We start from the raw sequence: 55,499 nt of genomic DNA on the forward strand, positions 1-55,499 counted from the left end.
CAAAGCCATGTGGGGCCACCTCCTGCATTGACAGCAAGGACATGCCTTGCGCGCGCCAAAACGCGCCCTCACCCGCAATATCACCGGTCCGAAGGGTTATCTGACCGATCCGGGCCTGCGCAAACGGAGCATCTGGATATGCCACCTGCGCCAGTTTGTTACCTTCGAAATCATGCTGCAGCAATTCGATGACAAACCCTTCGGGATCAGCCAGATGGCACATATACCCGATATCCAGAAACTGGCTCGGCGTGCTTACCGCAGTACCCAGCGCGCGCAGATGCGCTGCCGCAAGATCGACATCAGGGACGGTTATTCCGATCTTCCAATATCTTTGGCCCCGGTCATGGGTGTATCCGCCACCACCCGGCAATAGCAGAAGGTCCGCATCTTCCGAGTTGTAGCCGACGCGGTAACCTGACCCCTGCCGGTCAACCCGCATACCCAGAACGTCGCGATAGAATACGGCCAGTCTTTCCGGGTCAGCGACCCGCAACCGAACGGCCGAAATCCTCATGAACACATCCTTGCGATGTCCGCGGCGACAACGGGGTCAGCGTTCACGCAGTCTGTCACAAACTCACGCGCGGTTTGCATCAGGTGATCGGGCTCGACGATCCGGTCAACCAGACCAAAGTCATAAGCCTCTTGCGCGGTGATTTTCTGACCTGCCATCAGGATCAACTTGGTTCTGGCCGGACCCACCAATGCCGCCAACCGTTTCGGATCGGAAGGTTGCGGCAGAAACCCCAGCTTCATCACCGGATAGAAGAACTTGGCTGTTGGCACCGCAATGCGAAGGTCACAGGCCAAAGCCATGCCATTGGCCCCACCAGCCAAAGTTCCGTTCAACGCGGCAATGGTCAGACAGGGCAATGCGGCGATGGCACCGGACAGTCTTTCCCAGACGTCAGAGGTGGCCAGACCGGCGCGCGCCTCGTCCAGATCGGCCCCCGCGCTGAACACTTTGCCCGCGCCCGTCAGTATCAGCGCCCGCGCGCTGGTTGCGGCCTCGGCAATCCCGACCAGTTCATTCAGCATCGCTTCGGTCAGGGCGTTTGCCTTTTCGGGATTGTTGATCGTAACAACCCACAGGCCATCCTCTTTCGTCAGGTCGATCATATCAACCCGACCCTTTTTCTGATGTCTTCCAGGCGCAGCGATATCTCCGTTCCCAAATATTCATCCGCGTCCTTGGAACACATCCACAACAGGGCACGTGCTGGCCAGTCTGCGGGAATATGCGCGTCCCAGTCCAGTTGACTGACCGGATTGATGCCGCTTGCCTTGATGGACCGCTGCATATCCGTGGCAACCGTCCCCGGCGACAGCCCCATGGTGCGAATACCGTGTTGGGCTTCTTCCAGATGCAGGCATTCCGTCAACATTTTTGCCCCGGCCTTTGACGCGCAATAATGGCTCCACGCCTCAACCGGGTTGGACGCCGCGCCGGACGAGACGGTCAGAATGCTTCCGCCCCCGGCGGCCCGCATCACCGGCAATGCCGCACGCATCCCGTAGAAAACACCTTTGAGGTTGATGTCGATGGCTTTGCTCCAGGCCTCAGGATCGGCGTTGGTAAGATGAAAGATCGGATCAATCACACCGGCATTGCCAATCAGAACATCCAGCCCACCGAACCGATCCACACATGTGGCCACAGCCTGCTCGACCTGCGCGAAATCGCTGACATCGCAGGCCAGCGCGATGGCCTGATCACCCAGTTCAGCGGCCAAGGCATCAATCTGATCTCGGCTGCGGGCCACTAATGCGACATTGGCCCCGGCTGCGGCAAAAACGCGCCCCGCTTCGGCCCCGATGCCACGGCTGGCCCCGGTTATCAGAACTGTTTTCCCCTGCATTCGCCTCTCCTCACGCATTGTTATCGATCCCGGCAACAGCCGTAACGCGGAAACGGGGAAATGGTCCAGCCCTTGCCCCCTTGACGATAGGTGCCACAACCCCGACCATGCGCCGCAAATTGATCAAGAAGGGTTACCTTATGTCCGTTTTCTTCCACCGCAGCTGCGGTGCTGTTCTGGCTTACGCCGTTGCGACCCAGGGCGCGTTCGCCGACCTTACTGCAAATGATGTCTGGTCCGACTGGCAAAGCTATTTCACTTCAATGGGCTACACCGTTACAGGTGACGAAAGCATCACCGGTGACGTCACCACTATTTCGAACATGACACTTTCTTTGACCTTTCCGGAAGAAGACGGGCAGTTCCAGATGGTCATGCCTGAAATGACGCTGACCGAAAATGGTGACGGAACCGTTACCATCGGACTGCCCGAAAGCTTTCCCATGGATGTCACGGGAAAAGCCGATGATGAAGAGTTTGCAGCCAAAGTGATTTATTCGCACAGCCAGCTGAACATGGTCGTTTCGGGTACACCCGAAGACATGACTTATGACTACACCGCTGACAAACTGGGCATTGCGCTGGATTCGATTGAAGTCGATGGCGAACCGCTGCCGAACGAGGTTTTCAGCATCGCGGTCGAGGCAGGTGATCTGGCCGGTCGGTCGCGGATGCAAATCGGCGAACACCGAAACATCACCCAGACATTCAACAGCGATACACTGACCTATGACCTGAACTTTCAGGATCCGGAAAACGGTGAAAGCGGGCTGATCAATGGCCAACTGGGCCAACTGGCCTTTGAAGGCGAAAACGTGATCCCGCTGGATTTTGACATGTCTGATCCGCAGGCGTTTTACCAAGCGGGTTTCGCCTTTGATGGCACGTTTACCTATGCATCCGGCAGCACCGATCTGAGCGGGACCAGCGAAGGCCAGGCGTTCTCGATGAACAGCACCTCGGAGGGTGGACGCTTTGCCGCCAGCATCGACGCCGAGCGTATCGCCTATGACATCGCGCAGAACAGCACCAAACTGGCGGTTACAACAGCAGACCTGCCATTCCCGATCGAGTTGTCCATGGCCAGCGCAGGGTTGAATTTCGAATTCCCGATCCAGCAATCGGACGAAATACAGCCCTTCGCCTTTGGCCTCAACATGACCGATTTCACCATGTCTGATGTCCTGTGGGGCATTTTTGACCCGGCAGGCGCGCTGCCCCGCGATCCGGCGACAATTGCGCTGGACACGACCGGCACGGCAAAAGTTCTGATGAACATCTTCGATCCAGAAATCGACGTTGAGTCGGACGAAGCTCCGGGCGAGCTGCATTCGCTGAAAATCAGCCAGCTTCTGGTTTCGTTGGTTGGCGCCAAACTGACCGGCGATGGCGATTTTGCCTTCGACAATTCTAACACTGAAGAGTTTGGCGGAATGCCCAGCCCAAGCGGCGTGGCGAACCTGAAACTTGTTGGCGCAAATCAGCTGATCGATACGCTGATCGGCATGGGCCTCATTTCGGACGACGATGCGCTGGGCGCGCGGATGATGATGGGTCTGATGGCTGTCCCCGGCGATGAGCCTGACACCCTGAACTCGACCATCGAATTCACCGAAGACGGCCAGATTTTGGCGAATGGCCAGCGTATCAAGTAATACCCATCTGAAAGGGCCGCGCAGTGCGGCCCTTTCCATTCCTGTAATTCTTGTCCAAACCCTGTAGCGGCATGGATTTATCACGATCCACACAGCACAATCCGGTCACAGGTCTTGCGGGGCGGGCGGTGCAAGGCTAGGTCCTTGGCAATCAACCCGGAGACCTCATGACCCGCTCACCAGAAGATATCAGCCAACAATTGCTCGATGTTGCTCGCCGGGCAGGCGCAGAAGCGGCAGATGCCATCGTTCTCGAAGGGTCCTCGGTCTCGGTCGATGTGCGAGGTGGCGCGCTGGAACACGCGGAACGCTCGGAAGGCGCTGATCTGGGTTTGCGTGTGTTTCTGGGTAAACGCTCAGCCATTGTGTCCAGCTCTGACAGCCGCCCAGAAACCCTTGCGGCGATGGCCGAACGCGCTGTGGCCATGGCAAGAGAGGCGCCCGAGGACCCCTATTCCGGGCTGGCCGACAAAGGCCAACTGGCCAGTGACTGGGATATTAGGTCACTGGAAATGCTGGACACCGCCCCGCCCCCGTCGGCAGAAAGCCTGATGCAGGATGCGCTGGCCGCCGAGGCCGCAGCACTGACGGTAAAAGGCGTCACGCAGGTGTCGGATGCGGCTGCAAGCTACGGAACGCACCGGGTGCATCTGGCGGCTACAAACGGGTTTTCCGGTGGGTATGAGCGCAGCAGCCGATCCATCTCATGCGTTGCGATCTCGGGTGAAGGCACCGGGATGGAGCGCGACTATGACGGTGACAGCCGGACGTTTCAATCCGACCTGCGCGACGCGGCTGAGATTGGGCGCTCCGCAGGGGAACGCGCTGTGCAACAGGTTGGCGCGCGCAAACCGGCGACCGGCAGTTTCCCGGTGTTGTTTGATGAACGTATCTCGTCTTCGCTGATCGGGCATTTGCTGGCCGCCAGCAATGGGGCCGCGATTGCGCGGGGCGCGTCGTGGCTGAAGGATTGCATGGGGCAAGAGGTGCTGCCCGCGCATCTGTCACTGATCGAAGATCCGCACCGCCCGCGTATCTCTGGCTCGCGCCCATTTGATGCCGAAGGCTTGCCCACGCAGCGCCGGGTAATCGTGGAAAACGGTATCCTGACGGGGTGGACGCTGGATCTGTCGAGTGGCCGCAAGCTGGGCATGGTCTCCACAGGCAACGCTGCGCGCGGCGTATCCGGCCCACCCTCGCCCAGCAATTGGAACCTGAGTCTGACGCAAGGGACCCGCAGTCGCGAAGATCTGTTGCGCGATATGGGCACCGGTTTGCTGGTCACGTCCATGATCGGATCGACGATCAACCCCAATACGGGCGACTATTCCCGTGGTGCATCGGGGTTTTGGGTCGAAAACGGTGTGATCACGCATCCTGTCAACGAATGCACCATCGCAGGCAATCTGCGTGATATGCTGCGGCGGATCATTCCCGCCAATGATGCGCGACCATATTTGTCGCGCGTGGTTCCGTCGCTGTTGATCGAAGGAATGACACTTGCCGGCAACTGATCTGCCCCTTCTGATTGAGGCGGCACTGGAGGCCGGCAAGATCGCTACACGCTATTCCGGGACGCAAGCACAGCGTTGGGACAAACCCGGTGGCGCCGGTCCGGTGACCGAGGCCGATCTGGCCGTCAACGCGATGCTGGAAGAAAAACTGTGCGCTGCGCGGCCGGGCTATGGCTGGCTCAGCGAGGAATCCGAGGATTCGCCCGAGCGGCTGAACCGCAGCTACGCCTTTATCGTCGATCCGATTGACGGCACCCGCAGCTTTACAGAAGGCGCGCGCACCTGGGCGCATTCGCTGGCTGTTGCGGTGGATGGCATTGTGACTGCCGCTGTAATCTACCTGCCGATGCGCGACTTGCTTTATGCTGCGGCGCAAGGTCAGGGCGCGACTCTCAATGGGCAAAAGATCACGACGTCGAAAACGCCTGAGCTACTGCAATCTCAGGTTCTGGCCGCCAAACCAAATCTGGATACACAGCACTGGCGCAATCAGAATGTTCCAGCCTTCCACCGCGCATATCGACCCTCGCTTGCCTATCGCATGGCGCTGGTCGCGCAGGGGCGGTTCGATGCCATGCTGACCCTTCGCCCCAGTTGGGAATGGGATATTGCCGCTGGCGATCTGATCATCCGAGAGGCGGGTGGCGTCTGTTCAGACCGTTTGGGTCAACCGCTGATATTCAACAATGCCCACCCCAGGCTGAATGGCGTCGTCGCCGCCAGCACTGCGATCCACGCGCAACTGGCAGCTCAGCTGGACCCGATCGGGCCGGGAATCGGCGCATGAGCAAACCGCGCTCATTAAGCCTTGCCGCTTATCGGGTGCTGTCCTGGAGAATGCGGAACGGTGTTGGTGTAAAAACCGACCTGCCACGCCCCGAAGGCGAAATCGTGTGGATGCACGTCGCCACGCCTGACCGCCTGCGGGCGGTGAGTGATTTTTGCCGCCGGTTGCTTCAGTCCCGATCCGAGCTGCACTTTCTGCTGACCGCCCCGCCGGACGCGGATCTGTCTGCCTGGCCGGAATGCAATTTTCCCCTGATCAACCTGCCTCAGGAGCAGAGCGGGGCCGCGCGTGACTTTATCGAATACTGGCGCCCAGGAATCGGGATTTGGGTCGGCGGTGATCTGATGCCCAACATCATAACCCGAGCCGATGAACAGGCCGTGCCCTTGGTGTTATTTGACGCCCAGTTTACCGTTGCACTGTCCCGGAACGCGCGCTGGCTGCCAGACATAACCAGAGTGACCTTTAGTTGTTTTCGCAAGATATTGACTGCAAACTCTGAGACCGCCCGACACATCCGGAGACTTGGCATCCCGTTTTCAACAGTCGAAGAATCGCCACCTTTGCGCATCAGCCCAAATCCAAGACCTTGGCCAGAAGACGAGCTGATCGAAACCAACCACACGCTGGCAGGGCGGCCTGTTTGGCTGGCTGCCTGGGTGCAGGACAAAGAGTTCATTTCGGTTCTGACAGCACATCGTCAGGCATTGCGCCTTTTGCACCGGTTGGTTTTGGTACTTCACGTCGCCGACGTTCACGAGGCCGCCCCCCTAAGACGGCGGCTAGAGACGATGGATTTACGCTGTGTCAACTGGGACGATGGTGACTTGATCGAAGACAGCACGCAGGTCGTTCTGACTGCAGACCCCGAAAATCTGGGGTTGTGGCACCGCGTGTCGGCAGTGACGTTCATGGCCAGTTCAATGGAACGCGGCGCAGGTGGTCAGGACCCGTCCGACGCAATCGCGCTGGGGTCCGCCATAATTTCTGGACCATTCGTGCATCGCCATCACGAGCTTTACGCCCACCTTCAACAGGCAGGGGCAGCCAATGAGGTCAAGTCAGCAACCGAGTTGGGCGATGCCGTCGTACAGCTTCTGGCACCAGACCGCGCCGCTGACATGGCTTTGGCTGGATGGCAGATAATCACCGAAGGTGCGCCGCAGGCAGACACCCTCATCGAAATGGTGCAGGATATTCTGGACCAGCGGAGCGCAGATCATGCGGGCACCTGATTTCTGGAACAGTCCTCCGGACCAGCCGGATCTGAGGGCGCGGCTTCTGGCCCCGCTGGGCCGCCTTTATGCTGCGGCGACGGCCCGCAGGATTGCCTCGAAATCAGGGGAAAATCCCGGTGTGCCCGTGATCTGCATCGGCAATCTGAATGCAGGAGGAACCGGGAAAACGCCCACCGTGATCTGGACCCTCGAACAACTGGGTAATGCCTGGCACAAGCCCCATGTCGTGACACGAGGACATGGCGGGTCACTGGAAGGCCCGGTGCAGGTCGATCCGGGCAGGCACTCCGCCGCCGAGGTGGGGGACGAGCCGCTGTTGCTGGCGATGTTTGCCGAGGTCTGGGTTGCCAAGGATCGGGCGGCGGGCGCGCGTGCAGCGGCCGCAGCGGGGGCAACAGTGATCGTTCTGGATGATGGCTTTCAGAACCCTTCGGTCGCCAAGGATTTCTCGATTATCGTTGTGGACGCCCAGCGCGGATTTGGAAACGGCTTATGCCTGCCAGCCGGTCCACTGCGAGAGCCCGTCGATACCGGCCTGCAACGGGCCGATCTTGTACTATCCCTGGGGGAAGAGGCGGCGCAAAAGGTATTTGCCAACAACTGGAAAGGCCGGTTGACCGTTCCTCATGTCACCGGGGCAGTCGAACCCCTGCAAACCGGTATGGATTGGTCAGAAACGCGTGCGTTGGCGTTCGCAGGCATCGGCTATCCCGAAAAGTTCTTCCAAACCCTGCGACGGCTGGGTGTGGATCTGGTACGGGCCGAGGCGTTGGACGATCACCAGCCGTTGACACAAGCCCTGATGACCCGACTGGAAAACGAGGCGCGTTTGCTGGACGCTCAGATGGTCACCACCGAAAAAGACGCCGTTCGCCTGCCCCCCGCTTTCCGAAGCAAGGTGATCACTTTGCCGGTTCGGCTTCAGATTTCAGATGCCGACAGGGTCAGGGACATGCTTTTGAAAGCCGCCCCTTCACCAAAGTAAACCAGGCTGGCCCCGGCGAGGCCAGCCGGGGTCGGGTCAGCTGCCGAGCTCTGCTTCGATCAGCTTTTTGAAATCCGCGTAGGACTGATTGTCGACTTTCTTGCCGTTCACGATGAAGGACGGGGTTGCCTGAATTCCATCGCGTTCAGCGTTTTCCTGATACCACGCGGCCAATGTCCGCGCCTTGGTGCCATCCTGCAAACAGGCCTCAAGCTGGTCGCCATCGATACCTGCCAGACGACCGATCTTGCGCAGTTCATCGACGATCTCGGCCGGACCTCCTGCGCGCGTCCATTCTGACTGACCTTCATAGATCAGATCGGTGATGCCAAAGAATTTCTCGGGACCGGCGCAGCGGGCCACCATTGACGCCCACAGACCGTAGCGATCAAAATAGACCTCACGATAGGTGAACTTGACCTTACCAGTATCAATGAAATCCTTCTTGAGCTGTTTATACGCGCTCTTGTGGAAATTCGCGCAATGCGGGCAGGTGTAGGATGCGTATTCGATGATTTCGACAGGCGCGCCCTCGGCGCCCTGAACCATGTCAATGATGGTGGATGTATCCAGGTCCGCCTCTTGCGCCTCGGCGGCGCTGACCAGCGGAAAACTTGTGTTGGAATTTGACAGCGACACCCAATAGCCGCCTGCGGCCACGGCGACGGCCGCACAGATTACGGTTGCAATACGGCTCATTCTCAGCCCTTTCTCAGCGTTTCTGTTTGGATAAAACGTTGCGCCCAAGACGTTCAAGGGCCGCGCGCAAATCTTCATCATTTACACTGCGTGACACTTTGTCTGCCTCGGCTGCAATTTCAGGTGCAATCTCGGGTTTTGCTTGCTTCGGTTTATGGTCGAAACTGGCCTGCCCCTCGGCAAATCCGGTCGGAGCGGTCTGAGTAATGCGGACACGGCTGATGGCATTGTAACCGTAAACCGCGTTCACTTTACCACGCAGCTGTTCCTTCTGCATTTCCAGCATCGGGGCCTGCGGGCCTGTGGTCAGAACGGTCAGGGTCGCGCCGAAACCACCTTTGCCATAGCCGACACTGACTGGGCGTGCGATAGCGGCGGTATCCTGACCCACGATCTCGGCCCAATGGGTCAACAGACGGGACACAGCAAAGCCCCGGCTTTCCCCGGCGCGCCTGATCTGGTCATTCAGCAAAGACGCGGTGCGCTTGAACCCGCGGGTTGACGAACGTCTGCGTTGCATCTGGTTTCCAACTCCTGCACCGCTATTGTAATAGGCAGAACACCGGGTGCCAGCGAAACCTGACAGGGAGACGAATAAAACTTGCGTGATTCCTTTGAATTCACCGTCAGCGCTGCGCTTCTGGAGTGGTATGACCACAACGCTCGCGCCATGCCATGGCGCACAGGACCGGCAGAGCGCGCCGCCGGGGTGCGCCCTGACCCTTATCGGATCTGGTTATCCGAAGTGATGTTGCAACAGACGACTGTAGCAGCGGTGCGGGATTACTTTCTGCGCTTCGTGACACGTTGGCCTACGGTTCAGGCGTTGGCCGCCGCGCCGGATGAGCAGGTCATGGGGGAATGGGCCGGCCTTGGGTATTACGCACGTGCGCGAAACCTTTTGAAGTGCGCCCGCGTTGTGACGCGGGATCACAATGGTCAGTTCCCCGAAACTTATGATGCGCTGCTGAAGTTACCCGGAATCGGCCCTTATACAGCTGCGGCAATCTCGGCCATTGCCTTTGATCAGCCTGAAACAGTTCTGGATGGCAATGTCGAACGCGTCATGGCCCGATTTTACGACATTGATGCGCCGCTGCCCGGCTCGAAACCCCTGCTGAAGGAAAAAGCTTCAGCGCTGACACCCTCTTCTCGGCCCGGTGACTACGCACAGGCAGTCATGGATCTGGGGGCCACGATCTGCACACCGAAATCCCCGGCATGTGGCATTTGCCCGCTGCGCGATCCATGCCAAGCGCGGCTTGCGGGAACACAGGCTGATCTTCCCCGAAAAACACCGAAAAAGCCCAAACCCACCCGTCACGGTCACGTTTACATCGCGCGCATGCCAGATGGGGCCTTGCTGCTGGAGCGCCGACCGGACAAAGGTTTGCTGGGCGGAATGCTGGGCTGGCCCGGATCGGAGTGGGCTGACGATCCGGGCGAGCACCCCCCGCTTGCGGCAGATTGGAAGATGGTGCCGGGCGAGGTGCGCCACACTTTTACGCATTTTCATCTGATTTTAAGAATCTGGACCGCAGAAACCACCGGTCAGTATGTTCCCGATCATCTGATCGCAGTGGGAAAGCACAGCTTCAAACCCAGCGACCTGCCCACGGTGATGCGCAAAGCCTATGATCTGTGGAAAGGACAATAAGACCGCTGTGCATTCCCTGGCCTCGCGGCTAGGCTGTCCCCATCTAGTAGGAGCACCAGAGATGAGCGCAACAGTCTCGTTGGCACGCTGGCAATCGGCATCACCCTTCTGGGTGTCCCTGCTGTTGATCCCACTGATCTGGTTCACTGCTTTCGCGGGCGGATGGTGGGTTCTGCTGATCCCGATCTCGACCTGGTGGGTCTTTGCCGTGCTGGACCGGATCACCGGGCTCAACGTGGAAAATGCGGACCCCGAGACGCCGGACGATGCTCTACAACGGTACATCCTGCTGACCAAGCTTTGGGCACCCCTTCAGTTCCTTACCCTGTTTGGCCTGATCTGGTACGCGAGCCACGGCAGTCAGCTTTCGACGCCTGAGAAAATCGGCCTGTTCTTTGGTATGGGTGTTATCTCGGGTACGGTCGGTATCAACTACAGCCACGAGCTGATGCATCAGAAAAGCCGTTGGGAACGCTGGCTTGGCGATATCCTTCTTGCCATGGTGCTGTATTCTCATTTCCGGTCCGAGCATCTGCTGGTCCATCACCGTCATGTGGGAACGCCACGCGATCCGGTGACGGCGCGATACAACGAAGGGTTTCACCGCTTTTACCCTAGGGTGTTGCGGCAAAGTCTGGTCTCGGCCTTCAACGCCGAACGCGGAAAACTGGCCCGCAAGGACCGCCCCTGGACCGACCGCTCCAACCCGTTCTGGCGGTATTGGGCGTTGCAAGGGGGAATGCTGGCACTGGCGGCGCTGGTCGGAGGATGGTCCGGTCTGGCCCTGTTTCTGTTGCAGGCCGGTGTCGCGATCTGGCAGCTGGAACTGGTCAACTACGTTGAACATTACGGGTTGACTCGGAAACATCTGGGCGACGGGCGGTATGAGCACGTCCTGCCCCGACATTCCTGGAATGCCTCGCAGAAAGCTTCAAACTGGTTGCTGATCAATCTGCAACGCCATTCGGATCACCATTACAAACCAAACCGCCGGTTCCCGCTGCTTCAACACCACACGCCCGAAACGGCACCGCAACTGCCCTATGGCTATCCCGTCATGACTGTGGCTGCGATGATCCCACCGCTGTGGCGACGGGTCATGAACCCACGGGTCCGGGATTGGCGGCGTCAGTACTACCCCGAGATCACCGATTGGCACGCCTATAACAAGGCCCTGAACCCCGCACCTGATGCGTAACCGATGCACCGCCCGGCCCATCAGGCTCGGCGCTTTGGGTACTGTTCTGGCGAGGTGTAAGGTCTTCAGCCTTTCATCACCCAGATATCCATCGGTGTTTCCACGCCGCGCACAGATTGATCGGTAAGCTCTGCAAAACCAGTCATGGCGACAGGCGCAGACTGGTTTTCCTCTGCAATCCGCGCGCGCACGGCATCGCTGACCACGATACGCGCCTGTAAATCACGCGTCAGCGCCTCGAGCTTGGCCGCGACGTTGACGGCATTCCCGATGACCGCGAATTCAAGCCGGTTCGCACCAATGTCGCCCAGCACGACCGAGCCATAGTGCACCCCAATCCCGACGCGGATTTCAGGCTCTCCCGCCCGGCGGCGGTCCAGATTCCATCGGTCGATCACGCTGACCATCGCGCGCGCACATCCCAGCGCGTTGCTTGCGTCCAACGGCGTGGGCACCGGGGTGCCAAAGGTCGCCATCAGCCCATCCCCCAGATACTTGTCCAGGGTCCCGTGGTGACGAAAAACCTCGGTTTCCATGCGGGCGTGAAAGCCCCGCAGCACTTCGATCACATCATAGGGGTCACGACCGGCGGCGTATTTCGTGAATCCGACGATGTCGATGAACAGAACGGCCACATTCTCTTTTCGGACCTGTTTCAGCGGCTCGTCATTCTGGCTCAGCTCCTCTACCACGTTGGGCGAGAAATAGCGTGACAGGTTGGCCCGTTCCCGTTCCAGCCCTGCATTGCTCATCAATAGCCGGTTCAGCCGTTGCATCGAAAGGCCCAAAGTCACGGCCACCATCATGAACACGATTGCCTGCTGGATGCGCTGAGGCGCCATGAAACTGTTCGGATCCAGAAGCTCGGCAACATCCGGGTAGTCTTGCAAAGCGGTCGCAACTTTTTCGCTGATCCCGGGAATGGGCGTTGCGACCCACCAGGCAACGATCCACCCGATCGTCCACATCATCGCCGTCCAGGTCCCGATGGCGATCACGGTCCGCCAGGAATAGGCCAATGTGCCTGCCGCCAGAATGATGAAGAAGTACTGAAAGTTGTCGAACCGGTATTGCATGGCCAATGGCCTGACATCATCGCTGAAGGGATTGGGTACGATCATCCCAAGTGTCATGATCAGCAGGTCGACGAAAATCAAAAACAACTCGCCCCGCGATTGCCCGACACGACCTGCACGGCGGATCAACCACCCGTTGCCGCAGATCAGCAGCAGAATGAAGTGATACCAAAGCACCTCCCATTGCGGGTTCAGAAAAACCAGCAGCACCGCAGTCAGCGCCATCGCCACCCATCGCGCACGCACAGCCAATTCCAGACCCTCGCGCTTGTGCCGTTCCAACGCGGCCTCGGTATATTTGTTGTCCAGATCAAACGCATCGGGCTGGGTGAAAAACAGGCTTCGGCGGGGCTGTGCGGTCGTCTCGGTCATGGCCGTGGTCTTTCTTGCGGAGGCTAGGCAGCCTTATGCAATCACTGTTGAAGGCAAAACAAAAGACCCCGCCGGTTGATCGGCGGGGCAAGGCATAGTGCCATGTGTCAGGCCACAGGCACCGGCGGTGTTCGTGAATTCAGTTGTGCATCTCTGCGCGGATCTGTTGCCGCAAGATGTCAATCGGTACGGTCTTGCCGTCCCGCTTGAAGCACCAGTATGTCCAGCCGTTGCAGGACGGGGCGTTTTCCAGATGCGCGCCGACCTGATGGATTGACCCTTTGACATTGTCACCCACCAGCGTTCCATCCGCACGCACCTTTGCCTTGTGGCGCTGGTTCATGGAATAAAGCTCTTCACCCGGGCGCAACATCCCGCGTTCGACCAGTTGGCCGAATGGCACGCGTGGCTCGGCACGTTTGCTGGCACTGACTTCCAGAGCTTCGCGATCAAACTTGCGGACCTTGGCGATGCGTTTTTCAGCCACCTTGCGATAGCTTTCCTCTCGCTCGATACCAATGAACTCGCGCCCCAGCATCTTGGCGACGGCCCCGGTGGTGCCGGTGCCAAAGAACGGATCCAGCACCACATCGCCAGGGTTGGTCGAGCCGACCAGCACGCGGTGCAACAGCGATTCCGGTTTTTGCGTCGGATGCGCCTTGTCGCCGTTTTCATCCTTGAGCCGCTCATGCCCGGTGCAGATCGGCAGCACCCAGTCGCTGCGCATTTGCACACCCTCGTTCAGGGCTTTCAGCGCCTCATAGTTGAAGGTGTATTTCGCGCCTTCGCGCTTGGACGCCCAGATCATCGTCTCATGCGCATTGGTGAACCGTTTGCCGCGGAAATTCGGCATCGGGTTCGACTTACGCCACACAACGTCGTTCAGAATCCAGTATCCGGCGTCCTGCAGCGCTGACCCCACGCGGAAAATGTTGTGATAAGACCCGATCACCCAGATCGCACCATTGGGTTTCAGCAGACGATGCGCCGCCTTCAGCCATTCGCGCGTAAACTGGTCATACGCCCCGAAGCTTGCGAACTGATCCCAGTGATCATCCACCGCATCGACCTGGGAATTATCCGGACGATGCAACTGACCTTTCAATTGCAGGTTATACGGCGGGTCCGCAAAAATCAGATCCACTGACGCCTCGGGCAGACTGTTCATCACATCGATGCAGTCCCCGGATAGAATCGTGTTTAAAGGGAGCGCTCTTGCGCCCTTTTTGGTGGTTGTTGTCATATCACTGCCTCAAGTGTCCACGGCGCTTTTGCGCTCATTTGGTTGAGACAAGGATGAGTCAAAGTCGATTCGCCGTCAAATTCTTTTTTGAATCAGCAGCTTACGATTTACTCTTGATACAAGATATTGTGCACCGGTTTGAACGAACGCCTATGGTGTGGGGTCACGCCAAGATTTCGCAGCGCTTCCTTGTGTTGTTTTGACGGATAGCCTGCGTTGGTTTCCCACCCATAACCCGGATGCTGTTGCGCTAAATCCACCATCACCTGATCGCGCCAGTTTTTCGCCAGGATCGAAGCAGCCGCGATCGACACCGATCGTGCATCGCCCTTCACAACGGCCTGTGACGGAAATCTCAGACCCTGCGGAATCAGGTTGCCATCGATCAAAAGGAAATCAGGTGCCGGGGTCAACGCCTCCACCGCGCGCATCATCGCCAAGTGCGACGCCCTCAGGATATTGACCTCATCAATTTCGGCGACAGAGGCTTCGGCCACCGCGAACTCAGCAGTGTCCCGAATCTCGGCGTCCAGCACGGCCCGGCGTTTTGCGGTCAGCTTTTTTGAGTCATTCAACCCGTCAGGAAAGTGCTTCGGGTTCAGAATCACGGCGGCAGCCACAACCGGCCCGGCCAATGGGCCGCGCCCGACCTCATCCACACCGGCGATACGGATGTGGCCCATGTCCAGCAGCGCCTGCTCAAGTTCGAAGTTTGGCATTGTCATGCCCTTGGCAAACCGCGTTTCGCGTAGCACCGCAAGAAGAAAAGAGAGGGCGGCGCACACCACCCTCTCTCTCACGGCACTTCTTTGGCGCCGTTCCTGCTCAACCCGAACTACTGATAAACGACGCGGTATCCCTTCTGGCGCAGGCATGCAGGTTCATAGGCCCGCCTGACCTTTTTGCCATTCCAGAAACCGACCTTGCACTCTTGCGGCAGGCTATTGGCATGTTTGTAATGTTTCTCGAGGCATTTCGGCCCAAGCAGCGGATGGTCCTGCGAATACCCATCATAGGTGCGCAGGCAGCGCTGGGGCAGGTCGTAACGCGCCACATGCGGCGGCAACGGACGCACCGGCTGCGTCACATGTGGTGTATGGGTATAGGTCTGTTGACGCGTCGCCCGATCCTTTTTCTTTTCCTTGTTATAGTAATGAACGCCGGCACCAATAATAGCGATGGCCGCCAGCCCCCCAAGAATGTCCTTTGCGTCGGCCGCCTTCGCCTGAGAAGCCGACACACCGGTAATCGCAACCGCGGTCGCAATGATCAAAGCGATGAATTTCTTATGCATGATGCCTGTCCTTTCGGATGTTCGTGCGACCGTATGACGGACCGCGTGCTGATTGCCCTGAAAGTGGGGGCACCTGCCCCAGACAAGCAATAACGGCCCGGTGTTATCGGATATCAGGGGCAGCAAACCCCTTGGGTTATTGAATATCGCGGCAACTCATGCGCAGGATGCGGCCTATGAAACAGATCCTCTCTTCTCTGACCTTTGCGGCCCTGTTATCGCTTGGTTCTGCTGCGACAGCGGCAGATTGTTATGCGGACTACAAAGCCAAGAAGGACAACCCGCTGCGTTTGCATTACGGCGTCATGCAGGTCACAAGTTGCGACAAGGGGCAGGCCCGGGCAGAAATCGCCCAGCGCCTGAACGCGTCGGGTTGGACCTTGCTTGAAGTGCAGTCCGTTTTCGGGCCGGAAGGGTTGGATCAGAGGAAAGGCAATGCCGGACAATTCTATCTCCGTTTCTGATGCACGCCGGTCGGGTGTCCGTCTGGTTGTGCTGGGCATCGCGGCCATTGTCGTCATTCTGATCACCGCTGCCGTTTTCCTGTTCTGGACCTTGCCGGACGCAAATGCGTTCAACGCACGTGTCGAGCGGCTGTTTGTCGAGGCCGATCTGACGTCACAGACTGAGATTCGCCTGCTTGAAATTCTGGCCCAGTCTGGCACCGCCTTTGCTGACACCCTGTCCGGTTACCGGATGGTGATCTATGTGCTGCTGGTTTTTGCCAGTGCGATGATGATCTCGGCACTGGTCTTTCTGGTGATGCTGGTCTTGTTGAACCGACGCATGGCACAGATCGAACGTACCGGCATTCAGGTAACGTCGCTGCTGATCAGTCGCGAAGAAAACACTGTCTACCTTAACAACATGGATTTCAAACTGACGCCCGCCGCGATGGAAACCTTGTCGATTCTGGCGGAATCCCGGTTGGATGACGAGGTATTGTCCGGCGCCCAGATCGAGGCCATGATTTCCGGTCGCGATGCCGCCGATTGTGACGAAGCCGCGGGCGCAACACGGATCAAGCGGTTGCGCGACGCGCTTGGCAACCAGATGGTCAGCGAACTGCTGGTCAAGAATATTGCCAAGAAGGGGTATATGCTGTCGATCGAGAAGGACGTCATTCAAATGGTCTGACGTTTTGACGCGTCGCTCGCGCCCGGTAAAATCCCGTTGCGGCCTCTTGGAATGTCAGGTGGAAAGCCCCATTCTAAACAAACCCCAGGCAGAGGAGGTCGCTTATGAACGTCCACGCCGCGCCGCAGATGAATGGATATGGAATCTCGGTTGAGCCGCTGGATGGCAGGATTGCCATTTACCGGAACGACGTTCTTCTGGCTGAAAGCACAAACGCAAAGGTGATGTATGAAACGCGTTTGCCGCCAACGATTTACGTTCCCCGCGCAGATGTCTGTGTGGATCTGAGCGAAGAAACAGACCTGCAAACATTCTGCCCGTTCAAAGGCACCGCCACTTACCACGACATCAATCTGGCGTCTGAAAGCCTGGCCAATTCTGTCTGGGCCTATGAAGAAGCGCTGCCCGAAAGCGCTGCCATTCAAGGCTGTATCGGGTTTGTGTCCGGCGCCTACACCCGTATTGATCTGGGCGACAATCGCCTGCGCGAGCCGGACGACGGCAATATCAGCGGACCACTGATCGACTGGCTGATGCGCGGTGCTTCGGCCGCGACCACGCCCGAAAGCTTTACCAAGGCATTGGCCGCAAAGATGCTGGAGCACGGCATCGCCATCCAGCGGCTGAGCATTCTGGCCTGGTCCTTGCATCCCCTGATCGCGGGCAAACACTATATCTGGGAAAAGGGTCAGGACGAGATACTGACCCGCGCCCCGACCTACGAAATCTATGATCACCCGGCTTTCATCAACAGCCCGTTGCGCCATGTCTCGAACGGTTTGGGCGGTGTACGGCAAAGACTGAACGACGAAAACCCGCAAAACAGCTTCCCGATCATGGAGGAGTTACGGGCCAAAGGTGCCACCGACTATGTCGCGATGCCGTTGCCCTTCTCTGACGGGCGAACGAACGTTCTGACCCTGACATGTGACCATCCCAACGGGTTCACCACCGAGAATCTGGGCCTAGTGTTCGAATGCTCCTCGGTGATCGCCCGCTTTTACGAAGTGTTCATGCAACGCGAGAATGCGCAGGTTTTGCTGGAAACATATGTTGGAAAACGCTCTGGCGCACGCGTATTGGGGGGCGAGATCCGGCGCGGTGACGGGGATGAAATCGACGCTGCAATCATGTTCTGTGACCTCCGCAACTCGACAAGCCTAGAAGAGAAACTGGGGCGGGGCGCATATATCAGTGTTTTGAATGAGTTCTTTGAAACCGTCTCGGGTATCGTTCACGAAAACGAAGGCGAAGTTCTGAAATTTATTGGTGACGCTGTTTTGGCAGTTTTCCCGGCAACCGATGAAAACGCCAGCGCGGCCCGGGCTAACGCCCAGCGCTCGGCAATCAAAATCGTCGAAACGTTGGGAGAATTGCGCAAAGCAGGTACCGACATACATTGCGACTGTTCGATTGGCGTGGCTTATGGGCGTGTCACATATGGCAATGTGGGCTCTCGTGAACGTCTTGATTTTACGGTTATTGGACAAGCAGCTAACATTGCTGCGCGCTTGGGCGAATATGGGAAAACCGAAGGGCATCGCATAGTCGTATCCGAAGATATCGAGCCTGCCTGTTCTAACGCTATACCGTTAGGCGCGGTCAACCTGCACAACGTGTCTCGACCCGTTGTATGCTACGCTTTGCACACCACAGCCGACGAGATTTTGAACGGTTAACTTTTGGTTTATGCAGACCAAATGTGAGACCTAGGATACTAGATTGCGGCCCAGGCTTTTGCCCCGCGTCTTCTAATCACACAGCCCCAAGCAAGATTAAAGCGGTCTGCGCTGGCGATATCGTACTCTGAAGGCCCGCGATTTGACTTCTGGCCAGATAGGCGTCGGTCAGGTTCTCCACCGCCTTCTGGTCCGAAAACTGTGCCAAATCATCCGATCCGGTAAGGCGGAAAAGCCGACTTTTAAATTCGTCCAATTGTTTGTCGATATCTAGTTGGGCGAATGACTGCGGCAGCCCAAGCGCCGTTTCCATCATTTTGCGCAGCGGTGGCAATCCCATAAGATCGAACCATTTCGTATCTGTACTGCTTCCGCTTTTCGCCAGATCAGACAGCTCGCGCTGGGCATAAAGCGAAATGCGCATCGTCTCATCTGACTGTCCGACCGCGATCTCAAACCGCGCTGAAAGGCTGGCCTGAGCTATCTCTTCCATATTTGTGACCAGCACCGTTTTTCGAACAGCTCCCGGACCAAACCCGAAAGCATCCGAAAACTCCCGGTAACGTTTATCCGCCAAACGATTGGACAAAGCGTCATCCGCCTGTGTTCCATCCTCCAGGATTTTCCGGATAAAGAACCGGTTATCCACATCCCCTTCCAACCCAAAGGCACCCAAAGCGACCTGCAACAATCTGCGGTCAGAAACCAACTGTTCGGCGGTCTTCACTTTCCCAATGTTGTCCAGGAAATACTTTGTCTCCCTCTCATTCACTGCCGAAGACGAGAAACTTTGAAACTGTCCTTGGTAAGTACGTTGCAGAAACCGCCAGCCGACGATCCCGCCAGTCGGAATGACAGGTTGAAAGCTCATTGCTGATAGGCCATCAACCGATCTTCGCGCGGGAGAAGCGAGCGAAGTGACTTGAGGCATTTATAGTATTGCTCGGCCACCAGCGCGTCTGTCGCCTCGGACAATACACGACGGCTATCTGTATCCGTAAAAACCTGGCTCAGCTCTTCTACGCTGCGCAACAGGTGTTGACGCGCCCGAGCCGGATCCATGTCTCCGGACAGAACAAGTTGCGTGGCATAGCAGACACGGCGCACCGGAGTATTTACTTCATCCGGATGTATCGCATCGCGCAACCGCAGGACATTGGCCTGCGGCGTCATGATCGAAAACCGGCCACGGCGGTCGCCGTTTTCAATCACAACACCATTGATCAGCACCCTTTCCTTCGGGGCGAGTTTCAAAACCAGCCCGCTCATCAGGTTGCCCTCATCTGGCGCAATCCGCGCAAAATCGCCGTGTTTATTTCAAGCAATGGTTCGATGGACGCGCCGTCCGCCAAAATGCGGCTGCTGTGCAGTTCCGTAAACTCGGCAAGGTAGAAAATCCTGGCGCGAATATCGTTCGGCAAAGCGTTTGCCGAATCCGCGACACCTGTCGCCAACACCCCCCATAACCGGCGGTTCTCGTGCACGGCCTGAACAAACGCCGAGAAATCCGTTGCCTTGCGCGCCGTGGCCGCCTTGAGACGCCGTGTAATTCTGGAAATTGCCTCATATTCAGTGTCACGGGGCGTTCGCGTCGGCGCGGCGGCTTGCGCATAGGTGTATTGAGCGAGGGTTTGCGGGGTCACTTGAAATCCTTCCAAAAAGCCGTCGTCAGATAGTCACGACCGGGGCGCGAAAACCGCGCCCCGGACCGCGTTGCGTATTAGCGGAACAGCGACAGGATCGACTGCGGCGCCTGGTTGGCGATCGAAAGCGACTGTGTTGCCAGCTGCTGCTGCACCTGAAGGGCCTGCAAACGCGCCGAGGTTTCTTCCATGTCAGCGTCGACCAGCGCACCGATACCGGATTTGAACGAGTCAGAGAGATTCGAAATGAACTCTTTCTGGGTCTCGATACGACCCTGCGCCGAGCCAAAGGCGGCCGAGGCATCAATCGAAGTATCGATAAGCGATTCGACAGCCGCCAACGCAGCGGTTGCTCCCGCACCTGTCGACACATCAATACCTGCCAGCGCGCCCAAACCACCGGCACCCGCATTCACGAACTGAGCCGAGAACGAGATGTCAGATCCTGTGCCGTTTGTAACCGACAACGTACCCGCAGTGCCGGAGTCGTAATCGACAGTCAGACCGGTAATTCCCAGCTCTTCGATCTTCGATTTCAATCCGACAGCAACAAGGTCACCGGTCGTTGTCGCGGCAGCATCTTCCGCAGAAACGGTATAGGACACAACCTGATCGTTAATGGCGACGACAACCTTGTCTCCGGCCGCGAAAGCACCGCTGGATTCATCGGTCACCAACGCCGTCGCGGCCGTTGCACCATTGTCAATGGTTGCCCCCACGCGGTCATTGCCGGTCGATGCGCCGGTAGAGCCGTCGAAAACCTGTTTGGTGACATATCCACCGGTCGACAGGTTCTGCCCCGAGACCGAGATTGACGACGCAGTCACCGCCCCGGTGTTGTCCCGATCCAGCGATGCGAGGATCGATGCAGAGCCGGTCGAGCCGTCAACAAGGTTCAGACCGTTGAACTGGGCCGCGCTGACAACCGATGCGATCTGATCCTTCAGTGCGGTCACATCGTCATTGATCTTACCGCGATCAACGTTGTCTTCCTGCGCCGCGACAATCTTGCTTTTCATCTGGGTCAAGAGGTCGGTGACAGTTTCAGACGCATTTCGCGCAACTGCAACAGTCGATTCGCCCAGCGCGAGGCTGTCTTTGATCGCGTTAAAGCCCTTGACGTCGGACTCCATCACTTTCGAGATCGCCCAAACCGCCGAGTTGTCCTTGGCTGTCGCGACGTCCTTACCGGTCGAAATCGCGTTCTGGGTCATCGCCAGGTTCTTGTTGACCGACTTGAGAGTTTGCAGCGCAACCATCGCGCCATTGTTTGTCAGAATGCTGGACATAGCTTTTATCCTTTTGCCTTCGGGCGATTTTCGCCCATGTTCACCCCACAATATCTGCGGGCATTGGTGTCTTTCTGACTTGTGCGACGCGCCGCGTGGCTGTTCGCGCCACCTGATGTTTCCAGGTGCAGCATCACTTTTGAGCCCGATCCCCTAACGGAGTGCTAAAACGCCCGAACCAGGTGTTTCAGATTTGAATCAAACCCAAGCCTATGCGCGTTTTTCCAGCTTTGCCGTATTTCGAACGGAAAACTCACTTCGTTGCCCATCCGCGCCGTACGTGCTGAATTCCTGCCGAACCCGTCGCAGTTCAGCCATGCGGCTGGCGACGGCCCGAATCCCGTCGGCGGCACTGTTCAGCAATGCCTGATTGCGTTCGACTTTCTGCTGCACTCGAACCAATGCATCGCTGTCAATCACCTGAAGGTCGTTGATCGCGCCGATCAGTTTTTCTTTTTCCGGCACCATATGCGTCAGGCGATCCAGATCGCCCTGGACAAGCGCCGCGCGCTCCAGATCCAGAACTTCTTCCAGAGATTTGATCAGTGCCATGTCGACTTCAGATGTCATCGGTTTTCTCCATCAGTGATTTCAGCAGAATTTCTGACAAACCCACCCCTCCAGCCCGGGCCAGTTCGCGTGCCTGATGCTGAACAAGAAACGAAGAGAACTGGTCTTCACCGGCTCCTCCTCCAAAAGACTGGCGCGTTTTGCCCAATCCGGCCGACTTCATCATTTCGCTGAGGAATGCGGCCTCCAACTCGATGGCCGCGTCTTTCAGTCGGGTCTGGGCCAATGGCGTTTGAGCCACCTGGGGAATTTCTGGGACCTGCATGGTTTTCTCCGAAAATGCTTCGAACTTTCTCGATCAAAGGTGAAAGCGGTTAAAATAAACGTAACTTCCTGCGGGCAGAGTTCCGATCAATCACACGGAGCCAGAGCAATATGCCCAACCCACTAACGCTGGCGGCCGCAGCGCCAACAGCAACTGCGAAACCCAATTCGCCCGCCAAAGAACCGGGTCGTACTGCCGGGGCGGACAGTTTCGAGGACATCCTTGAACAGGGAAACCAAACACATCCTCTCCCCGGCACCACGACTTTGGCCACTTCTATCGAAACCACCGACGAAACTGCCGAGATTGAGGTTGAGGCCGTTCTGTCAAACACGGCTGAGGCATCTGTCGAGGCGATTTCACCTCGGGCACCAGAGTTGGCAAACAACATTTCATCGCAGACCGAAATGGCCGGGACATCCGAAACGCCTGGGGCAGATACAGTGCATCCCGCGCCGTTTGTTCCTGCCGCAGCGGATATCCCCGCAACGGGTACGACAGAACCGGAACAAACCGTTGCGTCAACGGGTTTGCCCCGTCAGACCGACATTCAACCCTTTGTGCCCGGGCAACCAATCGAAGAGCAGGTTCACACCGCTTCGACCCAGGTCACGCCAGCCCAAAAACCCTCAGAGGCTTTGCCTGTGCTGAGCCAGCCAACCCGATCAAAGGACCAGACAGGCGGGTTGAAAGCCGAACCCCTCCTTGAAAGCGCAAAGACGGCGCCCGAGACAGCGGAAGTCGCTGCCACGCCCAATCCGACAAATCCAAACCGCGCGACACCCGTTGCGCAGCTTCAACTGATCCTCAACTCAATCGAAACGGAACAGGCGGCACCGGTTCATGAGGTTGACTCTGTGCCCATCGCCTTAGACGAACCCGTTCAGCAAGCCCCCCGCGAGGTGGCACAACACTCGGCGATGCCCTCTCCGTTCGCCCGTGCTGAAATTGCCCGTGCCATAGCCGGGCAATTGGCGGCAACGATTCAGACCCGACCGGGAACCGGCATCATGGAAATCTCGCTAAGCCCCGAAGAATTGGGGCGCGTATCCATTGTGCTGAACGGTCGGGATGACGGGCTCCAGATGACAATCGCAACCGAACGCCCGGACACGATGGAACTTTTGCGCCGCCACCTGTCCGTTCTTACGGAGGAGTTTCAGAAACTGGGCTATGGGAACCTGAACATCGATCTGGGGACTCCGTCGGATTCAGGTGCACGGGATCAGTGGACAGATGAATTCGACGCTCAGGCCGCACCGGAATCCGAACCGGTTCAGAACGTACACCTCGCGCAAGCCACGCCGCTTCCACAAACTCCTGCTCCGGTCAGGGGCATCGATATGAGATATTGAAAAATGATCACACCCGTCACCGCCACACAGGCTGCCACCTCTCAGCAAACTGCCGGTCCGTCCCGGAGTTCTGCGATCACCTCGGATTTCGAAACGTTTCTGCTGATGCTGACCGCGCAGGCCCAGAATCAGGACCCGCTGGAGCCGATGGATTCAACCGAATACGCATCGCAACTTGCGCAGTTTTCGATGGTTGAACAACAGGTTCAAACCAATGACCTGCTTTCCGCCCTGACCAGCACGCTTGGCAGTGTCAATCTGAACGACCTTGCAAGCTGGGTCGGAATGGACGTCCGATCTGCATCGGGGTTCCATTTCAACGGCCAGCCGGTGACCCTGTTCTCGAACGCGGATTCTGACGCGGACGCAACCAGACTGGTGATCCGTGATCATGAAGGCACAGTCGTCGACACGGTTTCTGTTCCCACAACAGCGACGGAGTTTGCTTGGGCAGGTGTGAATTCCTCAGGCGATCCGATGGCCGCTGGCAACTACACCGCGACGCTGGAAAGCTATAAGAATGACCGGCTGATTTCCGAGAAACCGGTTGCTGCCTATAACCGCGTCGTCGAAGCGCAGGTGGGAGAGGATGCTGTTCTGCTGACCCTGCAAGGTGGTCAAGTGATTTCCGCAGATCTGATCACTGCGGTCCGAACGGGCGCTTGATCTGTCAGGCAGTACGGGCCAAAGGTTGGCAACTCGACTCGCCAGAAGAAGTGAAAAGACCTCTGCCCGACCTGCCTGCCCCCCCTCATGATCTGGTTGAACACCTCAGCACTATGGGGTTGGTCAACATGTACGCGCAGTTCGAAATCCTGTATGGTGGTCGGACCAACAGGGTGTGGAAAGTGCTGGGGGACAACGGCGACAAAGTACTGAAGCTCTACAGCCCGACCTTACGCAACCCCTTGTTTCGAAATGATGCAAAGCTGGAAACCCTCTGCCTTAAGGCGCTTGGTCCGACCGGTTTTGTGCCAAGGCTGCGCGCCGCAGGACAGCACAAGGACGCGCATTGGGTGTTTTACGACCACGCACCCGGAACACCCTGGCGGAATGGTTCGGACAAGGTTGGTGAACTGCTGCGCAGGCTGCATTCGCTGCCCAACACCATTCCAGCGCCTGCCGGGTGCAACGGCAGCGCGGATCTGATGGCCCATGGGTACAAAATTCTGCAAGGGTGCAGGTCAGAAACTCGAAACGAACTGGCAGTATTGCAACCCTCAATATCTGTCCCCTCCACGACCAAGACTTGCCTGATCCATGGCGACCCGGTCGCTGGGAATATTCTGGTTGCATCCCGCGGCCTGACCTTGATCGACTGGCAATGCCCGGCCTTTGGCGACCCGTGCGAAGACCTTGCGATGTTTCTGTCCCCGGCGATGCAAAGGCTTTACCGGGGCTCACCTTTGTCGGACGCGGAAGAAGTTCAGTTTCTGTCCGCCTATCGCAGACCTGAGATTGTTTCCCGTTATCAACGGCTCAAGCCATGGTATGCTTGGCGCATGGCCGCCTATTGCCTGTGGCGCGCGGAAAACGGTGCACCCGACTATTCCGAAGGCTTGAAACTGGAAATCGAAACCCTGAAACCGAACGAATTCACCTGAGGTCGGAAAGCGCAAAGAGGGCGTATGCCGGTGGCATCAATGCGCGACGCCAGCGGCCCAACGGAAACCGTTCAGGAGTTTGCCTCATCGGGGCTGGCAAACGGGCACCCTTGCCCAAAGCCAGCCGTGCCAATGCGCGTCCGCTGTATGTGCCCATGGCGACGCCGTTGCCATGATACGCAAATCCGGCAAACATGCCTGGCTGCATGGGCACGGCACCAACAAAAGGCATCAGGCTTCGCGAGAGGCACACCATACCTGACCAGATATGAGTCGCCTCAACCGCCGCCCAGGCCGGGAACATGCGTTTGAAGTCCTGTTGAACCTTTGCCCGGATCGCGGCCTCGGACCGGGGCGACGATAACAAACCGCCTCTCATTCCGAACAAAAAGCGCCCATCCGGCATCAGGCGAAAATAGTGCAGAAGATTACGCGTGTCGTAACATATCTGGTCCGAGTTCCAGCCCTGCGCCGATAGTTCAGCCTGGCTAAGCGGGCGCGTTACCATCACGGTCGATTGCGCGGGCAAGTAGCGTCCGGACATCCAATCGGGGATGTCTTCGCTAGAATACCCGTTGGTACAAATCAGCACGACCTGAGCGTTAACCTGCCCTGCGCTTGTTTGCAGTCTGAAGCCGGACGTTGTTTTTTCAATGTTCAGAACGGGGCTGTTCTGAAAGAAATTCACACCCGAAGCCGCCGCAGCGCTTGCCAACCCGAACAGGTATTTCCGGGGATTGAGCCCAAAGCCGACCGGCAGAGTATACCCTCCGAAGAAAGCACCACCCATACCAAGCGCTGGCAAATCAGCAGCTTGGTGCAGAATGCCGGTCTCGTCCGCGTGTCGGCGCAGGACATCCATCGCATGTCGCGAATGGGCCAGTTGGGTCTCACCATTGGAATGCGTATCCGCATCTATCCGATGCCGCGCCAGCAGATCGGCAACCAGCTGGACCGCGTCCTGTTCAGCCGTCTCATAGGCCTGAGCCGCTTCGCGGCCATAGCGGCGCACCATGGATTTTTGCCCAAGCTTTGACCCGCCAAGACAGCAGAAACCGCCATTGCGGCCTGATGCGCCCCACCCCGGTGGGCCTGCCTCGAGCACAGCAACCGAGGTCGCGTTTTCAGCCAGATGCAAAGCCGCTGAGACCCCTGTAAAGCCGCCACCGACGATGGCGACATCAACGTTCAGATCGCCCTGAAACTCTGGCCAGTTCGGGTTTGCAATGGTCTCGTCCCACCAGCAACCATCACGAGGACCCGCACCATAGGTGTATTCGGGGAATATCCGTTTCATTCGGTGCGCGCAGCGGCCTGCTCGTCCTGCCGTTGACGCATCATGGCGCGCTTGGTCACAAGTGAGGCCGTTATCACCCCAACCGTCACGACCGCAATCATGATCGTCGACAGCGCGTTTATCTCGGGGCTGACGCCCAGCCGCACGGCCGAAAAGATCTTGATCGGCAGGGTCGTCGCCGACGGGCCCGATGTGAACGACGCGATAACCAGATCATCCAGCGACAATGTGAAAGCCAGCAGCCAGCCCGAGATTACCGCAGGCGCGATGATCGGCAGGGTGACCAGACCAAAGGCCTGCGCGGGTGAACAACCCAGATCCAAAGCGGCTTCTTCCAGCGATTTGTCGAATGTCACAAGCCGTGACGAGACGACAACCGAGACAAAACACATCGAAAATGTTGTGTGAGCCAGAACGATTGTCAGGATACCCCGGTCCAGCCCGATCCCGATAAACAGCAACAACAGCGACAGACCGGTGATCACCTCGGGCATCACAAGTGGCGCGTAGATCATGCCGGAAAACAGTGTCCGGCCAAAGAACCGCTTGCCCCGAACCAGCACATAAGCGGCCGCAGTCCCCAGAATCGTTGCCAGTGTCGAGGAAAACACCGCAACCCGGACCGTGACCCATGCAGCATCCAGAAATGCCTCGTTCTGAACCAGTTCGCCATACCATTTGGTCGAAAACCCGGCCCAGACCGTGACCAGCTTGCTTTCATTAAAGCTGAAGATGATCAGGATGATCATCGGAATATACAGGAACGCAAAACCCAGCGTCAGCGATACCGTGTTGAACCAGCTTAATCTGTTCATCCGTCAGCCTCCGCCTGTTTCTGCTGGTTGCGCTGGAACAGCACGATGGGAACGACCAGAATAAGCAACAGCACGATCGCGACAGCACTTGCCACGGGCCAGTCTCGGTTCGAGAAAAATTCTTCCCACAACACCTTGCCGATCATCAACGTGCCGGACCCACCCAATAGTGACGGGATCACAAACTCACCGATCACGGGGATCATCACCAGAAAACAACCTGCGATGATGCCCGGTCTGGACAGTGGAATGGTGACCAGCCAGAAGGCTTGTGCCCTCGAGCAACCCAAATCCTCGGCCGCCTCGATCAGCGAACCATCCATGCGTTCTAATGACGAATAAATCGGCAGGATCATGAACGGAAGATAAGTGTAGACAATACCGATATAGACGGCAGTCGAGGTGTTCAGGATCGTCAAAGGCGTCGAAATGATGCCCGTCCACAGAAGCAGTTGGTTAAGGTACCCTTCATTCGACAGAATGCCCATCCACGCATAGACCCGGATCAGGAATGACGTCCAGAAAGGCAGGATCACCAGCATCAACAGCGTTGGGCGCCATTCCTCGGGCGCGCGGGCCATGCCATAGGCGATGGGATAGCCAACCAGCAAAGTCAGAAAGGTTGAGATCAAAGCGATCTTTACGCTGGACAGGTACGCTTTCCAGTACAGGTCGTCCTCGGTCAGCCAGACGAAGTTTTCAAGATCAAGCTGGCTGAAGAACTCTTTGATCCCCGACCAACCAGCTGAAAAATCCAGTGTCGGTGTATAGGGCGGGATCGCAAGCGCGGTATCCGACAGCGAAATCTTCAGAACGATGAAGAATGGCACCATGAACAGCGCCAACAGCCAGACATAAGGTATGGCGATCAGAACAGCGCGGCGCATCAGTCGGCTAGCAGAACCGCAGCCGTGGCCGTCCAGGACAGCCAGACCGGGTCTTCCCAGGTGAATGAACGGCGCGAGATGCGGCGGGTATTGGCCGTCTGCGCCTTGATGATTGTGCCGTTTGCAAGTTCAACGTGATAAGTGGACAGATTGCCCAGATACGCGATGTCATGAACCTTGCCTTGCACCGCATTCACTGCATCCGCCGGACGCTCAGCCGAGATTGTCACTTTTTCCGGGCGGATCGCCAGATGGCACAACTGACTGTTTTCAAAGTTCTTCGCTGACGCTGCGGTCAGCGGCGCTTGCCCTTCAGCCCAGTCTACCTGATAGGTATCCTCTCCGACAGATGTCGCGCGCCCTTCTATGATGTTCACGTCCCCGATGAAATCAGCGACATAAACCGAGGCAGGATTTTCGTAAATCCGGTCCGGAGTGGCAACCTGCATAAGCTGACCCTGATCCATCACCGCCACACGGCTGGCGACTGTCATGGCCTCTTCCTGATCGTGCGTAACGATCACGAATGTGGTGCCGGTTTTTTCCTGAATATCCATCAGTTCGAATTGGGTATCCTGGCGCAATTTCTTGTCCAGTGCGCCCAGCGGTTCATCCAGCAGCAAAAGCTTGGGTGCCTTGGCAAGCGAGCGCGCCAGCGCCACACGCTGCCTCTGCCCACCCGAAATCTGATGCGGTTTACGGCGGGCGAACTGTTCAAGCCGGGTCAGGCGCAGCATTTCTTCGACCCGGTCTTCCAGATCATGTTTGGGCATTCTGTCCCGGCGCAGGCCAAAGGCGATGTTTTCCCAGACGCTAAGATGCGGAAAAAGGGCATAGGACTGGAACATCATGTTTACGGCACGCTTATTGGGCGGGATTGGGTCGATATCCTTCCCTCCAAGCAGGATTTGGCCTTCGGTCGGTGTTTCGAACCCGGCCAGCATCCGCATCATCGTCGTTTTGCCACATCCAGACGGACCAAGCAGGGCAAAGAACTCTCGCTCGAAGATATCCAGAGACAGGTTGTCGATGGCAGTAAATTCACCAAAACGCTTGGTCACGTTTCGGAACTGGATCAAGGGTTTCGCCTGCGGGTCATCCCATGGCGCAAAGACGTCAGAATTCACTACGGCCCTCGTTCGAATAGCTGAAAAGAGAGGCAAGGCGGCGGCGCCGCCCTGCCGGTGCAATTCGGATCAGGTGCCCGATTTGACCTTGGTCCACAGACGCGTCACGACCCGCTGCGTTTTCGCCGGATAAGGTGTCGTGATGTACAGGTTCTGCATCGTGGCATCATCCGGGTAGATGGCCGGATCGCCGATCACGTCCTCTTCCAGAAATTCCTGAGACGCTTTGTTGCCGTTGGCGTAATACACATAGTTCGATGCCGCCGCCATGTTGTTGGCGTCCAGAATGAAGTTAAGGAACGTGTGTGCGCCTTCGGGATTTGGAGCATCGACAGGAATTGCCATCTGGTCGAACCACATCAGTGACCCTTCGGCGAAGGGGTGATACTCGATCTCCACCCCGTTATCTGCCTCTGCGGCACGGTCGCGTGCCTGAAGGATGTCACCCGACCAGCCAACAGCAACGCAGATGTCGCCATTTGCCAGCGCATTGATATATTCCGAGCTGTGGAATTTCTGGATATGCGGGCGGACTGCTGTCAGAACCGCTTCGGTCTTGCCGATCACGTCCGCGTCGTGGCTGTCAGGGTTTTCTCCAAGGTATTGCAGCACCATGGGAATGATCTCGGCCGGGGCATCCAGGAAATGCACACCGCAAGTGGCCAGCTTTTCCATGTTCTCGGGTTTCAGGACCAAGTCCATGCTGTTCAGGGCAATGTCGTCGCCCAGAACCTCTTTGACCTTACCGACATTCACGCCGATCCCGGTTGTTCCCCACATATAGTTGATCGAATACGCGTTGTCCGGGTCATAACCGGCAGTTCGCTCTTCGATTACATCCCAGAGGTTTCCGGCGTTCGAAAGCTTGCTTTGGTCCAGCTGCTGAAACGCGCCGGCCTGGATCTGGCGCTGAAGGAATGTACCTGACGGTACAACCACATCATAGCCCGAGCCACCGGCCAGCATCTTGGTTTCCAGAACCTCGTTGCTGTCGAACACGTCATAGATCAGGGTCAGACCTGTTTCTGCTTCGAACTTGCTCAGCAGTTCTTCGTCGATGTAGTCGGACCAGTTGTAAACACGCACCTCTTCGGCAAATGCCGCCGAAGTCCCCAATGCGATGACCGCTGTCATGGTCAGCGTTTTGATTGTCATATTCTTCTCCCTGCAAGTGTACGGGTATTTTCCCGTTTTTTTGGATTTGATCAAGTTTTGCGTTTTCCCTCGATCCAGCGTATGGTTTCACGTGGCCTGTCACCTGACAAGTCAGGCTTAGTCGAAATGGGAAGAACCAATTGGATTTGATCAAAAATAAGGCATCTGCGTCGACATTCGACAAAGGGAAACAGCCCGCACATGAGCAGGTTTATCAAACGCTCAGATCACAGATCCTGTTCGGTGAACTGGTCCCAGGTCAGCCCGTCACAATCCAGGGTCTGACTGATTCGCTGGGTGTTGGCATGACTCCGGTCCGCGAAGCGATTCGCCGGTTGATCTCGGATGGAGGGTTGGTTTTCCAGGGCAATCGGCGCGTCAGTGTACCGCTGCTGAACTCCAACGATATCGAAGAGATGATCTTCGCCAGAATTTCAATAGAATCAGAGCTTTCAAGACGTGCGACCGCCAACCTGAAAACACAGGACATTGATCAACTGGAACGTTTGGACAGGCATTTGGATCGCATGATCGCAGATGGCGATGTCGGTGGCTATCTGCGTTTGAACCAGGCTTTTCACGAAACGCTGTATTCTTTTGCAAACGCGCCGATCCTCAGTGACCTGGCCGAAAGACTTTGGTTGCGGTTTGGCCCTTCTTTGCGTGTTGTCTGCGGGCGCTTCGGCACTCAGAGCCTTCCGGATCGCCACAAGGACATTATTGCTGCTTTGCGTGTCGGTGACGCTGAAATGACCGCAAAGGCAACCGCTCAGGACATCGAACAAGGTATGGACCTGATGGCAGAAGCATTGACTTCCGTCTGATTCAGCCTGATTCGATTGACAGGAAAAAATTTGATCATATTGTGATCCGCAACTGCGTTCTTGTAGGAGATTCTCCGATGTCTACCATCACCAACCATATGCCGACCGCCGAATTGCAGGCGCTGGATGCGGCGCATCACATTCACCCCTTCTCGGCCAATGGTGCGCTGGGGAAGGAAGGGGCGCGCGTGATCACACGTGCCAATGGTGTTTATCTGACCGACAGCGAAGGTGAGGAAATTCTGGACGCGATGGCGGGTCTGTGGTGCGTCAATATCGGGTACGGGCGTAATGAGTTGGCCGATGTTGCCGCGCGCCAGATGCGCGAGCTGCCCTACTACAACACTTTCTTCAAAACCACCCACGTCCCGGCGATTGCTTTGGCCGCCAAGATTGCCGAACTGGCACCGGGCGATCTGAACCATGTCTTTTTCGCAGCAGGCGGGTCCGAGGCAAACGATACCAATATCCGCCTCGTGCGCACCTACTGGGCCCAGAAAGGCCAGCCCGACAAGAACATCATCATCAGCCGCAAGAACGCCTATCACGGCTCATCCGTGGGCTCGGCCTCGCTGGGTGGTATGGCCGGGATGCACGCGCAGGGCGGCATTCCGATCCCGAATATCCACCACATTAACCAACCCAATTGGTGGGCCGAAGGCGGCGATATGTCGCCCGAAGAATTCGGTCTGGCCCGCGCGCGCGAGCTGGAAGAGGCGATCGAAGAGTTGGGCGAAGACCGGGTCGCCGCCTTTATCGCCGAGCCGGTTCAGGGCGCAGGCGGTGTAATCGTGGCGCCCGATACATACTGGCCGGAAATTCAGCGTATCTGCGACAAGTACGATATCCTGCTGATAGCTGACGAGGTCATCTGCGGATTTGGCCGGACAGGCAACTGGTTCGGGTCGCAAACCGTTGGCATCAAGCCGCATATCATGACCATCGCCAAGGGCCTTAGCTCGGGCTATGCGCCCATCGGCGGGTCCATCGTAAACGACGAAATTGCCGAAGTAATCGGCGGTACCGAATTCAACCACGGCTATACCTATTCCGGCCACCCGGTCGCGGCCGCCGTGGCATTGGAGAACCTGCGCATCCTCGAAGAAGAGAAGATCGTTGAGCATGTGCGCGACGTTGCCGCCCCCTATCTGAAAGAGAAATGGGAGGCACTGGCAGATCATCCGCTGGTGGGTGAAGCCAAGATCGTTGGCATGATGGCATCCATCGCGCTGACCCCGGACAAAGCCAGCCGCGCCAAATTCGCATCCGAACCCGGCACGGTCGGTTATATCTGCCGTGATCGGTGCTTTGCCAATAACCTGATCATGCGCCACGTCGGCGACCGGATGATCATTTCACCCCCGCTGATCCTGACACCTGCGGATATCGACGAAATGTTCGTGCGGATATACAAGTCGCTGGACGAAGCTCAGGCCGAGATCGTTGCGCAGGGGCTGATGAAAGCTGCATCCTAACTCAGCGATTTATGCATCTTAAAAGGCGGTCCATATGGGCCGCCTTTTTTGTCATCGCAACCTCTCCAGCAGGTTTGGCGTGGGGTATCCGTCCGGGACCAGCCCCTGCGCCAGTTGATACGCCCGAACCGCGTTGATCGTATTTGGCCCGGTGCGACCGTCGACACCCTTTGTGTCAAAGCCCGCATCCGTCAGACGGGTCTGAAGTTCCTTTTTCTCGGCAAAGCTCAGCACTCGGTCGCCGTGCGGCCAGTCGGATTGAAACGGTGCGCCCCCCGCAAGCCGGTCGGACAGATGCCCGATGCCAATCACATAGGCGTCGGCCCCGTTATACGTCTCGATCACGCTGAAATTTTCGAAAATCATCAGCGCAACGCCCTGACTTCCCGCCGGAAGCAGGATAGCGGCTTTCCCATGATCCGGCACGACGGTACCATCCCGCGCCACGACACCCTGAGCGGCCCATTCAGACGGCATCAGCGCAAAATCGCGACGGGCTGAGGCGTAATCGAAATCGGCGGGCAAACGCACCTCCACGCCCCATGGCTGACCCCTGGTCCAACCATGCCGCGCCAGATAAGACGCCGCCGAAGCCAGCGCATCCGTCGGGTCATCCGACCAGATATCCCGTCGGCCATCACCGTCGAAGTCCACCGCGTGATCCAGATATGACGTGGGCATGAATTGCGTATGCCCCATTGCGCCCGCCCAACTGCCAAGCATGTTGCCGGCGCTGATATCGCCAGCCTGCACGATCCGCAGAGCAGCGACCAGCTGCGTTTCAAAGAATTGTGCCCGCCGCGCATCAAAGGCAAGCGTTGCCAATGAACGAAGCGTTGGACTGCTGCCGCGATAGGACCCGAACGAGGTTTCAAGCCCCCAGATGGCAGTGACCACCTCTTTTTCGACGCCATATTCCGCCTCGATCCGGTTCAACACCTGCCGATGCCGCTGCAGGGCCGCATGCCCGTTCGACAGGCGCGTTTCCGACACTGCGGTCTCAAGATACTCCCAGATGGGTTTCGAAAACTCAGCCTGATTGCGATCCCGTTCCAGGACATCTTCGTCATAGCTCATCCCCGAAAACACCTGAGTCAGTGTTCCCTGCGAAATACCCTGCCGTCGCGCACGGCCCTGAAAGGCGCCGAGCCAGGACTGAAACCTTGCCGTTGTCGCAGAAGCCACTGGCAAGGCCTCAATCAACGGGCGCGGGACCGGACGGATCGAAACGGTCACATCCGCCGAAGCCAGTTGCAGCGCTGCGCGTGAAATCCCGCTGTCTGCCCATCTGGTGTTTTCTGTTGTTTCCGCCTGCACTATGGATGCCCACAATGCGACGGTCATGACGCCGCCTACGCATTTTCGCATTCCGTTTTTCCTGATTACTGCTCGACCACAGGGTAGCGCAAAATCGGAAATTCACAAAGTGCTCAGACGTTCGCCTCACGCTCCTGCACGGCACGCTCTGCCCGAATGCGTTCCAATGCTTCGCGCAGCAGGGGCACGCGGTTCGGCCTGAAACTTTGTTCCGTCACTGACATGTCCTGCAAGCGATCCAACCGGAAAACGCGAAAATCCTGTCGCAGGTGGCACCAGCCCAACAACACGTTCGAGTGATCCAGATAGACGATGCTCAACGGGTTGACGCGCCTGTGCGTAGCATCGCCTTTCGCGTCCGTATAGAAAAACTCGACCGCGCGCTCATCCCACGTCGCCTGCCGCAGAGTGGCCACGTCAATCGTGGGTTCAGGCGGGCGGTTGAACCGCGTAGCAGCCAGAACCGCATGGCTGAGCCGGTGGGACTGGCGTTGCGGCAAGCGTCCCTGAAGTTTCCGCAGGGCCGTGCCCGCTGCGCCCGACAAAGCCGGATCGCCAATCACCTGAACTTCGCGCAGGCCCAGAACCAACGCTTCAAGCTCATCATCAGTGAACCCCAATGGGGGCAGGGTTGCGTCCTCGATCAGCGTAAAGCCAAACCCCGCTTCGCCATCAATCACGGCACCCAGTCCGCGCAATGCATCAATATCCCGATGAATTGTTCGGGCCGAAACACCCAAATCCTGCGCTAACTGTTCGGATGTTCTGGGCGAAGGGCCAGAACGCAGGGCTTGCATCAGTTGGAACAAACGGGCGGTGCGGGACATGATGTATTATAGCTTATCCCTAATGACAGAAACTGTCATTAGGCCCCGATACTCAGTCAGCACCCAATAACACGGAGCCTCATAATGCTGACCCTTCTCACCTTCCCCTCTGCCTTCGGCCTGTTCAGTGCCAGCCCCTTCTGCGTCAAGACAGCATTGATGCTTCAGCAGTCCGGCCAGACCTGGCAGCGCTCGGACATGCTTGACCCCCGTAAGATGCCCCACCAGAAGCTGCCCGTTTTGCGGACGCCGGAACGCCTGGTCCCGGACAGCGACCTGATCCGCGATTGGTTGGAACAGCAGGGCGCGGATTTCGACAAAGGGTTGACGGATGTCGAAAAGGCGCAGTCCCGCGCCCTGGTGCGCATGGCCGAAGAGCATCTGTATTTTCACATCGTTCTGGATCGTTGGGGCAATGACGAAGTCTGGCCAGTCTTACGCGATACGTTCTTTACCGGAATTCCGGCGTTGATCCGGAAACCGGCATCCAATGCGATCCGGAAATCCGTTCTGAAGGGGATTACGTCACAGGGAATCGGGCGGTTTTCGTTGTCCGAACGGCTGGACCGGATCGAACGTGACCTCGAGGCGATCTCAGCCTATTTGTGGCAATCCTCTTTCCTGCTTGGGGACCGTCCGACATCGGCTGATATGAGCGTTGGTCCAATGCTTGCCGCGATGCGCGCCACACCTGCGGACACCCCCCTGACCCGCCGGATCAAACAGGATAACCTGCTGAACAGCTACGTGGATCGGTTGGAACAGGCGATACCAATTGCATGAAACCCTTTGAAAACCCTTTGGTCGCTTCGGCCTTTGAGACCCTGCCCCCGCAAACCCGTGCGGGGGCTCTGGCCTTGCGGGCGCTTGTGTTTGACACGGCAGCCTCTCTGCCTGCTGTCCCCACAGTGCGAGAGGAACTGCGCTGGGGTCAGCCCGCCTATCTTGCGCCCAAAGGGTCAACGATCCGGCTGGGCGCGCACAAATCGGCACGTTTCGCCTTGTTTGTGCATTGTCAGAGCCGGTTGATAAGCGATTTCACATCCGCCTTTCCGGGCGAGGACCGGATCGATGGGAACCGTGCCGTTCTGTTTGATGACACCGCACAAATCGATCCAACACGCCACGGATGGCTGATTGCCCGCGCGTTGACCTATCACCTCTGACGACGCTTGCGTTCGACCTTGCGCTTGATCTTGTCTTTCTTGCGCTTGGTGCTGATCGCTTTGCGCCGGGATGATCGCCCTTTTGGCCCATGTCCGCGCGGCAAGGCCTGGTCGTCGATGGACAGCAGCTCCAGCTCCAACCCGCCGGTCACAGGTGTCGCTTCGGTCAGCCGAACGGTGACACGCTGGCCGATGGCGATAATCAGCCCCGTGTCCGCCCCCATAAGGGTCCCTGCCTCGCGGTCGAAATGGAAGAACTCGCGCCCCAATGATCGCACCGGAACCAAGCCATCTGCGCCGGTTTCATCCATTTTGACAAAAGCACCAAACCGGGCAATGCCGCTGATCCGCCCTGTGAATTCATTGCCGACCCGCTCGCTCAGATACGCGGCCAGATAGCGGTCAGTCGTGTCCCGTTCAGCCATCATGGATCGGCGTTCGGTATCTGAAATATGAGTCGCCGTTTCTTCGAGCCGGGTAATCTCGTCTTCGGTCAAACCGTCCGTGCCCCAACCGTGGGCTGAGATCAGCGACCGATGCACGACCAAGTCGGCATAGCGCCGGATCGGCGAGGTGAAATGCGCGTAGTTCCGCAGCGCCAGCCCGAAATGGCCGAAGTTTTCTGGGTTGTAATAGGCCTGTGCCATCGACCGCAGGGTGGTCAGGTTGATCAGTTCCGCATCCTCGGTCCCGGCGGCGGCGTTCAGCAGCGCATTCAGGTGGCTGGTTTGCAGCACCTGCCCCTTGGCAAGGTTCAATCCGGCGGCCTGCGCCGTTTCACGCAGGCTTTCCAGCTTCTCGGGCGCGGGTTCCTCGTGCACGCGAAACAGCAGCGGACGGCGCTTGGCGATCAGTGTCTCGGCAGCCGAAACATTGGCGAGGATCATGAACTCTTCGATCAACCGATGCGCATCCAACCGGTCGCGGAACGCCACGCTTTCAACATGACCCGTCTCGCTGAGCACGATCTTACGCTCGGGCAGGTCCAGTTCCAGTGGCTGTCGCACAGCCCGCGCTTTCTTTAGCGCGGCATAGGCGGCATAAAGCGGTTTCAAGACCGTCTCCAGCAATGGCCCAGTGCGGTCGTTCGGGTTGCCGTCGATGGCCTCCTGCACTTCGGCATAGTTCAGTGACGCAACCGAACGCATCAACCCCCGCACAAAACGATGACCAATCTTGTTACCGTCCGCGTCAATCTGCATCCGCACAGCGACACAGGCGCGCGGGACACCTTCATGCAGGGAACACAGATCACCCGACAGCCGATCAGGCAGCATCGGCACCACACGGTCAGGGAAATAACTTGAATTGCCCCGCTTGCGCGCCTCGCGGTCCAGGGCCGAGCCGGGCAGCACATAAGCAGCAACATCGGCGATAGCGACCCAGATCACATGTCCACCAGGGTTCTTGGGGTCTTCATCCGCGTGCGCGTAACAGGCATCATCACGATCGCGCGCATCCGAAGGGTCGATGGTCAGCAGCGGCATGTCCCGCAGGTCCTCGCGGCCCTTCAGGCCAACGGGTTTGGCATTGTCTGCTTCAGCAATGACCTTGTCGGGAAAGTCATCCGGGATACCGTGCTGGTGGATCGCGATCAGCGAAACAGCCTTGGGCGCGGTCGGATCACCCAACCGTTCAACAATGCGCGCACGCGGCAGGCCCATGCGATTTTTCGGCCCGGCCTGTTCGGCCTCGACCAATTCGCCGTCTTTGGCACCATGCACCGCGCCATCGGCAACCAGCCATTCAGTCTGGCCCGCCTTGTCGATAGGGACGATTCTGCCCCCTTCGGCCCCTTTGCGGAATATGCCCACGATCTTGCGCGGGTTGGTCCCGATTCGGCGGATCAGGCGGGCTTCGTAATTGTGATCTTCTTCGTGCACGACGGTCAGGCGGGCCAGAATGCGGTCACCCTCACCCAGGGCCGGGTCGCTGGCCCGCGCGATGATCAGAACGATGGGCTCGACCCCTTCGCCATGCCATTCCAGTGGACGGGCAAACAGATCACCATCGGCATTCGGGGCCTTCACTTGCAAAACACTGACAGGTGGAAGGCGGTCCGGGTCGCGATAGCTGCGCTTGCGTTTTTCAAGATGCCCTTCGGCCTCAAGCTCTTTGAGGATGCGCTTGAGGTCAATACGATCCGCGCCCTTAATGCCAAAGGCTTTGGCGATATCGCGTTTCGAGGTCAGGGTGGGGTTCGCCGAGATCCAGTCAAGGACCTCCTGCTTGGTAGGGATGCGAGTCATACTTCCGGCGTAGCACGCGTTTGCGACCGCGTCATGACCAAAAAACCTCAGGGCTTCAGATCAGCGACCGTATCCACATCGCGCAGCTGGTCCAGCAGGGTCACACGGCAGTTTGGGATCGAGGCAAGTGTGTCGGCCAAAGCATGTTCTGTCGACCAGCGCACATCGTGGAACAGACCTGCGGGCAGCGCGCCATAGCGCTGCACACCGACCAGCCAATAGCCGCCATCCGGCGCGGGGCCGAACACCATCCGGTATCGCCCAAGCGCTCCAAAAGCACGAGCAATATGTGCACGCGAAATGCCCGGAATATCCGCTCCGATCAGGCAAACCGGCCCCTTGGGCATTCCGCGCAACATCCGGCCCATCCGGTCACCCAGATCGCCGGACCCCTGCGGCACGCGCAGCAGATCAACGGGCCAGATACGGCTTGCAAGACCTTCTGCATCGGGCGACACGGCCAGCACGATCTGCCAGCGGGGATCACGTAGCCTGCGGATCAAGGCGCGGGTCTGATGCCGAAACCACCACGCGGCACCAACCATGCCGATATCACGCCCCAGCCGCGTCTTGACACGACCCGGTCTGGGTTCCTTTACCATGATCACCAATGTGCGTTGCATAGATCAGGCGAAATAATCCGTCAGGATACGGGTATAGATCGATTTGAGCTGCTCGATCTGCGCGACCTCAACGCACTCGTCCACCTGATGCATCGTGCGCCCGACCAAGCCGAACTCCACCACCGGGCAATGGTCTTTGACAAAGCGCGCATCCGAGGTGCCGCCGGTTGTCGACAGCTCAGGCGTAACGCCGGTTTCGGCTTCGACCGCTTTGGCCACCAGATCCGACAAAGGCCCCGGCGGGGTCAGAAAACTTTCACCCGATATGCTGATCGTGACACCGATGTCGACACCGTACTGGGTTGCCACCTGATCCGCCTCTGATTGCAACCAGTCACTCAGGCTGGCCCCGGAATGCAGATCGTTAAAGCGGATATTGACCGCGCCGCTGCATTGCGCCGGGATCACGTTGGTCGCGGCGTTTCCGGTGTCGATAGTGACAACAGCCAGTGTGGAGGCGTCGAAATGGTCTGTGCCCTGATCCAGTTCATGGCTGGCAAGCCGGTCCATCAGCCGCGCCATTGCGGGCAGCGGGTTTTTGGCCCGATGGGGATAAGCCGAATGCCCCTGCACACCTGTAATCTTAAACCACGCAGTCATTGAGCCCCGGCGACCGATCTTGATCATCTCACCCATTTTGTTCGGGCATGTTGGCTCACCTACCAGACAGACCGACATACGCTCACCCGCGCCTTCCATGTAATCGAGAAGCGCAGTGGTGCCGTCCAACGCATCGCCTTCCTCATCACCGGTAATCGTCAGGACAATTGCCCCGTCCGGCGGGGTGTCACGCACGAAATCCATTGCTGCAGCCGCGAAAGCCGCAACTCCGGATTTCATATCGGTGGTGCCGCGCCCATACATCACACCATCCCGCACCTCGGCCCCGAAGGGCGGCGCAGTCCAGGCAGCTTCGTCGCCGACAGGGACGACGTCCGTGTGACCATTGAATCCGAAACTGCGCGCATGACCTTTCGGCCCCCAACGCGCGAACAGGTTGCTGATACCGCCGCGATCGACGCGCGTGCATTCGAAACCTGCATCCGACAGCACTGTCTCAAGCAAGACAAGCGCTCCGCCTTCTGAAGGTGTTACCGAAGGGCAACGGATCAGTTCGGCTGTCAATTGGACGGGATCAGTCATACGGGGACCTCTGGGACTGTGTCTGACGCGGGTTCGCGCACAGATTCAACGATTTGGCCGATTTTCCAACCCCAATCCGTCAAAAATCGGTAATCCGAATATTTAGATGTCAAAGCGGCACCCCAATAAAACATGGAACTTTACCCCGCGACCACCTTGCCGCCCGCCACAAATTCGCGTTACAGGGCCGCGAAACAGGTGAATTGAATATGAAGCGCGCCTTCTTCGCACTGATCTGCCTGACTTTCGCCGTCATCGCACAGCAAAGCCTGGCACAGTCCCTTTCGGTCACAACCGTGACCCGCCCGCCATTTTCCTATGTCGAGGATGGCGACGAAACCGGTTTCTCTATGGATTTGCTGGCGGCTTTGGCCGAGGCTCTGAACTGGGACTACACGGTCAACCGCGTCGACGCCTTTTCTGACATGTTGGGTGCCGTGCAGAGCGGATCTGCAGACCTTGCCATCGCCAATATCTCGATCACTGCCCTGCGCGAAACGCAAATGGATTTCTCTCAACCGATCTTTGAGGCCGGTCTTCAGATCATGGTACCCTCGGACGCGGTACGAAAACCATCGTTGTTGCAGGCCCTGCTATCGAAAGAACTGTTCATCGCAATCGGGCTGGCCTTTGCCATTCTCCTCGGTGGCGGCATGTTGATGTGGAGCTTTGAACGCCGCGCCCAACCCTATTTCGACCGCGACCTGAACGAAGCATGGTTCCCATCGTTCTGGTGGGCGCTGAACTTGGTTGTGAATGGCGGTTTCGAAGAGCGAATGCCGCGCACTCCGTTCGGTCGAATGTTGGGTGTCGTGTTGGTTGTGTCATCCTTGTTCATCGTGTCGGTGTTCACCGCCCGTATCACCTCGGTCATGACTGTGGATGCCATTACCGGCAGCGTGAATTCGGTGAACGACCTGTACGGCAAGACTGTCGGGACAATATCAGGGTCGACTGCGGCCAGTTTTCTGAACCGGCGCGAGATCGAGTTTACCAGCTATCCGGGGTTGAATGAGATGCTGGACGCATTCAAGGCCGAAGATCTGGATGCTGTCGTGTTCGACGCGCCGATCCTGTCCTATTTTGCAGCCCATGAAGGCCGGCGGATTGCGTCGATGACAGGCGGTGTTTTCCTGCGCGAGAATTACGGCATCGCTTTCCCGACCGGATCACCACTGGTCGAGGATGTAAATCAGGCATTGCTTGGCTTGCGCGAAGACGGAACCTATGACGAAATCTATCGCAAGTGGTTCGGGTCGCGGAACTAGACCTGCGCCTCGTCTCCGAAAAACGGTGTCATCTGCGCGACGATCACTGCGTTTTCATCCAATGCTCTTTGCATCAGCGCGCGTTCGTCCGCCTCGATATCGTGACCTTGCGCTTCACGTTCGGCCAATGTGCCGTATCCGGTGACATCCAGCGGTGCGGTGTCGGCCTGCTTCAGGATCGCGACCGTCTCACGCACGGCCTCGGCCTCATCCACGCCGCTGGCATAGCACATCAGCGCCGCGCCGGTCGCCCCATCGGGCAGCCCGTCGCCCTCCTTGCGGCCAATCTGGACCAGAAGGGTATAGACTTGCTGACGCGAGGGTTTCTTTTGCTTCTCCATGCACCGGGCCATAGCCCCGCGCCGGTTCGCGGTCAAGCAGCCAACAATTGCAGGAGCCCCGCCTTGCCCCCATAGTACCCGGAATAAACCGATCCCGAATACAAAGGACGTCTTCATGCCCTACCCAGATTTCATAGCGAGTTTTCCCAGCCTCGACGTACCATTCCCTGACGACGTGGTGCAAACGGCCGTGATCCGGTCGGATGCGGGCTTGGTGGCGTTCTTTACGTTTCTTCAGGATTTCGAATTGCCCTTACATTCTCACAAAGCCCAATGGGGCACAGTGGTGGAGGGTGAGATTGAATTGACCATCGACGGGCAGACCCGGACCTACCGCTCGGGCGACAGTTATTCGATCCCATCAGGCGTAGAACATGGCGGCAAAATCAAGGCTGGCACGCGGGTCATAGATGTTTTCGAGGAACCGGACCGATATCCGATCAAGGGATAAGCTGGGTGAGAGACTCAGTGAACGCCAGTCTCGACCTCCCCCATTGATTGAAGGCCTCAGGCCCGAAAAACTGTTGAGGTGAATCCGGCGGCGATGGTGAAACCGAAAGTGCTGAGATAAATACAGGAAGCACAGAAGTCGAAGCCATGCAAGGTGAGAACCGCTAAGCACCGCTTCAAGGCTGGCCAAGGCCACGAGCTTGGTATCTGGTTCAGCCAACCTGACCCAAAAAACAAAAGGCCGGAGCGGTTACGCCCCGGCCTTGCGCGTTAATCAGAACGATCAGTCCCGCAGCAATTCGTTGATGCCCGTTTTCGAGCGGGTCTTTTCGTCAACCCGCTTCACGATCACCGCGCAATAGAGGCTGACATTGTTCTTCGACGGCATGGAACCCGCGACCACAACCGAATAGGGCGGAACCTCGCCATACATGACTTCTCCGGTTTCGCGGTCCACGATCTTGGTGGATTTACCAATGAACACGCCCATTCCCAGAACCGAGCCTTCGCGGACGATACATCCCTCGACCACTTCCGAGCGCGCGCCGATAAAGCAATTGTCTTCAATGATGGTCGGGCCAGCCTGCATCGGCTCAAGCACTCCGCCAATGCCAACGCCACCCGACAGGTGCACATTCTTGCCGATCTGCGCGCAGGACCCGACAGTGGCCCAGGTATCAACCATCGTGCCTTCGTCAACGTAGGCCCCAAGGTTCACGAAAGACGGCATTAGCACCACGCCCGGTGCAATAAATGCCGACTTGCGAACCACGCAGTTTGGAACCGCGCGGAACCCGGCAGATCGCCACTGGTTTTCACCCCAACCGGCGAACTTGCTGTCCACCTTGTCCCACCAGCCGCCGTCCTGCGGACCGCCAGGCTGGATTTCCATGTCCTTGATACGGAAGCCCAGCAGAACCGCCTTTTTGGCCCACTGATTTACGTGCCAGTCACCGGTTTCCAGCTTTTCCGCCACGCGCAACGAGCCACTGTCCAGCGCATTCAGCGTATCCTCGATCGCCTCGCGCTGCTCGCCAGTTGTGGCGGGCGTGATTGTCTCGCGTGCCTCCCAGGCGGCTTCGATGGCGGCTTCCAGTTGCGCGTTGGACATGGGGTGTCTCCCTACAGAATCTGTTCACGTTGATTTGGCCTATACGCAAGCCGGACCCATGGCGCAATGCGACGTAGACGGGTCCAATTGCGTCTGAGGCAGAGGGTTATCAGCTTGCGCGCCGAATATGGCGGGTCAGGATCGCCGTTGCTGTGGCCATTTCCTTGCGCTTCAACGCCCGCACGATGGCCGCATGATCCGTGTCAGCCCGTTGCACCCATTTAAACCGCCATTGCGCGAACAGATGGCGCGCGCTTGCGATATGCAGATCGTCGATTGCGTGCAAAAGCCGAGGCAACCCGCAAGGCGTCAGAATGGCGCGATGGAACGTTCTGTTCAGAGCCTCCCATTGCGGCATCGACTGCGCCTCGTCACAAGCGATGCGTGCGTTTTCGATCTTCTCCAGCGCGACCGGAGACATGTTTTGCATCGATTGCTGCAACGCCAGCGTTTCCAACGCCACGCGCATTTCGATCACCTCCCGAACCTCTGCCGGGTCCAGCGCCGTAACCCGCATTCCCTTGCGTGGTTCATGCCGGGCCAATCCATGCGCCTCAAGCCGCAACAAGGCTTCACGCACCGGAACATGGCTGGTATTGAAGGTTCGGGCAATATGATCCTGCAGTAGCTTTTCACCGGCTGCCAGCTCTCCGGTGATGATCCGCTGGCTGAGGCTTTGGTAAATCGTGTCGGAAATCATTGCAGTCATGGATTATAGATAAAATCCACCATCCACATCCACAACCCGATAATTCACCCAGCGAACGGGTCCGGCGCGATATTTGCACCGCACACCAGAACACCCACGCGTTCACCCTGTTCAGGTCGGTACGCACCCGAGGTCAAGGCGGCCAATGCGGTCGCGCCGGCAGGTTCTACCAGAATGCGATGCGCGCGCCAAAGCGCCTGTTGTGCCGCCGCGATGGCATCGTCTGACACCAGAACCGAACTCATACCCTGCGCCAGTTCAAAACAGATTTCGCCGATCCGCCGCGCGCCCAGCGCGTTTGCGGCGATGCCCGACACGGAAACATCAACCGGCTCACCAGCGCACAACGCAGCATTCAACGCACAGGACGTTTCCGGCTCGACCGCCACAACCTTGCGCACGCCACCGAACCAGGCCAGCGCCCCGGCGATCAGCCCGCCGCCGCCAACAGCGACCAGTACCGTATCCGCCTGCAAGCCCTGGGCGTCCCATTCGGCAAAACAGGTCCCTTGCCCCGCCACCGTGGCCGGGGCGTCATAAGCATGGATCTGCATTGCACCCGTCATTTCCTCATGCTCTTGCGCTGCGGTCAGCGCGTTTGCGTATTCACCGGAAACAACGCTCAGGTCGGCACCGGTTTGCCGGATCAGTGCGATCTTGGACGGACCCGCCAGTTCCGGCACAAATATCTTTGCAGGATACCCCAGCGTCTGCGCTGCATAAGCTGCCGCCGCACCATGATTGCCACCGGATGCGGCGACCACACCCGCAGCCGACACATCCGAGCTGAGCAGCGTATTGAACGCACCCCGCGCCTTGAAACTGCCGGTATGCTGCATGTGCTCGAGTTTCAGTTCAACCGGATAGCCGGGAATGTTGCTTTCCATAACCGGGGTCACCTGCGCATATCCCGCGATGCGGTCCCGTGCTGCCGATATTTCACTTTTCCAATTCATTCTCGTCTTTCCGTGACTGGCACTCTGCCCGCGAACCCTATAGCTGTTTGTCAAACACGCAAGCAGGGATCGATCACCGATGAGAGAAGACCGCCACAGTCCGTTTCGCGATGCGCAGACCGACCGCTCGACCGCAAAAGAGGTTCCGGACACACCGCAAACACGCTCTCCGGCCTACCGTCTGGCTTTCGCGGATGACGAGTTTCTGTGCCGGGACGAGCTGCGCCCTGTACGGTTGCAGCTTGAGTTGCTGAAACCCGAAATGATCATGACCGAGCGGGAGATCACGTCGACCATCGTCATGTTCGGCGGCGCCCGCATTCCCGAACCCTCGCAAAAGCACACCGCGCGGACAGAAACCCTGGCCGGTCTGTCGAAATATTATGATGAGGCACGCGAATTCGCGCGACTGATGACCGTGAAATCGAAAGAAACCGGATGCCGCGAGAATGTGATCGTCACTGGCGGCGGCCCCGGTGTGATGGAAGCTGGCAATCGCGGTGCACACGAAGCAGGCGGGTGCTCGATCGGGCTGAACATCGTGCTTCCGCACGAACAGGCACCAAACAGCTTCGTGACGCCAGATCTCAGCTTTAATTTCCACTATTTTGCGATCCGCAAAATGCACTTCCTGATGCGCGCCCGCGCCATCACCATCTTTCCCGGTGGGTTTGGGACGCTGGATGAACTGTTCGAATCCCTGACCCTGATCCAGACCGGCAGAATGGATCGTGTGCCTTTCCTGCTGTTTGGCCGCGCGTTCTGGGAAAAGGTCATCAACTGGGACGCACTGGCGGATGCCGGTACGATCTCGGACGAGGATCTGGACCTGTTCCGCTTTGTCGATACCGCGCAGGAGGCGGCCGAGATCATTGACAACTGGGAACCCGCCCCGCCTCGCGACGAAATTCCGGGGCGCTGAGCGATGAAACCCCCAAAGACAGGCGAAATGCTCCACCTGCGTGGCAACGCGTTGTCAAAAGGCGAACCCGTCGCCCTTCCACTGACGCAAAGCAGCATGTTCCATCTGCCCGGTGCGCCGGACGGCCACCCGACCTATGGCCGTGTCGATAACCCCACCTGGGTACATCTTGAGCATGTTTTGTCGCATCTGGAAGACGCGCCTTGTCGCAGCTTCCCGTCCGGCATGGCCGCGATTTCTGCGGCTCTGTTTGCAACGGTGCAAGCCGGTTCGCGCCTTCTGATCCCTTCGGACGGGTACTATGTCACCCGTCTGCTGGCGGACCTGTTCCTTTCGCGTCTTGGCGTGACAGTTGAAGAGCGACCGACCACTGCGTTTGCCGAAGGTGGTTTTGACGGGTTTGACGTTGTGTTCGCCGAAAGCCCTTCGAACCCCGGTCTGGACATGATTGACCTGAAAGTTATAGCCAAACAGGTGCGGTCTGCTGGCGGGGTGACGATTGCCGACAATACGACGTTGACACCGCTGGGTCAGCGTCCGTTGGATTTGGGCATCGACGTGGTCGTGTCGTCCGACACCAAGGCGATGGGCGGGCATTCCGACATGCTGATGGGTCACGTGGCCAGCCGCAACAGTGACATCATGGAACGGGTCGAGGAATGGCGGAGAGTCTCCGGCTCGATCCCCGGACCGCATGAGGCATGGCTGTTGCATCGCGGGTTGGAAACGCTGGATGTCCGGTTCGACCGGATGTGCAGCTCGGCTCAGGTAATGGCAGAACGGTTGGCAGGTCACCCAGCGGTCAAGCAGGTCCGCTATCCCGGGCTGGCCGATGATCCATCACACGCAGTGGCGCAGGCACAAACGGCACGGTTCGGATTTCTGCTATCCTTGACTTTGGAAAGCGAAGACAAGGCCGAAGCCTTCATCAACACTTGCCCGCTTTTGCGCCCCGCCACATCCTTCGGAGGTGTTCACAGCTCGGCCGAGCGCCGCGCGCGCTGGGGCGATAGTGTCGACCCGGCCTTCATCCGACTGTCCGTTGGATGCGAACCGGTGGACGAACTGTGGCAAGCGATCGAGGCCAGCCTGAACGCGCTGTGATTACTTATTCGCGGCACGCAGGTCCTTGAAAACGTAGATCGGCAGTACCACGCTGGCGATCAGCGCCCCCAGCCAGACAAGCAGCGTCGCCGCCAGCAGGTTCGAGATACCGCCAACGGTCAGCCCCGACGCGATGAGGTCGGTCACCAGCAGGCCCACAAATGTCACGACCAGGGCGATCCCGCCTTTCAATGCGGGCGCTTTCTTTTCGCCAAGCTTCAGTATCAAGGGCTCGGCGATCACCTGAACGACGGTGAAAACAATCACAACCACGATAAATGAGATCGGTTTGATCGCGAAACCGGACAGTATCAGCGAAGCCAGCAACAGCCCGATGGCATTGCCGGCCAGCAGGGCCAAAGCGGATTTAATTCTGCGCGACATGGGATGGCCTCCGTCAATCTACAATCAGAAATATGAAGATATTAGCAGACTTCTAAGTTTTTTCGAGACAATTCAATCGCCTCTTCCTTTTGACCCGTTGAAAACACATGGTAGAACACTTTCATCAAGATCAGACCTGCCCTGACCCGCGAGTGTGAGATGAGCGACGATCCCTATTCCGTCCTTGGCGTACCGAAAGACGCCAGTGCCGACGAAATCAAGAAAGCCTACAGGCGTATTGCTAAGGAGTGCCACCCGGACCTGAAACCCGGCGATGCCAAGGCCGAGGCCAAATTCAAGGCCGCAGCTGCTGCGTATGACTTGCTGAAAGATCCTGAAACCCGCGCCCGTTACGACAATGGCGAAATCGACGCATCGGGTCAGGAACGCCCGCAACAACACTATTACCGGGACTATGCCGAGGCCGCTGGAAACCCCTATCGCGGGCGTCAGGCGGACCCGGACGACATGTCGGACATCTTTGCCGAATTCATGCGCGGCCGCGGTGGATTTGGCGGCCAGCAAAGGCATGAGTTTCATGCGCCGGGGCATAACCTGAATTATTCCCTGCAAATCAGCTTTCTGGATGCCGTGTTTGGCGCCAGTCAGAAACTGACGCTACCAGACGGCAACCGGATCGAGGTCAAGATCCCCGCCGGGATAACCGAAGGTCAGACCATCCGCCTGCGCGGCAAGGGTGCTCCGGGTTATGGCGAAGGCCCTCCGGGGGATGCGTTGGTGACCGTCACGGTCGCCAAACATCCGGTGTTTGACCGTCAGGGCGACGACATCCATATCACGCTGCCGATCAGCATCGATGAGGCCATTCTGGGCGGGAAAGTCGCCGCCCCCACCATCGATGGCGGTGTGAACGTCAATGTTCCGGCGGGCACAAGCAGCGGCAAAACCCTTCGCCTGCGCGGCAAGGGGGTGAAGAAACGCGGCTCGTCCCTGCGCGGCGACCAACTGATCGAATTGACTGTCTCGATGCCCGACAAGATCGATGATGATCTCAGGCAGTTCATGGAGACATGGCGCGAAACGCACCGCTACGATCCGCGGAAAGGAATGCCGTCATGACCCTGACCGAAAAGGAACTGATCGAAACCGTCTCGCGCCTGACCTCGGACCGCCTGACCGAGTATCTTGCGGCCGAGATCGTGATCCCTGAACAATCGGAGCAGGGGCTGGTCTATCACAGTATCGACGTTGCCCGGCTGGAACTGGCTTGCGAGTTGCACGAGCAATACGACATGGAGGCCGATGCGCTGTCGATGATGATCTCGCTGATTGATCAGATGCATGGGCTGCGCGCCGAACTGCGTGAGGTTCTGAACGCAGTCGAGGCGCAACCCGAGCCGGTGCGCCAACAACTGATCGAAGTTATCGGCACAGCGCGGTTCCGTCGCAGATAACAGGGTTTTGGGCGCAATGATTATGGCGTAGAAGGCCGCCTTGATCCTTTGTCAGGTAGCTTCCATGACCCAGCCCAGATCCGAGTTGCTGATGCCTGCGGGCAATCTGCGCAAACTTAAACTCGCCATCCTCTATGGGGCAGACGCCGTGTATCTGGGCACGCCGGATATGTCGCTGCGCACCAAGTCCGAGTTTTCGCTGGACGAGGTAATTGAAGGGGTCGAGTTCTGCCACAACCATGGCCGGCGCGCCTACCTGACACTGAACCTGTTCTCGCATAACAAAGACATCCCGAAACTGGACGAATACATCGACACGGTGCGCAAGGTGCAGCCCGACGGGTTGATCATCGCCGATCCGGGCGTATTCCAATACGTCCGCGAGCGCGCGCCCGAACTGCCGCTGCATATCTCGACCCAGGCCAATATCTGTTCGTGGTTGTCGGTGAAGTTCTGGCAGGATCAGGGGGCCGAGCTGGTGGTTCTGGCGCGTGAGGTTTCCTATCCCGAACTGGTCGAGATCCGTGAGAAATGCCCTGATATCAAGTTAGAAGCCTTCGTGCACGGCGCTATGTGCATGACCTATTCGGGCCGCTGCCTGCTGTCGAATTTCATGGCCGAACGCGGGGCCAACCAGGGCAACTGCGCCAATTCCTGCCGCTGGAACTACGGTCTGAAACTGCGCCTCAAGGATGGCACGCATCAGGAATTGCGTATCACCGAAGAAAACGCCGACCTGTTCGAATTTCTGCTGGAAGAAGGCTGCCGCCCCGGTGACCTGATGCCTATCGAAGAGGATGATCGCGGCTCGTACATCCTCAACTCCCGCGACCTCTGCATCATGCCGAAGCTGGACGAGTACCTGAAAATCGGAGTCGACAGCCTCAAGGTCGAAGGGCGCGGCAAATCGGAATACTACGCCGCGATCGTCGCGCGGGCCTATCGTATGGCCATCGACGATTACTATGCCGACCCCCAGAACTGGGACCCGAAACCCTATATACGCGAGTTGGAGACCGTGGGTAACCGCGGCTATACGCTGGCCTTCCACGAAGGGCGGCTGACCAACTACGCCCATGATTACGAACACACAGCATCCATCGCGCAGTGGGAATATGCCGGGATCGTCACCGAAGTGACCGAGGATGCTTTTCTGGTCGAGGTAAAGAACAAGCTGGAACCGGGCGATGTGCTGGATTTCGTCTCGCCCACCTCGCGCGAGACGGTTCTGCTGCGGGTCTATGATTTCGAACGCGCCCATGATGGTGCGCGGTTGGACGTGGTACATGGTAGCACAAAAACCATCATTCGGATGCCTTTCACCCTGTTCGATCACGAGGATACCGACGACCTGCGCGCCCGTTTTCCGGTCTACTCGGTGCTGCGCAAGGAACGCGCCCTGACCGACGAACACTGGAGCCGCATTCGCTTTGACAAGCTCGTGCAGGGATTGGAAACCTCCGGTCGAGACAATCCAACAGCTTATGCACGCCGTCGCGATGATCTGGTTGAAAAGATTGGCCAAGACGGTAACGAACGCCGGTTCAAGACAAACCGCATCGGCACGGAAGGATGCTGCGGCAAGGGCTGCAACGGATGCCTGATCTTCTGGCAGGATGACAAATACGCGTTGGCACGCGAGGTACTGTCCAAACGGAAGCAAGGCGAGCAACTCAGCCGCCGCGAGGCGACAGAACTCAAGCTGCCGGGTGAACCGGCTTAGTTTCCCACCCGATATTCTTCGGGAACAAAGAATGTATAGTCACGATCCGCCACTTGTTCGTGACAGACATGGCAATAGGCAACTTCGCTGGCACGGGCGCCCATGGTATCGCCATACAAGGACCCGTCTGGCAGCACCATGATATAACGCCAGTCAGCGGTGTTCGGGCTGGTACCCTCTGGCAGTTTTTCCATTATGAACATGGCGCCGGGATGTATGTGACCTTCATCGGTCACAGTCATGCTGTCCTTGGCAAGCACCGATCCCATGGGAAGTTCTTCGCCTTTCTGCAATGTCCCGTAGTTATGGGCCATTCGGTTGGCATACGTGTTTACGTAACGCTGCCCGTGTGTGGCCGAGATATATGGCGCGTCGTTGAAAAGCGGCCAGCTTTGGTAGTTGAGGATCAGATCCAGTTGCGCCGCGGCATACCCCCGTGCCATGCGACGGCTTAGTGAATGGTAGTGGGCCGCGGCCTCATCCTTGCTCAGCTCTGCCGGATTTTCGATCGCGATGTGAGCGTTGTGACCATCCGCCGTTGCCAGTCCTGAAGAAATCAGAAGTATCGCGCACGCAATGGCTTTGTGCTGGAGAATTATTCGAAGATACGAGTCCATTATTACGACCCACCTGAAAATCAGTTCGCCTGAGCGCCACGTGACGACAGAGTTCTTATTCTAGCGGCTCTGGGATCTCTTACCAGCTCAGGTCCCGGAAACTCACCGCCTTGTGCTTCGATTTGAACCTGCATCCTGCGGCATTGAATCATTAATATATAGCAAATTATGCATATTGAATCAGCATCTGAAACATTAAGTTTACAGGCACACTTCATGCGTGCAGGCGGTCATCTTGGACAATCAAAGCACGACCACCCGATCTATGATGAACCGGACAGGAAAACTACCGGGTTAAACCGGCTTCGGACTCAATCTGTTTGCGCGATTTGCGGGCACGTTCGGTTGCCGATTTCAACTGACCGCACGCCGCCATGATATCCTCGCCCCGTGTCTTGCGAATGGGAGAGGCGTAGCCTGCCTGATAGATGATGTTGGCAAAAGCGCGGATGCGGTTGTTCGAGCTGCGCTTGTACGGTGCACCGGGCCATTCGTTGAACGGGATCAGGTTGATCTTGGCCGGAATCTTGTGGTGCTTGATATGGTCGATCAAACGATGGGCATCCTCGTCACTGTCATTCACACCGTCCAGCATCACGTATTCGAACGTGATCCGCTCGGAGTTCGAGGCATTGGGATAGCTGGCCAGCGCCTGCAACAACTCATTGATATTCCAGCGCTTATTGATCGGGACCAGAACGTCGCGGGTTTCATCCGTGGTTGCATGGAACGAGATCGCCAGCAGACAGCCGATTTCCTCGGCGGTGCGTGCAATTTCGGGTACCACTCCGCTGGTCGACAGCGTGATGCGGCGGCGCGACAGGGATATCCCCTCGGGGTCCATCGCGATCTTCATCGCATCGCGGACGTTTTCGAAATTGTAAAGCGGCTCGCCCATTCCCATCAGAACGATGTTTGACAGAAGGCGCGTTTCATCCTTTGGCGCACCGGGGGTCGGCCATTCGTCAAGATCGTCGCGCGCCATCATGATCTGCCCGACAATTTCGGCAGATGTTAAATTACGTACAAGCTTCTGGGTGCCCGTATGACAAAACGAACATGTCAGTGTACATCCGACCTGAGATGAAATGCACAGCGTACCGCGATCTTCTTCGGGGATGTAGACCACCTCGACCTCGTGCCCACCCGCGATCCGGCACAGATATTTGCGGGTCCCGTCCTCGGATACCTGTCGGGTCACGACCTCGGGTATCTCGACCACAAAGTTTTCGGCCAGTTGCGCACGGTAGGCTTTGGCGAGATTCGTCATCTGGGAAAAATCGCGCACGCCCCATTGATAGATCCACTGCCAGATCTGACCGGTACGCATCTTTGCCTGCTTATCGGGCGTACCATGTTCGATCAGGACCTCGCGCAAACGGTCGCGGGTGAGACCGACAAGGTTCACCTTCCCCTCGGGCAATTTGCGAGGGAGGGTCATGACGTCTTGAGTGATCGGCGCTTTGGGCGACATTGTGGTACCTGCTGAGGCGTATCTTCAAGGATTCTGGCTTGGGATGCGCCTCTATATAGGAACCTGTGCAAAGATCAAAAGGAATCGTTTCAGTCAGTCTGCAAAACTCAACAGTTCTTCAACGCGTGCCCGCCCCAAATTCACCCGGCATGATGTGATTGCGATACCTGTACCCGATCCGCCACCAAACGACGCGCCGACGGCGGTGCAATGCGTATCGCGATAGGTTTCCCAGGCTTGTTGCGCCGCTATGAGGGCAGGTTCAGCCACTATCCGCCCGGTGACCTCGTCCAGCTCCTTGGCAGATTGTACCGCCAAATCAAAACTCACCTGCAGCGCGCGCGACACCCGTGTGTCCATCTCTCCGACGCAGGATCCGATTTCGACTTGTGATCCGGCGTCGGAACATTCCAACGCCGGGTCGGCGGTTGCGGTGGCTGGCAAAAGCAGCGCAATCAAGATCAGACGCATGGCCGCCTCATTCATCTATTCGGCAGGGGTCAGGCCAGAGTAACATGTTTTGCCAGAAAGGTTTAGATGCAGGTTGGCCCCCTGAACCAACGGAAATGCAGTTCCGCGTCAGACACCCGCGGGTGGGATATAGCAATCTTCGGCATCCAGGGTCTTGACCGGATCGTTCGGTCCGCATTGTTCGCCGGTTACAGGATAAGTCTCGCCCTTGTTTTCGCAGGCACTCAGCAGCATGGCTGATATCATCATCAACGCGGCAAGAGATTTGTTCAGCATGGTGGCAACTCCTTGGTTTCTCTTGAACTGATTAGTTCGGAAATCGTCAGAGCTCACATTGATACGGATCAAGTAAACGGGTTGATCCTGCGTAAAGTTGCATCTTGCGCTCTGGGGTGAGTAACAGTGCTGTTCCACGTTGTGATTGAGTTCTGCGGTGTTGAAGGTTCCCCATCTCAGAGGGTTTAAACATAATTACGACGGAAGCGCTTGTGTGGCATACTGGTTGAATGTGGAGCGTACCGAAAGCGGCGCTTGGTGATACTGCATCCTGACAGGCACGAATAAGAAAAGGCTTACGCAGACCGGTCAACATCGCAGTCTTGGCCTTCAACTCGCCGCGCACAACGCGAGCGGATTGGGTTGATATGCGAACGATCAGTGACCGCAACGCGGACGGAACAGACTTTCACCTCTGCGGATCTTATGCCTGCCTGATTATATAGGTCTAGCGTGAGGTATCCGGTTCACTTCTCAATCCTGCTGATCTTTGTGCCCTGAAGACTTGTCCCTGCCATTAGGCCTTCCTGCCCGAAGACTATTGGAACGATATCGCCTTGTAGATCGTTTGTTCCCATGGACGCGGACCAACCCTGGTCGCCACCTACGAGTGTCGGGCCACTGCCTGCTTCCCACCCATTGTTGTTGCGGAAATATTCGAGCGCCTGATCATTGAGAAAGAACATGGCATATGAGAACTGCTGAACACCCGCCTGAAACCCATAAGACGCGCCGGCAATACTGTAGTATCCGGTCGTGTTGCCGTCTTCACGCATCGCTCCCTCTCCAAATTGACCGCCGACCATAAGGCCACCCTTGGTGATCTTTGGAAAGATCAGGATCGCGACTGACTGATCGGTCAGGTCTATGGTCTCAGGGGAACTTGTGTGGAGCTGAGCAAGTACAGCATCTGCACCGGAGTCGATCTCAGATGCAGTCGCACTGTCAGTCACGTCCAAAACGGTTTCACCGGCTGTTTCGGCTACATCCCCTACTTTTTTGGCCGCTCCAGAGACACCTTCTGTCACCTTGTCGAGTAAGCCTTGGGAACTCACCGATGGCACCATCGAAAGTTGCGCGAGGCCTGTCACCACCATTCCGACTGCTAATTTAGAGCGTAACATGTTTCCTCCAGTTGCCATTTTTTGGCTGGCACAAAGTTGCGACGGATCAACACTGGAAGGTTGTTCAAGTCGCAGACTCTCTCTACTTGCACGTTCCGTGTTCGACTCATTGAAGGTATCTGTTGCGTAGGGTGTCCAAGTCCTCATCCGTGAGGCCAAGACCTTCACGAAGGTAGCCATCGACCGAGCCATAGCTTTCTTCAACGCTCTTGTAGAACTCATCGAGATAGGACTCCCGCACGCCAAGCGAAGGCCAGACAGCTTCTGCCGTCATGCTTGTCCCCTGAGCCGCATTGACTTCAGCTGCGATCTGCTCGGCCTTGTTATCTGCATCCTTCAGAGTGTTGCTCATCATGAAATCGGCCTGAATGTCTTCTTTGGTGACGCCAAGCGCGGAAAGGACCAGCGCAGTTGCCACACCAGTACGGTCCTTCCCGCCTGAGCAATGATAGAGAACCGCTTCCCCTTTCGGCTGGCCAAGCAAGACATCGAACAGATCGCGGTATTCGTCTGTGTAATCCGTTGCGATGTAGCCAAAAGCTCCGGCGAACAAAGCATCGGTTTCTTCCGCTATGGCCGTCCCTGATTTGATGCTGGCGCGCATGTCTTCAATCATCTGGCTTTCATTCTCCATCACCGGGAAGTTATGGCGCGCGGGTCCTTCCCCTTCGGGCCATTGTGCGGGATGGGCCGTCGCTTCGGATGTGGTTCTGAGATCGACAATCACGCTGACACCCATTTCGTCCAGGCTCTGCATGCTACTCTCGCTGATCTCGTCTATCTCACCGGATCTGATGAGTTGCCCCGCACGCACTGAGCGGCCGTCTTCGGTTTTCAAACCACCTAGGTCTCGGGTGTTGAGGACGCCTTCCAGAGGCACGGCCCGCTCCTCTGCCGCGATGCCGGGAAGTGTGCCCACCGTCATCAGAAGGAGGGTCGCGCCAATTGATCTAATCAGGTTCATGTCTCTCTCCATTGCTTTGTCGGATTTAGGTCTTGATGTTCTTTTCTCCGTGCCGGCCGAAGGGATCTCACATTTGTCGACTCAAAACCCGAACCTTGCGCCGATGAACGGTCCTTTAAAGGTTAGATCAGACAGCACCTGGGCGTTGCCGAGATCCCAGTTC

General features: G+C 57.7%; 61 protein-coding genes (2 of these 61 running past the window's edge). 24 read left to right on the forward strand and 37 right to left on the reverse strand.

The window, feature by feature from the left end; translation table 11 throughout:
• The 3 genes in view from ACR0AP_RS08650 to ACR0AP_RS08660 are tightly spaced (each overlapping or abutting the next) and all read right to left on the reverse strand, a layout consistent with a single transcriptional unit that may run on beyond the window.
• Positions 1-517: the 5' portion of a VOC family protein gene (locus ACR0AP_RS08650; RefSeq protein WP_480506427.1), read on the reverse strand. The gene continues 221 nt to the left of window position 1, outside the view; only the first 517 of its 738 coding nucleotides appear in the window; it begins with the start codon at positions 515-517; the stop codon falls past the left edge of the window.
• A complete protein-coding gene (locus ACR0AP_RS08655) occupies positions 514-1,122 on the reverse strand; it encodes an enoyl-CoA hydratase/isomerase family protein (protein WP_480506428.1) in 609 nt (202 codons plus the stop codon). The genes ACR0AP_RS08650 and ACR0AP_RS08655 overlap by 4 nt, the downstream gene beginning before the upstream one ends.
• Positions 1,119-1,862: an SDR family oxidoreductase gene (locus ACR0AP_RS08660; protein ID WP_480506429.1), complete on the reverse strand. Its 744-nt coding sequence runs from the start codon at positions 1,860-1,862 to the stop codon at positions 1,119-1,121. Before ACR0AP_RS08660 ends, ACR0AP_RS08655 begins: the two co-directional genes overlap by 4 nt.
• A 140-nt stretch (positions 1,863-2,002) precedes the next feature.
• Between ACR0AP_RS08660 and ACR0AP_RS08665 the strand changes: the two genes are divergently transcribed.
• From ACR0AP_RS08665 to lpxK, 5 genes are all read left to right on the forward strand, one after another.
• Positions 2,003-3,517 carry a DUF2125 domain-containing protein gene (locus ACR0AP_RS08665; protein ID WP_480506430.1) on the forward strand — a complete coding sequence of 505 codons (1,515 nt, stop codon included), beginning with the start codon at positions 2,003-2,005 and terminating at the stop codon, positions 3,515-3,517.
• Positions 3,518-3,684: 167 nt separating this feature from the next.
• Positions 3,685-5,031 (forward strand): TldD/PmbA family protein, encoded by a 1,347-nt coding sequence (locus ACR0AP_RS08670; RefSeq protein ID WP_480506431.1) that lies wholly within the window; start codon positions 3,685-3,687, stop codon positions 5,029-5,031.
• Positions 5,018-5,818: an inositol monophosphatase family protein gene (locus ACR0AP_RS08675; RefSeq protein WP_480506432.1), complete on the forward strand. Its 801-nt coding sequence runs from the start codon at positions 5,018-5,020 to the stop codon at positions 5,816-5,818. The genes ACR0AP_RS08670 and ACR0AP_RS08675 overlap by 14 nt, the downstream gene beginning before the upstream one ends.
• Entirely contained in the window at positions 5,815-7,053 is a 1,239-nt protein-coding gene (locus ACR0AP_RS08680; RefSeq protein ID WP_480506433.1) for a 3-deoxy-D-manno-octulosonic acid transferase, read from the forward strand. The genes ACR0AP_RS08675 and ACR0AP_RS08680 overlap by 4 nt, the downstream gene beginning before the upstream one ends.
• Positions 7,040-8,041, forward strand: a complete 1,002-nt coding sequence (gene lpxK, locus ACR0AP_RS08685) for a tetraacyldisaccharide 4'-kinase (protein WP_480506434.1) — start codon at positions 7,040-7,042, stop codon at positions 8,039-8,041. Before ACR0AP_RS08680 ends, lpxK begins: the two co-directional genes overlap by 14 nt.
• Before the next feature lie 36 nt (positions 8,042-8,077).
• Here the strand turns inward: lpxK and ACR0AP_RS08690 are convergent, their stop codons facing one another.
• A complete protein-coding gene (locus tag ACR0AP_RS08690) occupies positions 8,078-8,740 on the reverse strand; it encodes a DsbA family protein (RefSeq protein ID WP_480506435.1) in 663 nt (220 codons plus the stop codon).
• A gap of 13 nt (positions 8,741-8,753) precedes the next feature.
• A complete protein-coding gene (locus ACR0AP_RS08695) occupies positions 8,754-9,260 on the reverse strand; it encodes a DUF721 domain-containing protein (protein WP_480484125.1) in 507 nt (168 codons plus the stop codon).
• 81 nt (positions 9,261-9,341) lie between these two features.
• Between ACR0AP_RS08695 and mutY the strand changes: the two genes are divergently transcribed.
• A complete protein-coding gene (gene mutY / locus ACR0AP_RS08700; protein ID WP_480506436.1) occupies positions 9,342-10,397 on the forward strand; it encodes an A/G-specific adenine glycosylase in 1,056 nt (351 codons plus the stop codon).
• A gap of 61 nt (positions 10,398-10,458) precedes the next feature.
• Positions 10,459-11,595, forward strand: a complete 1,137-nt coding sequence (locus tag ACR0AP_RS08705) for an alkane 1-monooxygenase (RefSeq protein WP_480506437.1) — start codon at positions 10,459-10,461, stop codon at positions 11,593-11,595.
• A gap of 65 nt (positions 11,596-11,660) precedes the next feature.
• On the opposite strand, the gene ACR0AP_RS08710 is transcribed toward ACR0AP_RS08705, so the two are convergent.
• From ACR0AP_RS08710 to ACR0AP_RS08725, 4 genes are all read right to left on the reverse strand, one after another.
• A complete protein-coding gene (locus ACR0AP_RS08710; protein WP_480506438.1) occupies positions 11,661-13,043 on the reverse strand; it encodes an adenylate/guanylate cyclase domain-containing protein in 1,383 nt (460 codons plus the stop codon).
• Positions 13,044-13,182: 139 nt separating this feature from the next.
• A complete protein-coding gene (locus tag ACR0AP_RS08715; protein ID WP_480484129.1) occupies positions 13,183-14,286 on the reverse strand; it encodes a DNA methyltransferase in 1,104 nt (367 codons plus the stop codon).
• 107 nt (positions 14,287-14,393) lie between these two features.
• On the reverse strand, positions 14,394-15,011 hold the full coding sequence (locus ACR0AP_RS08720; RefSeq protein WP_480506604.1) for a ribonuclease HII: 618 nt from the start codon (positions 15,009-15,011) through the stop codon (positions 14,394-14,396).
• 110 nt (positions 15,012-15,121) lie between these two features.
• The gene (locus tag ACR0AP_RS08725) at positions 15,122-15,580 is read right to left on the reverse strand and encodes a hypothetical protein (protein WP_480488575.1); all 459 of its coding nucleotides are present in this window, start codon (positions 15,578-15,580) and stop codon (positions 15,122-15,124) included.
• 176 nt (positions 15,581-15,756) lie between these two features.
• On the opposite strand from ACR0AP_RS08725, the gene ACR0AP_RS08730 reads away from it, so the two are divergent.
• The 3 genes from ACR0AP_RS08730 (at position 15,757) to ACR0AP_RS08740 (ending at position 18,396) form a co-directional block, all read left to right on the forward strand.
• Positions 15,757-16,044 (forward strand): hypothetical protein, encoded by a 288-nt coding sequence (locus ACR0AP_RS08730; protein ID WP_480484131.1) that lies wholly within the window; start codon positions 15,757-15,759, stop codon positions 16,042-16,044.
• The gene (locus ACR0AP_RS08735) at positions 16,016-16,717 is read left to right on the forward strand and encodes a winged helix-turn-helix domain-containing protein (protein ID WP_480506439.1); all 702 of its coding nucleotides are present in this window, start codon (positions 16,016-16,018) and stop codon (positions 16,715-16,717) included. Before ACR0AP_RS08730 ends, ACR0AP_RS08735 begins: the two co-directional genes overlap by 29 nt.
• Before the next feature lie 104 nt (positions 16,718-16,821).
• Positions 16,822-18,396, forward strand: a complete 1,575-nt coding sequence (locus ACR0AP_RS08740) for a DUF427 domain-containing protein (RefSeq protein WP_480506440.1) — start codon at positions 16,822-16,824, stop codon at positions 18,394-18,396.
• 76 nt (positions 18,397-18,472) lie between these two features.
• Here ACR0AP_RS08740 and ACR0AP_RS08745 read toward each other — a convergent pair whose 3' ends face one another.
• From ACR0AP_RS08745 to ACR0AP_RS08770, 6 genes are all read right to left on the reverse strand, one after another.
• On the reverse strand, positions 18,473-19,267 hold the full coding sequence (locus ACR0AP_RS08745; RefSeq protein ID WP_480506441.1) for a DUF1217 domain-containing protein: 795 nt from the start codon (positions 19,265-19,267) through the stop codon (positions 18,473-18,475).
• A complete protein-coding gene (flbT, locus tag ACR0AP_RS08750; RefSeq protein WP_480484134.1) occupies positions 19,264-19,665 on the reverse strand; it encodes a flagellar biosynthesis repressor FlbT in 402 nt (133 codons plus the stop codon). Before flbT ends, ACR0AP_RS08745 begins: the two co-directional genes overlap by 4 nt.
• Positions 19,665-20,039 carry a flagellar biosynthesis regulator FlaF gene (flaF, locus tag ACR0AP_RS08755; RefSeq protein ID WP_267366590.1) on the reverse strand — a complete coding sequence of 125 codons (375 nt, stop codon included), beginning with the start codon at positions 20,037-20,039 and terminating at the stop codon, positions 19,665-19,667. The genes flbT and flaF overlap by 1 nt, the downstream gene beginning before the upstream one ends.
• 77 nt (positions 20,040-20,116) lie before the next feature.
• On the reverse strand, positions 20,117-21,328 hold the full coding sequence (locus tag ACR0AP_RS08760) for a flagellin N-terminal helical domain-containing protein (protein WP_209505009.1): 1,212 nt from the start codon (positions 21,326-21,328) through the stop codon (positions 20,117-20,119).
• Between the two features lie 210 nt (positions 21,329-21,538).
• Entirely contained in the window at positions 21,539-21,898 is a 360-nt protein-coding gene (locus ACR0AP_RS08765; RefSeq protein WP_480484135.1) for a flagellar biosynthesis protein FlgN, read from the reverse strand.
• Positions 21,888-22,163, reverse strand: coding sequence for a rod-binding protein (locus ACR0AP_RS08770; protein ID WP_480506442.1), 276 nt, complete (start codon positions 22,161-22,163; stop codon positions 21,888-21,890). Before ACR0AP_RS08770 ends, ACR0AP_RS08765 begins: the two co-directional genes overlap by 11 nt.
• A 110-nt stretch (positions 22,164-22,273) precedes the next feature.
• On the opposite strand from ACR0AP_RS08770, the gene ACR0AP_RS08775 reads away from it, so the two are divergent.
• The 3 genes from ACR0AP_RS08775 to ACR0AP_RS08785 are packed head-to-tail and all read left to right on the forward strand — an operon-like array spanning position 22,274 to position 25,122.
• The gene (locus tag ACR0AP_RS08775) at positions 22,274-23,518 is read left to right on the forward strand and encodes a flagellar hook-length control protein FliK (RefSeq protein ID WP_480506443.1); all 1,245 of its coding nucleotides are present in this window, start codon (positions 22,274-22,276) and stop codon (positions 23,516-23,518) included.
• Positions 23,519-23,521: 3 nt separating this feature from the next.
• Complete coding sequence (locus ACR0AP_RS08780) at positions 23,522-24,184, forward strand: flagellar hook capping FlgD N-terminal domain-containing protein (RefSeq protein WP_480506444.1); 663 nt, start codon at positions 23,522-23,524, stop codon at positions 24,182-24,184.
• Between the two features lie 50 nt (positions 24,185-24,234).
• Entirely contained in the window at positions 24,235-25,122 is an 888-nt protein-coding gene (locus ACR0AP_RS08785; protein ID WP_480506445.1) for a phosphotransferase, read from the forward strand.
• Here the strand turns inward: ACR0AP_RS08785 and ACR0AP_RS08790 are convergent.
• From ACR0AP_RS08790 to ACR0AP_RS08810, 5 genes are all read right to left on the reverse strand, one after another.
• Positions 25,115-26,419, reverse strand: coding sequence for an NAD(P)/FAD-dependent oxidoreductase (locus tag ACR0AP_RS08790; RefSeq protein ID WP_480506446.1), 1,305 nt, complete (start codon positions 26,417-26,419; stop codon positions 25,115-25,117). The two genes, ACR0AP_RS08785 and ACR0AP_RS08790, sit on opposite strands and share 8 nt — an antisense overlap.
• Complete coding sequence (locus tag ACR0AP_RS08795; RefSeq protein ID WP_480474178.1) at positions 26,416-27,234, reverse strand: ABC transporter permease; 819 nt, start codon at positions 27,232-27,234, stop codon at positions 26,416-26,418. Before ACR0AP_RS08795 ends, ACR0AP_RS08790 begins: the two co-directional genes overlap by 4 nt.
• On the reverse strand, positions 27,231-28,121 hold the full coding sequence (locus tag ACR0AP_RS08800) for an ABC transporter permease subunit (RefSeq protein ID WP_480506447.1): 891 nt from the start codon (positions 28,119-28,121) through the stop codon (positions 27,231-27,233). The genes ACR0AP_RS08795 and ACR0AP_RS08800 overlap by 4 nt, the downstream gene beginning before the upstream one ends.
• Positions 28,121-29,248, reverse strand: a complete 1,128-nt coding sequence (locus tag ACR0AP_RS08805; RefSeq protein ID WP_480506448.1) for an ABC transporter ATP-binding protein — start codon at positions 29,246-29,248, stop codon at positions 28,121-28,123. The genes ACR0AP_RS08800 and ACR0AP_RS08805 overlap by 1 nt, the downstream gene beginning before the upstream one ends.
• A gap of 69 nt (positions 29,249-29,317) precedes the next feature.
• On the reverse strand, positions 29,318-30,403 hold the full coding sequence (locus tag ACR0AP_RS08810) for a polyamine ABC transporter substrate-binding protein (protein ID WP_480474181.1): 1,086 nt from the start codon (positions 30,401-30,403) through the stop codon (positions 29,318-29,320).
• 140 nt (positions 30,404-30,543) lie between these two features.
• Between ACR0AP_RS08810 and ACR0AP_RS08815 the strand changes: the two genes are divergently transcribed.
• Positions 30,544-31,227: a GntR family transcriptional regulator gene (locus tag ACR0AP_RS08815; protein WP_209505019.1), complete on the forward strand. Its 684-nt coding sequence runs from the start codon at positions 30,544-30,546 to the stop codon at positions 31,225-31,227.
• A 77-nt stretch (positions 31,228-31,304) separates the two neighbouring features.
• Complete coding sequence (locus ACR0AP_RS08820) at positions 31,305-32,702, forward strand: aspartate aminotransferase family protein (protein WP_480506449.1); 1,398 nt, start codon at positions 31,305-31,307, stop codon at positions 32,700-32,702.
• A 51-nt stretch (positions 32,703-32,753) separates the two neighbouring features.
• On the opposite strand, the gene ACR0AP_RS08825 is transcribed toward ACR0AP_RS08820, so the two are convergent.
• Positions 32,754-34,046, reverse strand: a complete 1,293-nt coding sequence (locus tag ACR0AP_RS08825; RefSeq protein WP_480506450.1) for a lytic murein transglycosylase — start codon at positions 34,044-34,046, stop codon at positions 32,754-32,756.
• An 86-nt stretch (positions 34,047-34,132) separates the two neighbouring features.
• Positions 34,133-34,846 (reverse strand): helix-turn-helix transcriptional regulator, encoded by a 714-nt coding sequence (locus tag ACR0AP_RS08830; protein ID WP_480506451.1) that lies wholly within the window; start codon positions 34,844-34,846, stop codon positions 34,133-34,135.
• Between the two features lie 84 nt (positions 34,847-34,930).
• On the opposite strand from ACR0AP_RS08830, the gene ACR0AP_RS08835 reads away from it, so the two are divergent.
• Positions 34,931-35,629 (forward strand): glutathione S-transferase family protein, encoded by a 699-nt coding sequence (locus ACR0AP_RS08835; protein WP_480506452.1) that lies wholly within the window; start codon positions 34,931-34,933, stop codon positions 35,627-35,629.
• A complete protein-coding gene (locus ACR0AP_RS08840) occupies positions 35,626-36,012 on the forward strand; it encodes a DUF1801 domain-containing protein (protein ID WP_480506453.1) in 387 nt (128 codons plus the stop codon). The genes ACR0AP_RS08835 and ACR0AP_RS08840 overlap by 4 nt, the downstream gene beginning before the upstream one ends.
• On the opposite strand, the gene rnr is transcribed toward ACR0AP_RS08840, so the two are convergent.
• From rnr to dapE, 3 genes are read right to left on the reverse strand one after another with little or no spacing between them, the layout of a single operon-like run.
• Positions 36,003-38,261, reverse strand: coding sequence for a ribonuclease R (gene rnr / locus ACR0AP_RS08845; protein WP_480506454.1), 2,259 nt, complete (start codon positions 38,259-38,261; stop codon positions 36,003-36,005). The two genes, ACR0AP_RS08840 and rnr, sit on opposite strands and share 10 nt — an antisense overlap.
• Positions 38,262-38,308: 47 nt before the next feature.
• Positions 38,309-38,884, reverse strand: coding sequence for a TIGR04282 family arsenosugar biosynthesis glycosyltransferase (locus ACR0AP_RS08850; RefSeq protein ID WP_480506455.1), 576 nt, complete (start codon positions 38,882-38,884; stop codon positions 38,309-38,311).
• A 3-nt stretch (positions 38,885-38,887) separates the two neighbouring features.
• Positions 38,888-40,027: a succinyl-diaminopimelate desuccinylase gene (dapE, locus tag ACR0AP_RS08855; RefSeq protein WP_480506456.1), complete on the reverse strand. Its 1,140-nt coding sequence runs from the start codon at positions 40,025-40,027 to the stop codon at positions 38,888-38,890.
• A gap of 209 nt (positions 40,028-40,236) precedes the next feature.
• On the opposite strand from dapE, the gene ACR0AP_RS08860 reads away from it, so the two are divergent.
• Entirely contained in the window at positions 40,237-41,295 is a 1,059-nt protein-coding gene (locus tag ACR0AP_RS08860) for a transporter substrate-binding domain-containing protein (RefSeq protein ID WP_209505028.1), read from the forward strand.
• On the opposite strand, the gene ACR0AP_RS08865 is transcribed toward ACR0AP_RS08860, so the two are convergent.
• Positions 41,292-41,636: a hypothetical protein gene (locus ACR0AP_RS08865; protein WP_480506457.1), complete on the reverse strand. Its 345-nt coding sequence runs from the start codon at positions 41,634-41,636 to the stop codon at positions 41,292-41,294. The genes ACR0AP_RS08860 and ACR0AP_RS08865 overlap by 4 nt on opposite strands.
• Before the next feature lie 115 nt (positions 41,637-41,751).
• Here ACR0AP_RS08865 and ACR0AP_RS08870 point away from each other — a divergent pair, with 115 nt between their 5' ends.
• The gene (locus ACR0AP_RS08870) at positions 41,752-42,087 is read left to right on the forward strand and encodes a cupin domain-containing protein (RefSeq protein ID WP_209598382.1); all 336 of its coding nucleotides are present in this window, start codon (positions 41,752-41,754) and stop codon (positions 42,085-42,087) included.
• A gap of 282 nt (positions 42,088-42,369) precedes the next feature.
• Here the strand turns inward: ACR0AP_RS08870 and dapD are convergent, their stop codons facing one another.
• The 3 genes from dapD to ACR0AP_RS08885 form a co-directional block, all read right to left on the reverse strand.
• Positions 42,370-43,197 (reverse strand): 2,3,4,5-tetrahydropyridine-2,6-dicarboxylate N-succinyltransferase, encoded by an 828-nt coding sequence (gene dapD, locus ACR0AP_RS08875; protein ID WP_480506458.1) that lies wholly within the window; start codon positions 43,195-43,197, stop codon positions 42,370-42,372.
• Positions 43,198-43,306: 109 nt separating this feature from the next.
• On the reverse strand, positions 43,307-43,906 hold the full coding sequence (locus tag ACR0AP_RS08880) for a GntR family transcriptional regulator (protein ID WP_480506459.1): 600 nt from the start codon (positions 43,904-43,906) through the stop codon (positions 43,307-43,309).
• A 44-nt stretch (positions 43,907-43,950) separates the two neighbouring features.
• Complete coding sequence (locus ACR0AP_RS08885; protein ID WP_480506460.1) at positions 43,951-44,862, reverse strand: threonine/serine dehydratase; 912 nt, start codon at positions 44,860-44,862, stop codon at positions 43,951-43,953.
• Positions 44,863-44,941: 79 nt separating this feature from the next.
• Here ACR0AP_RS08885 and ACR0AP_RS08890 point away from each other — a divergent pair, with 79 nt between their 5' ends.
• Together ACR0AP_RS08890 and ACR0AP_RS08895 are read left to right on the forward strand one after the other, a co-directional pair.
• The gene (locus ACR0AP_RS08890) at positions 44,942-45,784 is read left to right on the forward strand and encodes an LOG family protein (protein WP_480506461.1); all 843 of its coding nucleotides are present in this window, start codon (positions 44,942-44,944) and stop codon (positions 45,782-45,784) included.
• A gap of 3 nt (positions 45,785-45,787) precedes the next feature.
• Positions 45,788-46,888, forward strand: coding sequence for a cystathionine gamma-lyase (locus ACR0AP_RS08895; RefSeq protein WP_480506462.1), 1,101 nt, complete (start codon positions 45,788-45,790; stop codon positions 46,886-46,888).
• Here ACR0AP_RS08895 and ACR0AP_RS08900 read toward each other — a convergent pair whose 3' ends face one another.
• Positions 46,889-47,272, reverse strand: a complete 384-nt coding sequence (locus tag ACR0AP_RS08900) for a hypothetical protein (RefSeq protein WP_480493903.1) — start codon at positions 47,270-47,272, stop codon at positions 46,889-46,891.
• A gap of 159 nt (positions 47,273-47,431) precedes the next feature.
• On the opposite strand from ACR0AP_RS08900, the gene ACR0AP_RS08905 reads away from it, so the two are divergent.
• The 3 genes from ACR0AP_RS08905 (at position 47,432) to ACR0AP_RS08915 (ending at position 50,410) form a co-directional block, all read left to right on the forward strand.
• A complete protein-coding gene (locus tag ACR0AP_RS08905) occupies positions 47,432-48,352 on the forward strand; it encodes a DnaJ C-terminal domain-containing protein (RefSeq protein WP_480506463.1) in 921 nt (306 codons plus the stop codon).
• Complete coding sequence (locus ACR0AP_RS08910; protein ID WP_480484160.1) at positions 48,349-48,687, forward strand: hypothetical protein; 339 nt, start codon at positions 48,349-48,351, stop codon at positions 48,685-48,687. The genes ACR0AP_RS08905 and ACR0AP_RS08910 overlap by 4 nt, the downstream gene beginning before the upstream one ends.
• 64 nt (positions 48,688-48,751) lie before the next feature.
• The gene (locus ACR0AP_RS08915) at positions 48,752-50,410 is read left to right on the forward strand and encodes a U32 family peptidase (RefSeq protein ID WP_480506464.1); all 1,659 of its coding nucleotides are present in this window, start codon (positions 48,752-48,754) and stop codon (positions 50,408-50,410) included.
• On the opposite strand, the gene ACR0AP_RS08920 is transcribed toward ACR0AP_RS08915, so the two are convergent.
• The 7 genes from ACR0AP_RS08920 to ACR0AP_RS08950 form a co-directional block, all read right to left on the reverse strand.
• Positions 50,407-51,027, reverse strand: a complete 621-nt coding sequence (locus ACR0AP_RS08920) for a cytochrome P460 family protein (protein WP_480506465.1) — start codon at positions 51,025-51,027, stop codon at positions 50,407-50,409. The two genes, ACR0AP_RS08915 and ACR0AP_RS08920, sit on opposite strands and share 4 nt — an antisense overlap.
• Positions 51,028-51,313: 286 nt before the next feature.
• Positions 51,314-52,501, reverse strand: a complete 1,188-nt coding sequence (gene rlmN, locus ACR0AP_RS08925) for a dual-specificity RNA methyltransferase RlmN (RefSeq protein ID WP_480506466.1) — start codon at positions 52,499-52,501, stop codon at positions 51,314-51,316.
• A gap of 93 nt (positions 52,502-52,594) precedes the next feature.
• On the reverse strand, positions 52,595-52,972 hold the full coding sequence (locus tag ACR0AP_RS08930) for a lysozyme inhibitor LprI family protein (protein WP_480506467.1): 378 nt from the start codon (positions 52,970-52,972) through the stop codon (positions 52,595-52,597).
• A gap of 108 nt (positions 52,973-53,080) precedes the next feature.
• On the reverse strand, positions 53,081-53,248 hold the full coding sequence (locus tag ACR0AP_RS08935) for a hypothetical protein (protein ID WP_480488542.1): 168 nt from the start codon (positions 53,246-53,248) through the stop codon (positions 53,081-53,083).
• Positions 53,249-53,715: 467 nt separating this feature from the next.
• The gene (locus tag ACR0AP_RS08940; protein ID WP_480506468.1) at positions 53,716-54,372 is read right to left on the reverse strand and encodes a lipid-binding SYLF domain-containing protein; all 657 of its coding nucleotides are present in this window, start codon (positions 54,370-54,372) and stop codon (positions 53,716-53,718) included.
• A 106-nt stretch (positions 54,373-54,478) separates the two neighbouring features.
• Entirely contained in the window at positions 54,479-55,336 is an 858-nt protein-coding gene (locus tag ACR0AP_RS08945; RefSeq protein ID WP_480506469.1) for a tyrosine-protein phosphatase, read from the reverse strand.
• A gap of 81 nt (positions 55,337-55,417) precedes the next feature.
• On the reverse strand, positions 55,418-55,499 hold the final stretch of the coding sequence (locus tag ACR0AP_RS08950) for a porin family protein (protein ID WP_480506470.1). Its footprint extends 671 nt past the window's final position; only the last 82 of its 753 coding nucleotides appear in the window; its start codon lies off the right edge, out of view — the gene reads right to left on this strand; its stop codon occupies positions 55,418-55,420.

The organism is Ruegeria sp. AF7 (assembly GCF_056541885.1).

Bases quoted from the DNA above. Each gene is read 5' to 3' on its own strand.
- ACR0AP_RS08865 (WP_480506457.1), bottom strand. From the start codon at position 41,636: ATGGAGAAGCAAAAGAAACCCTCGCGTCAGCAAGTCTATACCCTTCTG.
- ACR0AP_RS08715 (WP_480484129.1), bottom strand. From the start codon at position 14,286: ATGACAACAACCACCAAAAAGGGCGCAAGAGCGCTCCCTTTAAACACG.
- ACR0AP_RS08775 (WP_480506443.1), top strand. From the start codon at position 22,274: ATGCCCAACCCACTAACGCTGGCGGCCGCAGCGCCAACAGCAACTGCG.
- ACR0AP_RS08765 (WP_480484135.1), bottom strand. From the start codon at position 21,898: ATGACATCTGAAGTCGACATGGCACTGATCAAATCTCTGGAAGAAGTT.
- ACR0AP_RS08710 (WP_480506438.1), bottom strand. From the start codon at position 13,043: ATGACCGAGACGACCGCACAGCCCCGCCGAAGCCTGTTTTTCACCCAG.
- rnr (WP_480506454.1), bottom strand. From the start codon at position 38,261: ATGACTCGCATCCCTACCAAGCAGGAGGTCCTTGACTGGATCTCGGCG.
- ACR0AP_RS08665 (WP_480506430.1), top strand. From the start codon at position 2,003: ATGTCCGTTTTCTTCCACCGCAGCTGCGGTGCTGTTCTGGCTTACGCC.
- ACR0AP_RS08745 (WP_480506441.1), bottom strand. From the start codon at position 19,267: ATGAGCTTTCAACCTGTCATTCCGACTGGCGGGATCGTCGGCTGGCGG.
- ACR0AP_RS08810 (WP_480474181.1), bottom strand. From the start codon at position 30,403: ATGACAATCAAAACGCTGACCATGACAGCGGTCATCGCATTGGGGACT.
- ACR0AP_RS08705 (WP_480506437.1), top strand. From the start codon at position 10,459: ATGAGCGCAACAGTCTCGTTGGCACGCTGGCAATCGGCATCACCCTTC.
- ACR0AP_RS08910 (WP_480484160.1), top strand. From the start codon at position 48,349: ATGACCCTGACCGAAAAGGAACTGATCGAAACCGTCTCGCGCCTGACC.
- ACR0AP_RS08680 (WP_480506433.1), top strand. From the start codon at position 5,815: ATGAGCAAACCGCGCTCATTAAGCCTTGCCGCTTATCGGGTGCTGTCC.
- ACR0AP_RS08655 (WP_480506428.1), bottom strand. From the start codon at position 1,122: ATGATCGACCTGACGAAAGAGGATGGCCTGTGGGTTGTTACGATCAAC.
- ACR0AP_RS08670 (WP_480506431.1), top strand. From the start codon at position 3,685: ATGACCCGCTCACCAGAAGATATCAGCCAACAATTGCTCGATGTTGCT.
- ACR0AP_RS08885 (WP_480506460.1), bottom strand. From the start codon at position 44,862: ATGAATTGGAAAAGTGAAATATCGGCAGCACGGGACCGCATCGCGGGA.
- ACR0AP_RS08740 (WP_480506440.1), top strand. From the start codon at position 16,822: ATGAACGTCCACGCCGCGCCGCAGATGAATGGATATGGAATCTCGGTT.
- ACR0AP_RS08880 (WP_480506459.1), bottom strand. From the start codon at position 43,906: ATGACTGCAATGATTTCCGACACGATTTACCAAAGCCTCAGCCAGCGG.
- ACR0AP_RS08830 (WP_480506451.1), bottom strand. From the start codon at position 34,846: ATGTCCCGCACCGCCCGTTTGTTCCAACTGATGCAAGCCCTGCGTTCT.
- ACR0AP_RS08720 (WP_480506604.1), bottom strand. From the start codon at position 15,011: ATGACAATGCCAAACTTCGAACTTGAGCAGGCGCTGCTGGACATGGGC.
- ACR0AP_RS08690 (WP_480506435.1), bottom strand. From the start codon at position 8,740: ATGAGCCGTATTGCAACCGTAATCTGTGCGGCCGTCGCCGTGGCCGCA.
- ACR0AP_RS08935 (WP_480488542.1), bottom strand. From the start codon at position 53,248: ATGCTGAACAAATCTCTTGCCGCGTTGATGATGATATCAGCCATGCTG.
- ACR0AP_RS08790 (WP_480506446.1), bottom strand. From the start codon at position 26,419: ATGAAACGGATATTCCCCGAATACACCTATGGTGCGGGTCCTCGTGAT.
- ACR0AP_RS08940 (WP_480506468.1), bottom strand. From the start codon at position 54,372: ATGTTACGCTCTAAATTAGCAGTCGGAATGGTGGTGACAGGCCTCGCG.
- ACR0AP_RS08800 (WP_480506447.1), bottom strand. From the start codon at position 28,121: ATGCGCCGCGCTGTTCTGATCGCCATACCTTATGTCTGGCTGTTGGCG.
- ACR0AP_RS08660 (WP_480506429.1), bottom strand. From the start codon at position 1,862: ATGCAGGGGAAAACAGTTCTGATAACCGGGGCCAGCCGTGGCATCGGG.
- ACR0AP_RS08870 (WP_209598382.1), top strand. From the start codon at position 41,752: ATGCCCTACCCAGATTTCATAGCGAGTTTTCCCAGCCTCGACGTACCA.
- ACR0AP_RS08835 (WP_480506452.1), top strand. From the start codon at position 34,931: ATGCTGACCCTTCTCACCTTCCCCTCTGCCTTCGGCCTGTTCAGTGCC.
- ACR0AP_RS08850 (WP_480506455.1), bottom strand. From the start codon at position 38,884: ATGCAACGCACATTGGTGATCATGGTAAAGGAACCCAGACCGGGTCGT.
- ACR0AP_RS08825 (WP_480506450.1), bottom strand. From the start codon at position 34,046: ATGACCGTCGCATTGTGGGCATCCATAGTGCAGGCGGAAACAACAGAA.
- ACR0AP_RS08860 (WP_209505028.1), top strand. From the start codon at position 40,237: ATGAAGCGCGCCTTCTTCGCACTGATCTGCCTGACTTTCGCCGTCATC.
- ACR0AP_RS08725 (WP_480488575.1), bottom strand. From the start codon at position 15,580: ATGCATAAGAAATTCATCGCTTTGATCATTGCGACCGCGGTTGCGATT.
- ACR0AP_RS08760 (WP_209505009.1), bottom strand. From the start codon at position 21,328: ATGTCCAGCATTCTGACAAACAATGGCGCGATGGTTGCGCTGCAAACT.
- ACR0AP_RS08735 (WP_480506439.1), top strand. From the start codon at position 16,016: ATGCCGGACAATTCTATCTCCGTTTCTGATGCACGCCGGTCGGGTGTC.
- ACR0AP_RS08895 (WP_480506462.1), top strand. From the start codon at position 45,788: ATGAAACCCCCAAAGACAGGCGAAATGCTCCACCTGCGTGGCAACGCG.
- dapE (WP_480506456.1), bottom strand. From the start codon at position 40,027: ATGACTGATCCCGTCCAATTGACAGCCGAACTGATCCGTTGCCCTTCG.
- lpxK (WP_480506434.1), top strand. From the start codon at position 7,040: ATGCGGGCACCTGATTTCTGGAACAGTCCTCCGGACCAGCCGGATCTG.
- ACR0AP_RS08795 (WP_480474178.1), bottom strand. From the start codon at position 27,234: ATGAACAGATTAAGCTGGTTCAACACGGTATCGCTGACGCTGGGTTTT.
- ACR0AP_RS08900 (WP_480493903.1), bottom strand. From the start codon at position 47,272: ATGTCGCGCAGAATTAAATCCGCTTTGGCCCTGCTGGCCGGCAATGCC.
- ACR0AP_RS08780 (WP_480506444.1), top strand. From the start codon at position 23,522: ATGATCACACCCGTCACCGCCACACAGGCTGCCACCTCTCAGCAAACT.
- ACR0AP_RS08890 (WP_480506461.1), top strand. From the start codon at position 44,942: ATGAGAGAAGACCGCCACAGTCCGTTTCGCGATGCGCAGACCGACCGC.
- ACR0AP_RS08695 (WP_480484125.1), bottom strand. From the start codon at position 9,260: ATGCAACGCAGACGTTCGTCAACCCGCGGGTTCAAGCGCACCGCGTCT.
- dapD (WP_480506458.1), bottom strand. From the start codon at position 43,197: ATGTCCAACGCGCAACTGGAAGCCGCCATCGAAGCCGCCTGGGAGGCA.
- ACR0AP_RS08840 (WP_480506453.1), top strand. From the start codon at position 35,626: ATGAAACCCTTTGAAAACCCTTTGGTCGCTTCGGCCTTTGAGACCCTG.
- ACR0AP_RS08930 (WP_480506467.1), bottom strand. From the start codon at position 52,972: ATGCGTCTGATCTTGATTGCGCTGCTTTTGCCAGCCACCGCAACCGCC.
- ACR0AP_RS08730 (WP_480484131.1), top strand. From the start codon at position 15,757: ATGAAACAGATCCTCTCTTCTCTGACCTTTGCGGCCCTGTTATCGCTT.
- ACR0AP_RS08920 (WP_480506465.1), bottom strand. From the start codon at position 51,027: ATGGACTCGTATCTTCGAATAATTCTCCAGCACAAAGCCATTGCGTGC.
- ACR0AP_RS08945 (WP_480506469.1), bottom strand. From the start codon at position 55,336: ATGAACCTGATTAGATCAATTGGCGCGACCCTCCTTCTGATGACGGTG.
- ACR0AP_RS08820 (WP_480506449.1), top strand. From the start codon at position 31,305: ATGTCTACCATCACCAACCATATGCCGACCGCCGAATTGCAGGCGCTG.
- ACR0AP_RS08770 (WP_480506442.1), bottom strand. From the start codon at position 22,163: ATGCAGGTCCCAGAAATTCCCCAGGTGGCTCAAACGCCATTGGCCCAG.
- ACR0AP_RS08905 (WP_480506463.1), top strand. From the start codon at position 47,432: ATGAGCGACGATCCCTATTCCGTCCTTGGCGTACCGAAAGACGCCAGT.
- flbT (WP_480484134.1), bottom strand. From the start codon at position 19,665: ATGAGCGGGCTGGTTTTGAAACTCGCCCCGAAGGAAAGGGTGCTGATC.
- rlmN (WP_480506466.1), bottom strand. From the start codon at position 52,501: ATGTCGCCCAAAGCGCCGATCACTCAAGACGTCATGACCCTCCCTCGC.
- ACR0AP_RS08915 (WP_480506464.1), top strand. From the start codon at position 48,752: ATGACCCAGCCCAGATCCGAGTTGCTGATGCCTGCGGGCAATCTGCGC.